Genomic DNA, 44,509 nt, shown 5'->3' with positions numbered 1-44,509 from the left:
CGGTTTTGATCAGGCGGGTTTCGAGGTCGATAGCGCATCGCATAATCGGCCCTATGTTACGCGCCGCCTGGAGCCGGAGGCAGTTTCCAGACGACGCTCAACATAAAGCCATTCTCATTATGCGAAATCTACGTTACGCCTTAGACGTTACCCACACCACCAGATCACCTCCAGCTTTTCGCCTCAATATCCAAAGCGCTTCAGCTCTCAGGTGAATGCTTTGCCTGCGCATGCTGGCTGTTCGGCTGAATAGTTTCCGCATTCCGAAACGCCGAGCGAAATTCGCTGGGTTTGAGTCCGGTCTGCTTGCGAAAGAAACGGCTGAAGTATGCCGCGTCGTCGAATCCCAGGTCGCGGGCGATCTGCTGGATGTCGAGCGCGGTATACGCCAGCTGACGTTGTGCTTCGCGAACGACTCGCTCGCTGATGATCGCTGTCGGTGATTCACCCAGACCTTCGCGGGTGGCTCGGCCCAGTGTGGCTGGAGTGATTCCCAGCGCTTCGGCGTACAGACCAAGCGGCCAATGCTGTCTGAAATGCGTGTCGACCAACTCGCGAAATTGGCTCAGTAGCTGGGACCGCCTGCCATTGGCTGGCTGAGTGATTGGCACTGGCTCCAGCCGGACGACATGTACGAGTAGCGCGAGCAACAACGCATGCCCGGCAGCGACATTGCCGCGTTCCTGACCGTGCGCTTCCGCCTGGATCAGCTGGATCAGCGGCCATATCGGCTCTTCACCGTCTGCATCCCACGGCAGCGGGACCACTGCCGGACGTTGCATCAAGGCCAGCAGGTCGCTGGACAAAATTCGCGCCATCGACTCCAGCGGACGCTGTGCTGCCGTGATGACCGGCCCGTCGGTTTCGGGACTGTAGCGAAAAGCATGCACGGTGCGCTGCGGCAGCAGGATCAGGCACGGCGCACGGAAGCCCATTCGGCTGTTCTCCAGGGAAACTTCGCCCTCGCCACTTCGTACATAGACGATCTGCAACAGTGAGTCATGCTGATGCGGCTTGATTTCGCGCTGATGCATGTCGCCGCGTTCGTTGATCCATTCCAGATGCAACAGGTCCTGCCATACGGGCAATGCAGCCTGGCCGTACAAAGCGTAGTTGGGAATGCGTTTGCTCATGAATTCCTGCCGTGGTGCCGGTATCCGGCGCGGAAAAATGCATTAATCGTCCTAGTGGTTGTTCAGTCTGTCATACGTCTTTGACGTTAAATGTAACCATCTGTGTTGCAGCGTGACGGCCGCGCCCTCTCCCGCCTCTGGCCCACGCCCCAAAAAACGAACTCTATGAATATGCCAACCTGGCGCGAATGGCTGTTTTCGGCCAAGGCGCTGATTGCCGCCCTGCTTGCGCTGTACATCGCTCTGGCGATACCGCTGGAAAACCCTTACTGGGCCATGGCCTCGGTTTACGTCGTGTCGCATCCGCTGTCCGGGGCGACACGTTCGAAGGCGATCTATCGCGCGCTAGGCACGCTGCTCGGTGCAGCCGCATCGGTCGTGCTTCTGCCAACGTTCGCTCAGCAACCGGTGATGCTGAGCCTGGCGATCTCGTTGTGGATCGGTGCCCTGCTCTTTCTCTCATTGCTGGACCGCTCGCCACGCAGTTACATCTTTCTACTCGCCGCCTATACGGTGCCGCTGATCAGTCTCGCTGAGGTCAATCACCCATCGACCATCTTCGATGTCGCCCTGGCGCGTTCCGAGGAGATTCTGCTCGGTATCGTCTGCGCCAGCGTGGTAAACGCCGTGCTGTTTCCCAGCCGCATCGCGCCGACCCTCGCGGCGAAGATGCACCTGCTGCTGCGCGATGGGCGCGGTGCCGTCAGCCGGATGCTCAATACCCAGCACCTGGGCGAAGCCGACCAACGTGCGCTGAATGCGCTGCTGGTGGATGTGATGGGGTTGGACGCAATGATCAGCCATCTGGGCAACGACAGCAGCAGTCATCTCTCCACCGTCCATGCTCGCGAATTTCGCGCGCGTATGGCGATGTTGATGCCGCAGCTGATCTCCACCGCGGACTCGCTGCACCGGCTTCAGGCTGAGCTACAGGGCTTGCTGCCGGAACTGGTGGATTACCTGCAGCAGGTGGATGGCTGGATTCAGTCCGATGCCGAGGCTGGGCACGGCGAGCATCTGCGCGAACGCAGCCTGCAGCTGGCAGCCTGGCTGGGCGACAGCCATCCGGCGCATGCCCTGGCGATCGACAGCGGCCTGCGCCAGCTAGGCGCGTTGATCGACCTGTGGCAGGACTGCCTCGACCTCTACCAGCAGTTCCATGAGGGCCATCCCGAGGCGGCACCGGCGCTGCGCTATCACGTACAGCAACTGGTCGGCGGGCCACGCCACTATGACTACGGCCTACTGGCATTCACCGCGGCTTCGGTAGCGCTGTCGGTGTTCTGTCTGAGCATGCTGTGGTTCGTTTCCGGTTGGGAGCACGGCTATAGCGGCGTGTTCATCGCCGCGGTGGCAGGCTGTTTCTTCGCCAGTCAGGACAATCCGGCGCCGTTCATCAAGTCGTTTCTGGTCGCCACGCTCATTTCCTCCACGGCTGCCGGCGTCTACCTCTTCGCGTTGATGCCCAACGTGCACGATTTCGGCAGCCTGGCCATCCTGCTCGCCGTGCCGCTGCTGTTGCTCGGCACCCTCGCCGGTCGACCGCAACACGCCGGAACAGTGATCGTGATTGCGGTGCAGACGATCTCCAACATCACCCTTCAGGACAGCTACCGCGCCGATTTCCAGCTGTTTGCCGACATCGCGCTGTCCACTGCGCTGGGCGTGCTCTTCGCGTTCGTCTGGGCTCGCCTGACCCGGCCGTTCGGTACGCTTTGGGCTGCGCGGCGATTGGTACGCCACGGCTGGCTGAGCCTGGCGGCGCTGGCAGACCTGCGACGTTGGCGCAACGAAGCCGATGATGCCTCGAGTTTCATCGACCGTATCGCCCAGCTGCTGCCACGCCTGGCTCAGCTGGATGACGATCGCCTGGCGCTGAATGACGCCACGCGCGAGCTGCGTGTCGGTTTTCGCCTGCTGGAACTGCGTGAACTGCGGCCGGCACCCGCCATCGAGCAGAAGCTGGAGCCGGTGCTGGGCATGATCCGCGCGCATTTCCTTGCGTGCGCCACCGCGCGTAGGCAACTGCCGGCACCGGAGCCCTTACGCGACGCCCTCGAGGCCGCATTGCTGGATTTGCAGTGCGATGCTTCGCCCAGCGCACACCGGGCGGCGCAGGTGGTGCACGGCTTGCGGCTGGCGCTTTTCGCCGACGCATCGGCCAGCGTGCGTGCGGCACCGGGAGGCCCGCCACCCGCAGCCGGCCTCTCCCCCGCTGGAGCGTACGCATGACCGGTCACCTCGATGTGTATGGCGTCTATGTGCCGGTCCTGCTGGTTGCCATGCTGGCCGCCTATGGCATCAAGAGCCTGCTCGCCACCGTGCTGCAGCGCACCGGCTTCTACCGATGGGTCTGGCATCCGCCGCTGTTCAACCTCGCCCTGTACATCATCGTGCTCGGTGCCCTGTTCAATCTCCTTCCCCGGATGTGAATCGTGAAGAAATGGATACCCGCCGCCGGCTCGGTGCTGCTGACCCTGCTGGCGGTCGTCATCGCCGTCGTCGTCAGCCTGCACCTGTGGGATTACTACATGGAGGCACCCTGGACCCGCGACGGCCACGTGCACGCCGACATCATTCAGGTCGCACCGGATGTTTCCGGGCTGGTGACCGAACTGCACGTGCGCGACAACCAGAAGGTCAACCGCGGCCAGGTGCTGTTCCTGATCGACCGGGCACGCTTCGAACTGGCGGTCGACGAAGCACGCGCCACAGTGCTCGAACGCCGCGCTCAGCTGGACCAAGCGCAACGCGAAGCCAGGCGTAATCGGATGCTGAAAGACCTGATCGCTGCGGAAACCGTGGAGATTGGCGACACCCAGGTCAAGCGCGCCGCTGCCGCCCTGGCCACGGCTGAAGCCACCCTTGGCGTGGCGCATCTGGATCTCGAACGCACCACCGTGCTAAGCCCGGTGGATGGCTATCTCGGCGACCAGACGATGCGCGTGGGCGATTACGTGAAAACCGGTACGCCGGTGCTGTCTATCGTCGATACCGATTCACTGCGCGTCGAAGGCTACTTCGAAGAAACCAAGCTGCACGCCATCGAGATCGGGCAGCCGGTGGACATCCACATCATGGGCGAAGCGCAGCATCTGCGCGGCCATGTGCAGAGCATCGCCGCAGGCATCGAGGATCGCGACCGTGTGCGCGGCAACTCGCTGCTGCCGAATATCGACCCGAGTTTCAACTGGGTGCGCCTGGCGCAGCGAATTCCGGTTCGCGTGGTGTTGGACGAAGGCCAGCAGAGCAACATCCGCCTGGTGGTCGGCCGTACGGCGACGCTGTCAGTGCTGCCGTCGCCGCGCGACAAATCGGCGACGGTCAGCCAATGAGTCGCGCGGCATACGCACTGCCGTTCGCGCTGACTGCGCTGCTCGCCGCCTGCAGCGCGGTTGGCCCGGACTACCGCGTGCCAGACCAAGCTGTGGCCTTGCAGGCGGCTGCGCAGAAGTCCTTCGATCTGGCCGGCAACGAGCGGGTCGGACAGGCGCCGCTGCCGGACGACTGGTGGCAGCTCTATGACGACCCGACGCTCGACCAGCTGGTGAGTGAAGCCCTGATCGGCAATGCCGACGTGCGCCAGGCGTATCACAACCTGCGTCGCGCCTATGAGGGCTTCCAGATGGCACACCACGCGCAGGAGGTCGTGGTCGGCGGCAACGGCTCGGTTGCACGCGGCCAGCTGTCCAGCGAAGCCCTGGCCCTGGAGGAAAAACTTCCAGTGATGAACCTCGCCGACGCCGGCCTCAGCGTGGGTTACCAGCTCGATCTGTTCGGTCAGCTGCATCGCGCCGCGGAAGCTGCGGGGGCCGATGCCGACGTCAGTGCGGCGCTGCTCGACACGGCCCGCATAACTGCAGTGGCCGGGGTGGTACGCAGCTACATGACGGCCTGTCATGCCAGCGAGGAACTGACGATAGCGAAGCATTCACTGGCGATTCAGCGGCAACAGCTGGATGTCGCCGAGCGTCTGTTCGAAGGTGGTCGTGGCAACGAAGTCGATGTGTCTCGCGCCCACGCCCAACTGGAGGCTCTGCGTGCCGAGCTGCCGCCATTCGAATCGAAGAAGGCGGCCGCGTTGTATCAGCTCGCCGCCCTGCTCGGTCGCTCGCCCGGAGCCCTTCCCGAGACGGTTACCGCCTGCAGTCACGCACCGCAGCTGCGCCAGGCGATTCCGTTGGGTGATGGCACCGCCCTGCTCAAGCGCCGCCCGGACATCCGTGCGGCCGAGCGCGCACTCGCCTCCGCTACGGCACAGATCGGCGTCGCCACGGCGATGATGTATCCGCAGGTCAGTCTCGGCGCTGCGGCCGGTTACACCGGAATGCTCGAACACCTCGGTAATCCGGTAACCCGCCGCTGGGAATTCGGCCCGTCGATCAGCTGGCATTTTCCGACTCGGGTCGATCGCGCGCGCGTTCGCGCCACCGAGGCCGGAGCCGCTGCCGCCCTCGCCCGCTTCGACGGAGTTGTGCTCGACGCACTGCGGGAAACTCAGACCCTGCTCACGCACTACGCTCACGACCTGCATCGAGACCAAGCGCTGCGCGAAGCGCGCGATGCCGCGCGAGACGCCGCGGACCACACGCGCCGTCTGTATCAGGAAGGACGACTGGCCTATCTCGACAGCCTCGACGCCGAGCGCACCCTCGCAACGGCCGAAGCCGCCCTGGCGGCGTCCCAAGCCCAACTGTCGCAAGACCAGGTGAACCTGTTCCTCGCGCTGGGCGGCGGCTGGCAAGGCACGCAAACCGCATCGGCGCACGCTGAAAATCCATCGCCGGGCGTGCCTGGCCAATAACCCACAGAGGCCTTACTCGATGGACATGTTGCAAGCGATGCGGGTATTCGTCCGGGTGGTCGACGCTGGCAGCTTCACCGCCGCGGCGAAGCTGACTGACACTTCCACCGCGCAGGTTTCCCGCCTGGTGGCTGAGCTGGAGAACCACCTCCACGCGCGCCTGCTCAACCGCACCACGCGGCGTCTGGCGCTGACCGAGGTCGGTGCGCGTTTTCTCGACCGATCGCGCGAGATCCTGGCGCAACTGGAGCAGGCGCAGGAAGAAGCCTGCGGGGCGCATCTGACTCCGCGCGGGCGCCTGCGGGTGCACTCTACGACCGGTCTGGGCATCCAGCTGCTGGCGGGACTGGCGGGTAGATACGGTGAGCGCTATCCCGACGTCAGCCTCGACCTGACCCTTTCGCAACATCAGCCCGACCTGCTGGAAGCGGGCCTCGACGTCATCATCACGCTTTCCCGCGAGCTGCCTGATTCGGAGCTGATCGCCCAGCGGCTGGGCGAGGTTGGCAACGTTGTCTGTGCGGCGCCCGGTTATCTCGAGCAGCATGGCGTGCCGCGGCAGCCGAGCGACCTGCAGCGGCACCGCTGTCTGCGCCTGGCGGACCCGGTATTCGCAGATGAATGGCGCTTCTTCGCAGATGGTATCGAGGACGTGATTCGCCCTGGCGAAGCGTTCAAGGTCAACGTTGCTGAGGCCATGGCCAGCGCAGCAGAAGCCAGCATGGGTATCTGCCTGCTGCCCGACTATGTCGCTGCTCCGGCCCTGCAGCGCGGAGCACTGCTGCGCCTGTTGCCCCGCTATCGCCTGCAGGAAAAGCAGATCCACGCGCTCTACCCGTCCCGGCGGTTTCTCGACGCGAAGATCAAGACCTGGGTCGACTTTCTCGCCCTGGAGCTGCCACGCGCATTCGCCAGCTATCACGGCATCCTGCAGAACCCGGCGCATTGGGCCTGAACGATTGTTGCGCGGCGGGTAAAGGTGCTTCACCGCTGGCGCGGTTTTTCCCCTTCTGGTCGCCCACTAAAATCCACGGGTGGCAACGGACGCTAGAAGCAGTCCGCTCCTTCTTCGGTCGAGTGCTCCTTCGATCGGCCGTCCTGCCACCTTTTGGCTGCTTTCCCTCGTGGCAGCCTCGTTTATTTCCCGACGCCTGCCATCCTGCGGGCGCTGCATGCAAAGAAATGCCTGCCCTCGCCGTCACAACGATCTGGGCGAGCAGGCGCTCTGGAGGTTATCTGTGAACAAACTGATCTGGATTGCCGGCCTGGCCCTCAGTGCCCAGTTGGCGTATGCCGCCGATGAACCCAAGGCCTATCAATATGGCGACAAACTCGACATCGCCAAGGTCATATCCATGGACGTACCTGCCGGCGGCTGCGAGGTCGTGACGGCCCGGATGACCTATGTGGACTCCAAGGGCGAAACCCACGAAACGACGTACCTGCGCCAAGGGCCTGACTGCCACGATTTCTAGGGCGGCGCGGGCCGGTGCGTTTAGGCGTACGCCGATGACGGCGTGTCACAACGTGGCGCACGCTTGTGTTCGGCGAGCGCGCCAAACGGTTTAGAAAGGCGGTTTCTGAAAGAGCCAGAACGGTTTCGGCTGTTTTACTGTCCGAGCCCAAGGCACCCATCACATTCAGGACCGCATGACCATTCCGCTTTCAACCTGCCGCACAGCGTGCCCGGACCCATCCGGCCGGCCTTTCGCTACCCGACCAGTTCGCCACTCGCTCCTGGCGGCAATCGTCGCAGCGGCGGTGCTGGGTCTTGCCGGTTGTGGCACCCAGCAGCCGGAGATTCCGGCGCCCAAGCCGGAAGCAGTCCGGGCCAAGATCGCTCGTCTGATTCCCGCCAACATTCCCGATCGCCAAGGTTGGGCGCGGGACATCTACGCAGCCTTCGATGCGCTGGATATCCCGCCGAACGATGAGAACATCTGCTCGGTACTGGCCGTGACCGTGCAGGAGTCGACATTCAAGGCGACCCCGCCCGTGCCCGGCCTGGCGAAGATTGCGCGAGAGGAAATCTACCTCCGTGCCGGCCGCCTGCACGTTCCGCGGTTCATGGTGGATGCGGCGCTGGACGTGAAGTCACCCAACGGCAAGACCTATAGCCAGCGTCTCGCGGCCGTGCGCACCGAAGAGCAGCTAAGTGCGATTTTCGATGACTTCCTCGGCATCATGCCGCTCGGCAAGCAACTGTTCGGCACGCTCAATCCGGTCAAGACCGGTGGTCCGATGCAGGTCAGCATCGCCTTTGCCGAGGACCGAAGGTGGACCTACCCCTATGAACGGAAAGGTTCGATTCGCGACGAAGTCTTCACGCGTCGCGGTGGCATGTATTTCGGTATTGCCCACCTGCTCGACTACCCGACCAGCTATCGCGAACCGCTGTACCGCTTCGCCGACTTCAATGCCGGCTGGTACGCCAGTCGCAACGCCGCGTTTCAGGCCGCAGTTAGCCGTGCCAGTGGCGTCAAGCTGGCCCTCGACGGCGACCTGATCATTCACGGCAGCAGCAAGGCCGGCCAGACCGAGCGTGCGGTTCGCGCGCTGGCGGGCAAGCTGGACATGAGCGAGACAGCGATTCGCAATGCGCTGGAGCGCGGTGATACCCATGGTTTCGAGAAAACCGACCTGTATGAAAAGGTCTTCGCGCTGGCCGAAAAGCGCGCCGGCAAGGCGCTGCCTCGGGCGGTGCTGCCGGGAATCCGGCTGGAGAGCCCGAAGATCACCCGCAACCTGACCACCGCCTGGTTCGCCAACCGGGTCAACGATCGGCACCTCGCATGCATGAAGCGCGCTCGCAGCTAGTGAAAGCATGCAAGTCCATGGCGGCTACGGCGGCAATGGCCAGCCATGAAGGCTGGATGTCCGCTATTTATCGGTAATACGGTCAATCTCGCCACCAATATTTGCCGAATCAGGCAGCGACCGCGCGCCTCAATGGTATAGCCGGCGACCGCTGCATCTCACCACATTGAAATTATCACTGGCCCAAGCCGTAGCGCGCATACGAACGCTACGGCAATCGACCGTTGAGAGCGTAGCGCGGCCGTCTGAAGGTCGCGTCAATACGGCTCAGCGCTGGGTGATCGACGTGCTGTTGCCAGTGCCGTTCTGGATGATAGCGGAGCTCGGAGGCGCGGCGAATTCCGTCAGTTGATTGAGCACCGCAATGTTGCCATCGCCGCTCTGGCTGATCGAAGCCGTGCCATAGGCGGCATGTTGCACCACATCGATCTCGTTGGCTGAACCGTTCTGCGCGATGTCGAGCACCGGGCCGTCGAAACTCTGGTCAATGTTGACGCGGTTGCCGTTGCCGGCCGAGCTCCCTCGAATCGTTCCGGTGCGCGTGCCCTGCCTCGCCGTCAGCTCGTTACCGATTCCATCCTGGCTAAAGGTGAGGTTGCTGAACCCCGCCCATTGCACCACTTGCGCACTGTTAGCGCTGCCGACCTGCCTAAGCTCGACCTCTCCGGTGTAATACCGCCCGCCTGCCTGAGTGACCGCTGCTTCATTCGAAGCACCGTCCTGATAGACATTGACTGCCCCGCCGTAGGGGTAGACGTTCTGATCGATGATGATCCGGTTGTCGCTGCCAAACTGCTCGGTGGTGGCGCTGGCAGCACCGTTCTGAGTGATCTCGATGAGGTTGTCCGTGCCAAACGTGCGGCTGTCCACCTGGTTGGCATAGAACAGCTGCTCGACCCGATGGACGTTGCCACCGCCCTGTTGGTGGAGAGTCGCCTGCGAGCCGTTACCCTCCGTTTGGATGACCTCGGCAATGTTCTCTGCCCCGAGTTGAACGACCGACGCCGAGTGCCCGTAATAGTAATCGCTGAGCTGAAATACGGTCGCCTCGTTGGCCGAGCCGCTCTGAACAACCTCGACCTGATTGTCGAAATTCGTCTGAGTGGTGTCAGCCAGGTTGTTGTTCCCGTCTTGCGCGACTCGCGAGAAGTTGGCGTCTCCTTGCTGCAGCTGGCTCGCCAGATTCGGCCCCCCGCTCTGCTCGAGGATGACTTCGTTGTCATTGCCGGTCTGGCTGGTGACGGCCTGTGCCAGGGCCAGGCCCGGCAACGAGCCGAGCAGGATGGCGGCGATCAGCGGTTGATGCGCGAACATACGGACACTCCTTTGAATTATTGTTGTTGGCCGACGTCATGCTGGCCTTCTCTGGCGCATCCCTTGCCTTTGCCTCTCCTGAACAGGCCGATTGTTTGCCTGGCGCGCCCAAGCGGGTATCGCCTTTTCGATGTAGCCAAGGCCGCGTTCAGACGGATGGCGGCTTAATCCTTCACGCCAAGACGCTCGCGCATCTGCTTGGTCAGGCGCTGACGGGTTGTGCCGATGTTCGCCCATGGGTCGTCGTCGCCAAGTTCCTGTAGGCGCTCGAGCAAGTTGCGCACCGTCCACAGGTTGGCGCCCTTGAGGTCTGCCAGCTCTTCGCGGTGAATGGGCACGGAAACCGGCAGGCCTTCGCGGGCGCGTACCGAATACGGCGCTACGGTGCTGGCGCCGCGGCTGTTGCGCAGATAGTCGATGAAGATGCGCCCGACGCGGTTCTTCGGGCCGCTGACTGCTGAGAAGTGCGACGGCAGAAGTTTCGCCAGATATCTGGCGATGGTCTGGCTGAAGCTTTTAACCTCCGTCCAGTCATGCACGCTGTCCAGCGGTACGACGATATGCAAGCCCTTGCCGCCGCTGGTCTTGAGAAACGACGCGAGCCCGATCTCGTCCAGCAGCGTCTGAGTCAGTTGGGTTGCCTCGAGCATGCGCTTCCACGGCAAGGCCGGGTCCGGATCGAGATCCAGCACGAAGCGATCCGGGTGCTCCAGGTCGGGCGCCACGGCGTTCCAGCTGTGCAGTTCGATGGTGCCCATCTGTGCCGCGCCCACCAGCGCCTCGACGCTGTCGATCACCAGCAGCGCGCCGTGTTTTGGGTCGAGCTCCGGGTCGAGCTGAGTGATATGCGGGATGGCCAACTTGTCGGCGTGCTTCTGGAAGAACAGCTCGCCGGTGATGCCTTCCGGTGCGCGGACCAGCGCCAGAGGCCGGTTATGCAATTGCGGCAACGCCCAGGGTGCGATCTGCGCATAGAAGCGGGCGAGCTCGATCTTGCTGATGCCGCTGCTGGGGTCGATGACCCGCTCCGGATTGGATATCTTGATCCGCCCACTGCCAATGGAGTCGGGCTGGCGCGCTGCGCTCGCCTTCGCCTGACTGGCGACCGGCTTGGCCCGTTCATGGGTAATCGCCTCGGCCGGCTTGTCGCTGCGCAAGCCATGGAACACCGAATGACGGACCACCCCCTGGCGGGTCATTTCGGCATAGGCGACTTCGCACATCAACTCGGGCTTGAGCCACTGCGCGCCGCGCACATCGGCTGCAGGCGCAGCCTTGTCCAGCGGACTCTTATCGGTTTCCAGTTTCTTCAGCTGCTTGTGCAAGCCTTGCAGCGTTGCCTGATGGAAACCGGTGCCAACCTTTCCCGCGTAAAGCAGTTTGCCCTTCTCGTCATGCAGCCCGAGCAGTAGCGCGCCGAAGCCGGTACGGGTGCCCTTGGGCTGGGTGTAGCCGACGATGATGAATTCCTGGCGATTGCTGCACTTGATCTTGACCCAGCTGCTACTGCGTTTCGACGTGTAGGTGCTGCCAGCGCGCTTGCCGATCAGGCCTTCGAGCTTCATCTGACAGGCGCTTTCGAGAATGCTGTCCGGCTGTTCGGTGAAATCCTCGGAAAAGCGCAGCAGCTCGCTGTCGCTGCGTTCCAGCACTTCACGCAGCGCGGCGCGGCGTTGTTCCAGCGGGACGTCGCGTAGATCCATGCCGTTCAGATAGGGGATGTCGAAGAGGTAATAAAGAATGTTGCCGCTGCGTCCGGCTTCGAACGCATTCTGCAACGCCTGGAAGTCCGGCGTGCCCTCCTCGTTCGGCACCACGACTTCGCCATCCAGCCAGCCGGATTCCAGCCCCAGGCCGGCGAGTGCGGCAGCCTGCTGTGGCATCTTCGCCGTCCAGTCATGGCCGTTGCGGGTGAACAGTCTGACCTCGCCGGCATCGATGCGCGCGAGCATTCGGTAGCCGTCAAACTTGATTTCGTAGCGCCAGTCACCCGCCGGTACCGAATCGACCAGCGTGGCCAGCTGCGGCTTGAAACTCTCCGGCAACTCGGCCGGGAGCGCCCCGTCGAGCTCGACCTTTTCCTTCTGCTTACGTGGCGCCCGTTGTTTGGCTGGCGCCTTGACCGGCCTGGGCGGTGACTCAGCAACCCGTGCTTTCGCCCCACGCTTGCGCGGCACCAGCGTACGGTCGCTGAGCACGCTATCCGGCTCGGCAGCGACGACGTCGTAGTCGCTCTCCTCGCGCGCTGCCTCGTCGCGGGACTTGATCAGGAACCACTGCTCCTTCTTGCCGTCCATCTGCGTGCGCACCAGATTCCAGCTGCCGGCGAGCTTTTCGCCTTCAAGTGCGAACTTGAGCTTGCCTTTGCGATACGCGTCGCGCGGATCGCCCTCGGGTATCCACACGCCACGATCCCAGACGATCACATCACCTGCACCGTAATGGCCCGCCGGGATGCTGCCCTCGAACGTGGCGTATTCCAGCGGATGGTCCTCTACGTGCACGGCCAGCCGGCGCACGCTCGGGTCGAGGCTGGGCCCCTTGGGGATCGCCCAACTCTTCAGCGTGCCGTCCAGTTCCAGGCGAAAGTCATAATGCAGGCGAGTGGCGTCGTGCTTCTGGATGCAGTACTGCAACGCCTGGGTCTTGCGCGACTTCGGCCGCGCCTTGCCGGCGGGCTCCGGCGTGGCCGCAAAGTCGCGCATGCGTTGGTAGTCTTCGAGCGCCATGGCCGGCCTCCGCGGGGCTTCGCTGGTGGCTATTCCAGCTTGCCAGCGTCAGTCGAGGTGTCGTTGGGGCCGCCTGGCGCCGAGTGCCGGTCCGGGTCTGTCGACTTCTCTTCGCTATCGGGCTGCGGTGACACGAGGCGGCCATCTTCGGTCACCGTGCGGCCTTGATGATCCTTGCGGGTTTCGACCTCTTCCTGTGGCGTGGGATTGCCCATCGGGCTAGGTCGTGAACCGGTATCGTCGCGCGGGGTGCCGGCGGGAAACTGTGCCATGGTCGGAGTCGCGAACAGCGCGCTGAGGGTTGCCGCGAGCATCAGTCTTTTCATCTCGAATCTCCGCTGGGCTAGTACTTAATTTGGTCATCCGCAGCTGGTATGAGTTCAGCTAACGGCGATTGAGCCCGAGCGGACGTTCCGATAAGCGGCATCGGGCAAAGGCCGCTTCGTAGAGCCTTCGCTCGGCTTAATCCGCTGAGTGGACATATCGCCGCATTTACATCTCGGCGGTCGCTGCTACGGTTGAGAGACGTCGGGAAACCAGGGGTGCGCAGCTGACGCAGTGCTGCGCTCAAGTCACCTCCTATCTAGGGAGGATTTATGAATACGCGTCTTCCTCTGTTCAAGATCGAAGCAATCCTGCACACCTATCTGCGGCCCTTTCAGTGCGAGTGCCGTGCAGAGCCCGACAGTTCACTCAGTGTGCGCCTCTACCATGAACCGCCAGACGAAGAACTGACCGTGCTCGGCATTTCGTATGACCAATGCCGCGATGCGGCGAACCTCGTGCGTCTGGCTCAGGAACTGCGAATCGAAATGTGCGCCACGCGCAGTACCCTGCGCGCGGAGGCCGATCTGGCTGATCGCACAGAGTGACTGGCCGGTGGTTAGCGCGGAGTTCTGGCAACACGGTTGCTCGCGGTTTGGCCACGGCCCATGTACTTGAGGAACACATCGTGGCCGTAACTGTGCGACTGAACAGGTTTCTGCCGCCCGAAGCGCTGCCAGGCACGCTCGTGCAGGTAGAACACCACCGTGTTGCATAGCGGTTCGATCAGGGCAACCGCGCCGCCTATCACGATACTTCCGGTCAGCGCGTAGACGACGATGAACGCCGTGGCGAAATGCAGTACGGCAAAGGTCAGGGTCTTGACTAAAGGACGTGGTCTCATCGGTGGTTACCACCGCACACATGCCGTGCTCGATGCATGTGCCGGTCTTTCTAGGGGGGCGGGTAAGCCCGATCGGATGCCGACCGGGCCTGCAATCAGGTGATCAGCGCTTGGCTTCGACGTTAGGCTCAGCTGCACGGGTCAGGTAGGCCTGGGTCAGCTCGGCGAGGTGATCACGCAGCCAATCGGCCATCGCCACCTCTTCCACAAGAATGCGCTCGCATACTTCCTTGGTCTGCTTATCGCCCACCGCCTCGGCCGCGGCGATGAGGATCTTGTAGGAGGCGATTTCGAGGTTCTCGAAGACGTAGCCCATCTGCGCGCCCTTGACGATCTCGTCATTGACCATCATGCCGCCCATGGCCTGCCCCATCGCCATCATCTTGCCGCCCAGGTCCTTGAGGCCCGAATAGGATTTGTCGTAACGCTGCAGACAACCCTCGATCAGCCTGGCCTGGTTCTGCGTTTCGGTGATGTGTTGCTCGATGCGTGCCTTCAGCTGCGGGTAGTGCTCGATGCGACTGGCCTGCTTGTTCAGCATGGTTTCGGCCTGTGCTTCCATGGCATGCGCGTCGCGCAGCCACTCGATAAGGCGTTCGATACGGACATCGGTGCCGGTCTGTGCACTTTGCATTGGATATCTCCGGTCAGGTCTAAAAAACAGGGCCCGAGGATCGGCCCGCTTGATTTTGTGAAAGAACCTGCCAGCAAGAGTTCCAACCACCCGACCGGCGTGGCAGGCGGCGACGCCTGCTGAACTTTTGCCCGATGCGGTCTGTCACTGGCCCTGACGAACGCCGACCGGAGCTGCGCTATCGAACTTCCTGCCTTCCTTCTGCAATGGGACCAATACATCAGCCAGCCGGCGTTGCGCACGCTGGCGGCCGCGCTGTTCGTGGTGCTGGTACTGAGTCTGTTCGGCCGTTTGCTGACGGCCCTGATGCTGCGTCTGGCCCGAGCGTTTCTGTTTACTCGCGAGTTGTCCGAGCAACTGGAGAAACCGATTCGGCTTCTGTTGCCGCTGACAGGGCTTCAGGGCGTATGGACGTCGGCGTCCGATGACCTGTTATTGATCGATGGCGCACGCCATATCACCACCCTGCTGATCATCGCGACCCTCACCTGGCTGGTGATGCGTCTGCTGCGCGGGCTGCAGCAGTTCATTCTGCTGCGCAACCCGGTGGATGTGGTCGACAACCTGCGCGCCCGGCAGATCCAGACACAATCGCGGGTGTTGCTCCGCACGCTGGCGTTTTTCGTGCTGCTGGTGGGTGCGGCGGCGATGCTGATGACCTTCCCCGGCGCCCGCCAGTTCGGTGCCAGCCTCCTGGCCTCGGCAGGCCTTGCCGGTCTTGCCGTGGGCTTCGCCGCGAGGCCGGTGCTGGCCAACCTGATCGCCGGCGTGCAGATCGCCATGACTCAGCCGATTCGCCTGGATGACGTGGTCATCGTCGAAAACGAGTGGGGCCGAATCGAGGAAATTACCGGTACCTACGTCGTCGTGCGCATCTGGGATGACCGCCGCCTGGTCGTGCCGCTGCAGTACTTCATCGAGAAGCCTTTCCAGAACTGGACCCGCCGCGGCTCCAGCCTGATCGGAACGGTATTTCTCTGGGCCGATTACTCGCTTCCACTGGAGCCGCTGCGCGAAGAGCTGCGTCGGCTGTGCAAGGAAGTCCCCGAACTGTGGGATGGCCGGGTTTGCGTACTGCAGGTGACCGACACCAGCGAAAAATCCATTCAGTTGCGTGCGCTGGTGAGTTCACCGGACTCGTCGCGCAACTGGGACCTGCGCTGTCATATCCGCGAGAACCTGCTGGGCTTCATCCAGCGCCAGTATCCGCATTCGCTGCCGCAGGTTCGGGCGGATCTCAGTGTCGGCCACAAGCAGCGTGTCGATACTTCGCAGCCCGAACATGTGGAACCGGAGCGTCAGCCGCCGGTGTGATTATTCGCCGGCGCGCTCTTCCAGCTTCTTCAATAACTGCTCGTACCTTACCGGCAGCTGGGTGAGACCGTACCGCGCAGCCTGCTTGCGAATCTCCACGCGGTCACCCTCGAACTGCACCGTTTCGCTCACCACCACCTGTTGCTCGCCCCGCATCAGTGCATAGGCGTAGCACTGGGTACCGCCTTCATCCTCCTGGTCATCATCAGCAACACCGGTATTGGCAATGGCCAGAGTGGCGACGCTGGCGTTCAGCGCACCAATCGCCATCTCGCGCGCCACCTCCTCGCTGGTGAGGCCGAATCGCTCGATGGTTTCGAAGTCGACGTTGAGCAGGCGGTTCTTTGCCTTGGGTGAATAGACCACGAAGCCGCTGTCCAGCACCTTGCCGCAGCCCGGTATATCGCCCATCAGCGAAGCCATCAAACCGCAGGTACAGGACTCGGCGGTGGTCAGCGTCAATTCCGCGCGCTGCAAAAAAGCCACGACTTGCTCGATCTCTTGCATGTTTTTTGCTCCAGCAGTTTCAGGGTCATCGCCTTCACGACTCTGTGTATTCGGAGCAAGTTGGCTGGTTGCGAGTTCCGGCCGCGGTTGTTGATCGGATTTTGAGAACTTCTACCGCGACGCCGGGTCTGGATTTTGGCAGGGCCAGTGCAGCTCTGCCTGCCTTCGCGGCAGCTCCGAAAACGAGATTTAGCCTGGTCGTGTTCATGGTATGTGGCGGTCATCAGATCGTTGCATAGGAGAAATATGCTCGTAGCTGGCGCCGGCATCTGGAAGCCCGGGGCTTTGGGGAGATCGTGATGAGTATTGCCGCTGTGAACGCTAGGCCTGCCGGAACACCGAAGGCCCAACCTGCTCCACCCCTGGTTACTCGCCCTGCCCTGCAGATTCGCAGTAGCCACGATGACAAACGCAAGATCCTTTTCGTGACTTCCGAGCTGACCGACCTGGTCAAGACCGGTGGACTCGCTGACGTGTCCGCCGCTCTGCCCCGCGCGCTGGGTGCACGCCATGACGTGCGCGTGTTGATCCCCGGTTTTTCGCAGGTCATCAACAGTGGCCACGCCATTCGCATCGTCGGCTCGCTGAGCAGCTATGCCGAAATCCCGGGCTGCCGCATCGGCCGGATGGACATGCCCGATGGCCTGATCATCTATGTGCTGATTTGCCCCGAACTCTACGAACGCGAAGGTTCCCCCTACGGCGATGGCCACGGTAATGACTGGCCGGACAACCCGGTGCGCTTCGCCCGCCTCGGCCTGGCTGCTGCGGAGATCGCTGCTGGCACGGCCTGCATCCGCTGGGCGCCGGAACTCGTACACGCGCACGACTGGCCAGCTGGCCTGACGCCCGCCTACATGCGCTGGCGCGGCCTGAATACGCCAAGCGTGTTCACCATTCACAACCTTGCCTATCAGGGCAATATCGACATGTCGCAACGGCGGTTGCTGGGTATCCCAGCGGAGGCCTGTGACCCCGAGCGCATGGAGTTCTACGGCAAGCTGTCGCTGCTCAAGGCCGGTATCGCCTACGCCAACCGTGTGACCACGGTCAGCGCCACCTACGCCGAGGAAATCACCACGCCTGAGTTCGGCTGTGGCATGGAAGGCTTTCTCAGCATGAAAGCCCGCCAGGGCCTGCTCAGCGGGCTTCTCAACGGCATCGACGAAAGCTGGACACCGGAAAGCGACCCCTATCTGGTGAGCGGTTTCAGTGCGCGAAACTGGGCTGGCAAAGAAGCCAATGCTGCCTATATCCGCAACTCGTTTGGGCTCGAGCAATGTGGTGCGCCGCTGTTCGCGGTGGTCTCGCGTCTGGTCCATCAAAAGGGTGTCGACCTGACCCTCGACGTGGCCCACGCCATCGTCGAAGGCGGTGGCCAGCTGGCGATTCTGGGTCAGGGCGATCATCACATCGAAGACGAGGTCCGGCAGCTCGCGGCACAGTATCCCGGTCGAGTTGCGGCCCACATCGGCTTCAACGAAACCGATGCTCGGCGCCTGTTCGCCGGCAGCGATTTCCTGCTGATGCCGTCGCGCTACGAGCCGTGCGGTCTTAGCCAGATGTACGCCCAGCGTTATGCCTCCCTTCCCATCGCGCGGCGCACGGGTGGTCTGGCCGACTCCATCGAGGATGGTGTCACCGGCTTCCTGTTCAACGAGCCCGATGTCGCCAGCTACCGCCAGGCGGTGCAGCGGGCCCTGTCGATTCATCAGCATCCGCAACTGCTCAGTGCCATGCGCTGCCGTGCAATGGCGGCCGGATTTTTCTGGCGTCATGCCATCGAGCCCTATGACGCGCTTTACCAGCAGCTGCTCGGAGAGCGCCGCGAGGTTCGTCATCTAATCTGAAGAGGTCGTTAAATGCAGAAGCAGCGTGCCCATATCGGGCATCACGGGCCGGAGTTGCTGGAAGACGGGAACACCCGCTTCCGACTCTGGGCGCCCGATGCGCAAAACGTCAGTCTGATCGTTGTAGGCGCACAAACGCTGCCGATGACCGCTACTGAAGAAGGCTGGTACAGCATCGATGCTCCGTATGGGGCCGGTACGCTCTACCGATTTCTCATCGACGATGAACTGCATGTGCCCGACCCTGCCTCGCGCGCCCAGGCGGGTGACGTGCATGCGCCGAGCCTGGTGATCGATACCCACAACAACTACCTGTGGCGCAACGCCGACTGGCGCGGCCGGCCCTGGCACGAAACCGTGTTGTACGAGACCCATGTCGGTCTGTATGGCGGTTTTGCCGCAATGGAAGAGCACCTCGCCGCGCTCGCCGAACTGGGCGTGACGGCCATCGAACTGATGCCCATTGCCGAATTTCCCGGCGACCGCAACTGGGGTTACGACGGCGTATTGCCCTACGCACCGGAAGCGGCCTATGGCAGCCCGGAAGAGCTCAAGCACCTGATCGATACCGCCCACGGCCTCGGCCTGATGGTATTTCTCGATGTGGTCTACAACCACTTCGGCCCGGACGGCAATTACCTCGGCCGCTACGCCAAGCACTTCTTCCGCCACGACCAGCAGACACCCTGGGGCGATGGCATCGATTTCCGCCGCCGTGAAGTCCGAGATTTCTTCATCGACAACGCGTTGATGTGGCTGATGGACTACCGTTTCGACGGGCTGCGCTTCGATGCCGTGCATGCCATTCCCGACCGCAGCTTCCTCACCGAGCTGGCCGAGCGCGTGCACGCCACCGTGGAACCCGGTCGCCATGTGCATCTGGTGCTGGAAAACGAGGACAACCGTTCCAGCCTGCTGATCCATGGCTTTACCGCGCAGTGGAACGACGACGGCCACAATGTGCTGCATGCGCTGCTGACCGACGAGAGCCAGGGCTACTACGCCGACTACCATCAGGACGCGACCGCCAAGCTGGCGCGCTTTCTCGGCGAAGGGTTCATCTATCAGGGGCAGAACAACCGCCATGGCGAGGCCCGTGGCGAGCCCAGCGCGCATCTGTCACCGACGTCGTTCGTGCTGTTCCTGCAGAACCATGACCAGACCGGCAACCGCGCCTTTGGCGATCGCCTGGTTACGCTAGCCGATGCCGACGCACTTCGCGCAGCGACCGCGGTGCTTCTGCTATCGCCAATGGTCCCGCTGCTGTTCATGGGCGAGGAATGGGGCTCGCGGCAGCCTTTCCTGTTCTTCACCAGCCATCACGGCGAACTGGCCGACGCGGTGCGCGAAGGCCGCCGCAGCGAGTTTGCCGAATTTTCCGAGTTTGCCGACGAGGCCACTCGCGAGCGGATCCCCGACCCCAACGCTGTAGCCACATTCGAGCAGTCGCGGCCGGACTTCGGAGCGCAGACGCAGCCGGGACACGCCGAATGGCATGCGCTGTACCGCCAGCTGCTCAGCATTCGCCATGCCGAGATCGTTCCACGCCTGCCCGGTGCGGCGTTTCTCGGCTGCAGCGTGCTCGGCGAAGCCGCCGTGCTTGCCCGCTGGCAGCTGGGTCATGGCTGTCAATTGCGCCTCGAGCTGAACCTCGGCGAACAAGCCGCTCCACTGCCCGCCTCGTCTACCGCCGCGCAACTGCTGTTCGCCAGCCGTGAGTCGGATGCGAACACGCCCGACCAATTGCCGCCTCGTATGGCCAAGCTGTATTTGGAGAAAGCCAAATGAGCGACGAAGCCCTGATCCGCCTGGCGGAAGTCGCCGGGCTTTCCATTGACTGGATCGATGCCGACAACCGTGAACAGCGGGTCGAGCCGGACGTCCTGCGTGAGGTACTCGCCTGCCTTGGGCTGGCGGCGGAAACCGATGCAGATATCGACGCCAGCCTTGAGATCCTTGCGCACAAGAACAACCATGGCGGCGTGCCTCCGCTGCTCACCTGCGATCAGCACGCTGCACTGGACCTTTCCGCCTACTTTCCCGCCGCCAGTCGCTTTGAGCTGCAGGCAGAAGATGGCGGCGTCCAGCAGGGCACGCTCGATTACCAGGCGCGTTTGCCGGCCATCGACACCCCTGGCTATTACCGTCTGACGATCGACAAGCATCAGCTGACCGTGGCCATCGCCCCGCTGTCCTGTCCCACCGTCGCGCAGATCGCCGGTGCCGATGCCTGGGGGCTGACGGCCCAGCTGTACAGCTTGCGACGAGCCGGTGACGGCGGCCTGGGCGACACCCAGGCGCTGGAGTCGATGGTGAGCAACGCTGCCGCTCATGGTGCCGATGCGCTGGGTATCAGCCCGGTTCATGCCATGTTCAGCGCGCACATCAACCAGTACAGCCCCTACTCGCCGTCGAGCCGACTGTTCTTCAACGTGCTGCATGCGGCACCCGGGGCCATCCTCGGCGAGCGGCCGCTGCGCCAGGCCATCGAGACCTGCGGACTCGGCGAAGAACTGGAACGGCTCGAGCGCCTGGATCTGATCGACTGGCCTGCTGTCGCCCAGTCGCGGCAACGCCTGCTACGCCAGCTGTTCGACGACTTCAGCAAGGGCGGTAACCCCTTGCAGGTGGATTTCGACAGCTTCCGTGCGAACGGTGGCGAGGCGCTGGAAAACCACTGCCGTTTCGAAGTCCTGCACACCCATCTGCGCAATGCACAAGGCCATACCCAGCACTGGAGCGATTGGCCAAGCGAGTATCGCGATCCGGCTAGCCCAGCCGTGGAGGCATTCGCCCGCGAACACGCCGACGAGGTGAGCTATCACGCTTTCGGTCAGTGGCTCATGGCCCGCGGACTGGAGCGCGCCCAGGTCGCCGCGCGCAGCGCCGGCATGCGCATCGGCCTGATTTCCGACCTCGCGGTCGGCGCCGATGGTGGCGGCAGCCAGGCCTGGAGCCGACAGGCTGAGCTGTTGGCTTCGCTGAGCGTCGGGGCGCCGCCGGACATCATGAATCGCGACGGCCAGAACTGGGGCATCTCCGCGTTCTCGCCCTGGGGCCTGCAACAGAACGGCTTTCGCGCCTACATCGAAATGCTGCGCGCCAACCTCGCCCACGCCGGCGGCATGCGCATCGACCATGTGCTGGGCCTGAAGCGTCTGTGGGTCGTACCTGCCGGTGCCGACCCGAAGCGCGGCGTGTACCTCAACTTTCCGTTCGACGACATGCTGCGCCTGCTATGCCTCGAAGCCTGGCACCACCAGGCGGTAATCCTGGGCGAGGACCTCGGCACCATTCCCCACGGCCTGCGCGATGTGCTCGCGGCTCGCGGGATCCTCGGCATGCGGGTCCTGCTGTTCGAACAGCACGACGGGCATTTCCAGACGCCTGCGCAGTATCCGGCGCAGGCGCTGGCCACCAGCACCACCCACGACATCCCGACCCTGACGGGTTGGTGGCGAGGTCACGATATCGACTGGCGCATCAAGGTCGGTCAGGTGCCCGAATCCGACCGCGACGCCCAGTGGCGAGCACGCGAGAAGGAGCGCGCAGGGTTGAATCGCGCTCTGTGCGAATACAGCGGGAAGAATCCGGATGTGCTGTTGAGCGCCGAGGACGCCGTCGATGCCGCCATCTGCTTCCTGGCCCATACCCCGGCGCCGCTGGTGCTGGTGCCGGTGGAAGATGCACTCGGTCTGGAAGAACAGACCAACATGCCCGGCATCGTCGAAACCCATCCCAACTGGCGTCGCCGCTATCCCGGCGACAGTGCAACGTTGCTCGACAGCCCGGCCAGCAGCCGTCGGCTGGCGTCCTTTGCGCAGGCCCGTCGTAACCATCGTGGAGCCGCGCATCGATGAAAGACCTTACCGCAACCCTGCGACTGCAGTTTCACCGCGACTTCACCCTGGACGACGCCACTGCACTGGTTGACTACTTCGCCGAGCTTGGCATCAGCCATATCTACGCCTCGCCGCTGCTCACCGCCCGTCCCGGTTCCATGCACGGCTACGACGTCATCGATCCGACTCGCATCAATCCGGAACTGGGTGGCGAGCCTGCCCTGCATCGCCTCGTCGAAGCCCTGCGCGCCAAGGGTATGGGGCTGATCCTCGACATCGTCTCCAATCACATGGCCGTCGGTGGCTCCGGCAATGCCTGGTGGCTGGATGTGTTGGAGTGGGGCCGCCGCAGCCCCTACGCGCAGTTCTTCGACATCGAATGGAATTCGCCCGATCCGTTGCTCGAAGGCCAGCTTCTGGTGCCCTTCCTCGGCAGTGACTATGGCGACGCATTGCAGCAAGGCACCATCAAGCTGTGCCTGGATATCGACAATGGCGCGCTGTATGCCGAGCACTACGAGCATCGCTTCCCGATTACCCCGCCGAGCTACGGCGAAGTGTTGCGGGCTGCCGACCAGCAGCAGTTACGCGCCCTGGCGCAGCACTTCGATGCCCTGAAGACCGAGCCGGCACCCTACCAGGCGGCGCGCTTGCTGCGAGCCGAACTTGCCGAGCAATTGCAGAACGCCGATACCCGCCAGGCTCTGGAACAGGCGCTCGGCACCTATGACTCCACCACTGATGACGGCTTCCGTCGTTTGCACAGCCTGCTCGAACGGCAGAACTACCGGCTGGCCAGCTGGCGCACCGCGGGTGACGACATCAACTGGCGGCGCTTCTTCGACATCAACGAGCTGGGCGGTCTGCGCGTCGAACGTCCGGTGGTGTTCGAGGAAACCCACGCGAAGATCTTCGAGCTGATCGGCGATGGCCTGGTCGATGGTCTGCGCATCGACCATATCGACGGCCTGGCCGATCCGCGTGGTTATTGTAGGCGCCTGCGCCGACGCGTCGATCGGCTGAATGCCGGGCGCCCGCAGGACGCCGTGCAGGACCACGTGCCGATCTACGTCGAGAAAATCCTCGCTGGTGGCGAGCGCCTGCATGACGACTGGGGCGTGGATGGCACCACCGGTTACGAGTTCATGAATCAGGTTTCGCTGCTGCAGCACGATCCGGCCGGAGAAGCGCTGCTCTGCGCGCTATGGAGCGAAACCAGCGGGCGCACCACCGACTTTCTCGAGGAAGCGCGCCAGGCCCGCCAGCTGGTGCTGACCGGCCCCTTGGCCGGCGATTTCGAAACCGTCGCGCAGGCGCTGCTGCAGGTCGCCCGCGGCGACGTAATGACCCGTGACATCACCCTCGGTGCGATTCGCCGGGCGCTGCTGGAGCTGATCATCCACTTCCCGGTGTACCGCACCTATATCGCTGCGCCTGGCCGCCGCGAAGCGGACGAACCGTTCTTCCAGCGGGCGCTGGACGGCGCGAAGACGACCTTGAGCGAAGCCGACTGGCCGCTGCTCGAGCATCTGCAGCGCTGGCTGGGCGGCGAAAATCTGCGGCAGCTGCCACGCAATCTGCGCAAGATCCGCCGCTACGCCTGCACGCGCTTCCAGCAGCTGACTTCGCCAGCCGCGGCCAAGGCAGTCGAGGACACCGCCTGCTACCGTTCCGGCATCCTGCTCTCGCGCAACGATGTGGGCTTCGATCCGCAGCACTTCAGTGCGCCGCTGCAGGCGTTTCACGATGAGTGCCTGCAACGCGCCGAGCATTTCCCGCGCAACATGCTGACCACCGCCACCCACGACCATAAGCGTGGCGAGGATACCCGGGCACGCATGGCCGTGATCAGCGAGCGGGGCGACTGGTTCGCCGGCAAGGTGCGGCGCTGGCGTGACATGGCGGCCAGCCGCATCCAGCAGCTCGGCGACGGCCCCGCGCCCTCGCCCGCCGACGAACTGATGCTGTTTCAGATACTGCTCGGCTGCTGGCCGCTGGACCTCCGTGCAGACGACAAGGCAGCGATGGAGCAATTCTGTGCGCGCATCCTGCAGTGGCAGGAAAAGGCGCTGCGCGAAGCCAAACTGCGTACCACCTGGAGCGACCCCAACGGCGACTACGAAGGCGCCTGTCGCCAGTATGTCGAACATCTGTTGCTGGCCAGCGAAGGCGCACCATTACGGGACGAAATCGCCGCAGCCGCGGCCGAGTTGGCCCCTGCCGGTGCGTTGAACGGCCTCGTGCAGAGCCTGCTGCGCATGACCACGCCGGGCGTACCGGACCTCTATCAGGGCACCGAATACTGGGATTTCAGTCTGGTCGACCCGGACAACCGCAGGCCGGTGAACTTCGCTGCACGGCAGCGCAGTCTCGACGGTAGTGCTTCGTTCGACCAGCTGTTGCAAAGCTGGCACGACGGTCGCATCAAGCAGTGCGTGATCAGCCGCACGTTGCAGCTGCGCCGCCGCTATCCGCGGTTGTTCAGCGAAGGGCGGTATCTACCGCTTACGGTATCCGGTGAACAGGCCGAGCATCTGCTGGCCTTCGCTCGCGAGCTGGACGGCGAATGGCTGGTGGTCGTGGTGCCGCGTCTGGTCGCGGGACTGCTGGGTGACAGCGAAATGCCCAAGGTGCCGACCGAGCGTTGGGGCGATACCAGGATCGCCCTGCCCGAGGCGCTGGACGGTAGTGAATTCGAGCGACTTTTCGACGCAACGGCAGTCACATCCCAACAAGCCAGCCTTGAGGCTGCGCGGGTTCTGGACGGACTGCCAGTGGCCGTCCTGCATACGTCTACATAAGAGCAACAGGAGAATCCCAACAATGAGTTCAGAAGAGCAACGTATCCGCGAGTTCGCTTATCAGATCTGGCAATCCGAGGGCTGCCCCGAAGGTGAGGAGGAGCGCCATTGGGCCATGGCCCGCAAACTGGTCGAGGCTGAGCATGGCGCCGCTGAAGCCAAGCCGGCCAGTCGCCCGCGCAAGACTGCGACCAAACCCACCGACGCCACGCCCAAAGCGAAGGCCAAGGAAGCACCGGCTGCAAAACCCCGGGCCAGCCGCGCCGCGCCGAAAGCTGATACCGCCGCCAAGGTCGGAACACCGGAGGTCATGAAGAAAACCCGCACCCCGCGCGCAAAGAAGGAAAGCTGACCGGCGGCAGGCATCTTGTCGGCGCCGGATCGGTCGAATGATCGTTCGCGCCGACGCTCGTTTCGGCACGCCTTGCTGAATCCATCCTTGGAGATTTCATGAGTAAGAAAAAGCCCCAAGCGCCACAGGTCATGACCCCATCCAGGATTCGCGAGGGCTTGCCCTTCCCTCTCGGGGCTACCTGGGACGGCCTGGGTGTCAATTTCGCCATTTTCTCTGCCCACGCCACCAAGGTTGAGCTGTGCCTGTTCGACTCCAGCGGTGAAGTCGAGCTCGAGCGCATCGAACTGCCCGAGTACACCGACGAGATCTGGCATGGATACCTGCCGGATGCGCATCCGGGGCTGATCTACGGCTACCGGGTGTATGGCCCGTACGATCCGGAGAATGGCCATCGTTTCAACCCCAACAAGCTGCTGATCGACCCCTACGCCAAACAGCTGGTGGGCGAGCTGAAATGGTCGGAGGCGTTGTTTGGCTACACCATCGGTCATCCCGATGGCGACCTCAGTTTCGACGAGCGCGACAGTGCGCCCTTCGTGCCCAAGTGCAAGGTCATCGACCCGGCGTTCACCTGGGGTCGCGATCACCCGGTACAGGTGCCCTGGGACAAGACGATCATCTACGAAACCCATGTACGTGGTTACACCATGCGCCACCCGGCGGTGGCGGACGATGTGCGCGGCACCTTCGCCGGCTTCAAGACGCCGGAAGTGATCGACTACATCCGCAAGCTTGGCGTCTCGTCGATCGAGCTGTTGCCGATCCATGCCTTCGTCCAGGACCAGCACCTGCTCGAAAAAGGCATGGCCAACTACTGGGGCTACAACAGCATCGCGTTCTTCGCGCCGCACCCCAAGTACCTGGCCAGCGGCAAGATCACCGAGTTCAAGGAAATGGTTGCGCACCTGCACAACGCCGACCTCGAGGTGATTCTCGACGTGGTCTACAACCACACGGCCGAAGGCAACGAACGGGGCCCGACCCTCTCCATGCGCGGCATCGACAACGCCTCTTACTACCGCCTGATGCCGGATGACAAGCGTTACTACATCAACGATTCCGGCACCGGCAACACGCTGGACATGAGCCACCCGTGCGTACTGCAGATGGTCACCGACTCGCTGCGCTACTGGGCAACCGAGATGCACGTGGATGGTTTCCGCTTCGATCTGGCGACCATTCTCGGCCGTGAACACGACGGCTTCGACGAACGTCACGGCTTCCTCGTCGCCTGTCGCCAGGACCCGGTACTGGCCAAGACCAAATTGATTTCCGAGCCTTGGGATTGCGGCCCTGGCGGCTATCAGGTCGGTGGCTTTCCACCGGGCTGGGCAGAATGGAACGACCAGTTCCGCGACACGGTGCGCTCGTTCTGGAAAGGCGACGATGGCCAGCTGGCCGATTTCGCCAGCCGTCTCACCGGTTCCGGCGATCTGTTCAACCAGCGCGGACGTCGTCCATTCAGCTCGATCAATTTCGTCACCGCCCACGACGGCTTCACGCTGAAGGACCTGGTGTCCTACAACCACAAGCACAACGAAGACAACGACGAAGGCAACCGCGACGGCAGCGACAATAACCTCTCGTGGAACCACGGCGTCGAGGGGCATACCGAGGACCCGGAGATCAACGAGCTGCGCTATCGGCAGATGCGCAATTTCCTCGCCACGCTGCTGTTCTCCCAGGGCACGCCGATGATCGTCGCCGGTGACGAGTTCGCCCGTACTCAGCACGGCAACAACAATGCCTACTGCCAGGACAGCGAGATCGGCTGGGTGAACTGGGATATCAGCGAGGACAGCTACGGTCTGCTGGGCTTCGCCCGCAAGCTCATCCGCATGCGCCAGCGCTTCCCGATGCTGCGCCGCAGCCGTTTCCTGGTTGGCGCCTACAACGAAGAGCTGGGCGTCAAGGACGTCACCTGGCTGGCGCCGAATGCCGAAGAGATGACCATCGAGCAGTGGGAAGATGCGCACAATCGCTGCATGGGCATGCTGCTCGACGGCCGTGCGCAGCCTACCGGCATCCGCCGTGCAGGCTCCGATGCCACGCTGCTGATCATCGTCAACGCGCATCACGATCTGGTGAACTTCGCGCTGCCGGAGGTACCCCAGGGTATCTACTGGAACCGCCTGATCGACACCAATCACCCGACTGCGCGGCCTGAGCGTTTCGACTTCAACGACGAGTACGCGGTGACCGGCCGCTCGTTGTTGCTGCTGGAACTGATCAAGTCCGACGAGTGAGCAAAGGCGCCCCGACCGTCCGGGTTTGGGGCGCTCCTTCCTGTTCAGGATCGCTACGCCCCCTCATCCCCCTTTCAAGCGGCGCTCTTACCGCGAGCAGTCCGGGCTGGATTCACGTTGTGGCTGTGTGCCTTTCAAAAAAACGACATGCGGCAGTGAACCTCGCTGCGTGACCCAAGTCCCAAAACCAGCGCGGCTTCCCTGAACAACCAACGGATTCGTCCTGCTTGTCGCCAGCAGCCTTGTCTTTTCCGTGATGGATCACACGTCATGCTCTTTCTGCGACCGCTTATTTATCCCCTTCTCATGCTGATCGGCCTTGCGCCACTGGCTCCCGCCCTGGCCAGCAGTAATCAACCGAAAGCAACCGACAAGCCAGGCTCGGTGCGCTTGCTGATCAACCGCGCCGGTAGCGGCAAGGCGATGGACGTCAGCAACACGCTGCAGGTGCCGGTCGAGGTCACCCTGCGCCTGACACGCATGGTCAATGTGGCCGGGGTGGGCAAGGGTGTGATCCGCAAGACGGTGCCGGCCAACAGCCGGGTTCGCGTCGCCACGCTGAGCAAACGCCAGGCAGGCGGGCCGATCATGTTCAAGCATTCGTTCAGCTATGCGCTGATCTACTCGCCTGAGCCGGATCAACCCGGCACGGTCGATGGCCCGGCCTATGCCCTGCCCTGGCAAGGCGGCCCTTTTCGTATCTCTCAGGGGGCCGGCGGCGATTTCAGTCACAACTCGCCTAGCGGCCGTTATGCGGTGGACATCGCCATGCCGATCGGCACCCTGATCGTCGCCGCCCGCGCCGGGACAGTGGTGAAGGTTCGCGATGGCCAGGCAGGACGCCTGCCGGACCCGGGCGGCAACTACGTGCGCATCGAACATGACGACGGTACCCACAGCGCCTATCTGCATCTGAGCCGTGGTTCGGTGCGCGTGCAGCCGGGGCAGCAGGTGAAAGTCGGCACGCTGCTCGGCAAGTCTGGCAATACCGGTCGCAGCACCGGCCCGCATCTGCATTTCGTGGTGCAGAAACCCTATGGCAGCTCAATGCTGTCGATTCCCTTCCGCTTTAGCCAGCCGGTGGAATCGCTGCCGAACTTCGCGTTGAGCAGCCAGTGAGTCAAAGCAATCGGCATCAGAGCATGCGCTGCATGATGTCGTCACGCTTGACCAGCCGGTGATACAGGGCTGCACCAACGTGCCCGGCCACCAACAGCACGGTTAGCCAAGCCAGCGGTGAGTGCACGTCACCGACCGAAGCCGCCCAGGCGATTTCCGGGCCTTTTTCTACCAGCTGCTGACCGAACACCTTCAGGCCGTAGCCATTGCCGACCAGATACAGCACACCGGTGATTGGCATCAGCAGCATGCAAGCGTACAGCGCCATGTGGCCGCCCTTGACCAGCCACGCGGTGGCCGGATCATGCTGCGGCCGCCGCTTGAGCTGACTCAGCGACCAGACGATGCGCAGCAACACCAGGACCATCAGCACGGCGCCCAGGGAGACGTGCCAGGGCACCAGGGTCTGGCCGATCCAGTGCTCACCTTCGCCGATGCGGTCGCCCAGTTTGAGAAATTGCCAGACGATCAGCAGCGCCATCAGCCAGTGAAACACCCGCGAAACGGTGCCGTAGCGGCTTCTCGAATCGAGCGTCCGGTTTTCAACCTGCTGTACGGCTGGCGCGGCACCCGCTTCGGATTGCCAGCGGATTACCAGCGACTCGTCGCCGGCCATGCGCTCCAGATGCTCGGCGACCACCTTCTGGAACTGCGGCAGCTTGGCTTGATCGGCAGACTCCAACTGCGCGTGCAGACAGCCCTCACTGGCGCTGAGGCTGCAGCGGCCGAGCGGTAGTTCGATCACGCCGCCCTGCTCGTCCAGCTGCACGGCAAACTTGTGCCGCCAGTGATTGCATAGGCGCTTGATCAAGCGCGACGGATTGCTCGCCGTGACTCGGCTATGGGATCGGTACATGGTGTTCCCCTCGATGAAATGTGCGCGTCAGCCGAACCGGTAGGCCGACAGTGTGGTGTGCATGACGCGGTCGCTGAAGACCTTGCGCCCGATCGAATCGCCAGCCGCGCCGGCAGCCACCAGCAGCGGGATCAGGTGTTCCTCGGCCTTGGGCGGGTGACACAGGCGCGCCGCTGGAGCGTCTTCCCAGCGCTGCAGCGTCCGGTCACGCTCGCCGGGCGGCAGTTCGACCGCAGCGCTGAGCCAATGATCGAATTCGTCTGAAATCGGAGCGAAACGCGGGTCGCCATAGCCGCGCATGTTGTGAAAGCTCATGCCGCTGCCGACGATCAGCACCCCTTCGTCGCGCAGCACCTGCAAAGCGCGACCGGCCTCGATGTGCGCCAACGGGTCGAGATCGTTGCGCAACGAGAGCTGCACCACCGGAATATCCGCAGCGGGGAACATCAGCTTCAGCGGGATGAACATGCCGTGGTCGAAGCCACGCTGCACATCCTCACGACCGCCCAGCGCCGCACTGTCGAGCAAGGCGGCGATACGTCCGGCCAGGGCCGGCGCGCCCGGTGCCGGATAGCGCAACTCATAGGTATGCGGCGGAAAGCCGTGATAGTCGTAGATCAGCCCGGGCCGCGCGGCACTGGTGACGCTGAAGGTTGGCTGCAGCCAGTGGCCGGAAACCAGAACGATCGCAGTCGGCTTGGCTGGCAGGGTCTCGGCGATGCCCTTGAGAAAATCGGCCATCGCATCCCAGGCGTGCCGCGGGTTCCACTCCATGAAGAAGCAGGGCCCCGCGCCGTGGGGCACGAACAGCGTCGGCATGGTTTGGCTGGACATTGCTGAGTTGGCAGTCATTGCGTTCTGGCTCCAGTGAGATGTACCAAGCATGGGCTACACTCGCGAGTGTGAGAACCAGGCGAAACGCACTAACAGTTTTTACTCATAGCAGGAGCTGCAATGCTCGACCGAATCACCAGCATGCGCGTTTTCACCCGTGCCGCTACGGCCGGCAGCCTGTCCGCCGCGGCGCGTCATCTGGACATGTCGCCGGCCATGGCCAGCAAGCACGTCGATGCGCTGGAGAGCCGCCTGGGGGTCAAGCTGTTTCACCGCAGCACCCGACGCCTCAGCCTTACCGAGGCTGGCAGCAACTACCTGGAGGCCTGCCAGCGCATCCTGCCGGAGATCGAAGAAGCTGAAGCCAGCGTCGCCTCGCAGCGGATCGAGGCGACCGGGCTGTTGCGCATGAACGTGCCGCTCACATTTGGCACGCAGTTCATCGCCCCGCTCATTCCGGAATTCAGTCGCCGCCACCCGGCGGTAAAGGTGGAACTCGGTCTTACCGACAGCCGCGTCGACCTGATCGACGGCGGCTGGGACATGGCCGTGCGTATCGGCCAGCTGCAGGACAGCTCCATGCAGGCACGGCAGCTTGCAGATTGCCCGCTGCTGGTCTGCGCCGCGCCGCGCTATCTGGACGAACGTGGCGTACCACGCAGCGTCGCCGATCTGGGTCAGCACAACTGCCTGGGTTACAGCCTGCCAAACCTCGCCGCAGCCAGGGTCTGGCCCTTTGGCCGCAATGGCGAGGTGCGCATCGCGGTCAACGGCGATCTGGTTGCCAATAACGGCGAAGCCTTGGTGGCCGCCGCCATTGGTGGCCAGGGCTTGATCTACAAGCCGCAGTTCATCGTGGCCAAGGCGCTACGCAGCGGTGAGCTGGTCGCCATCGAACTGGATCAGCCATGCGTCGGGCTTGGCGGTATCCATGTGGTCTACCCGCCCGACCGTCGCCCGCCGGCCAAGGTCAGGGTAATGATCGACTATCTGGTCGATGCCTTTTCCGGCAATCAGCCCTGGGCACTCTCCTCAGACTGACCGCGCTGGCCTCGCCCTTCGCCCCGCTCACTCGATGCCGACGCCCTGGCTGAGCGCCGCCGCACGCGCTCGCCGCCATCGCCTGCATAGAAAAAGGTGAACCGCCACCACGCGGAAAAGTCGGAACAGATGTGCACGCGGGCTATTTGGCACGTGCATTTGAAGCGCTCGGCTTACACCGAACGACTGCCCAGCGCAGACCCAAGGCGTTTCCTCGTGTCCTGGTGTCGCAACCGCAGTCTTTCACGCTGAGGCATTCAAGCATGTATCTGGCGACTTGGAGCGATTATGAAAGCGGTCTATCCCGTCTCTGCTGGCGCAGCTTTCGGCAAAGCCCAGGCCAGCAGGACCATCTTCCTCGGACTGCGCGGTAGGCCTGGGCCATGACAGGCATTCATATCGGTATATCCGGTTGGCGCTATGCGCCCTGGCGCGGTGATTTCTATCCCAAGGGGCTGACACAGAAGAAGGAACTGCAATTCGCCTCGCGCGCGGTGAGCAGCATCGAGATCAACGGCTCGTTCTATGCGCTGCAAACGCCCGAACGTTATGCCGATTGGTACGCTGACACCCCCAAGGGTTTCGTCTTCAGCATCAAGGGGCCGCGTTACATCACGCATGTGCGCAGGCTGCGCGAGGTGGAAAAACCCATCGCCAACTTCTTCGCCTCGGGCATTTTCCAGCTCAAGGAAAAGCTCGGGCCGATCCTCTGGCAGTTCCCGCCATCATTCAAGTTCGATCCTGCGCTGTTCGAGGCATTTCTACGTCAGCTGCCCCACGACACCGAAGCCGCGCTGGCGATTGCCAAGGGCTGCGAGGCGCGCATGGAGGGCCGCAGCCATCTGTCGATCGACCGCAAGCGCCAGATGCGTCATGCGGTGGAAATCCGCAACGCAAGCTTCGTCAACCCCGCGTTCATCGACCTGCTGCGTAAGTACAAGGTGGCCCTAGTAGTCGCCGATACCGCGGGCAAGTGGCCGCACCAGGAAGACCTCACCAGCGACTTCGTCTATATCCGCCTGCACGGCGCGGAGGAGCTCTACACCAGCGGTTACACCGATGCGGCATTGGACGACTGGAGTCAGCGCATCCAGCGTTGGAGCAAAGGCAGCCAGCCCGACGATGCGCGCCTGATCAGCTCGAGCAAGCCGCGGCCGCGTCGCTCGCGCGAGGTGTACTGCTATTTCGATAACGACGTGAAGGTCCGCGCGCCCTATGACGCGCGGCAACTGCTGCGCCGGCTCGGCCTGGACGCACACCTGCAGGCCACTCCCGGCCAACTAGAAGGAGCAATGGTTTGACTCTGGATAAAGACCATCCCATCGAAAGCGCCGATCTCGATGCCCATATGGCCACGGCGGTCAACTCGATCCGCATTCTCACGGTGAACACGCACAAAGGCTTCACCGCCCTCAACCGGCGCTTCATCCTCCCCGAGCTGCGCGAAGCGGTGCGCAGCGTCTCGGCGGACGTGGTGTTTCTGCAGGAGGTGCTGGGCACCCACGATAAGCATGCCATGCGCTTTCACAACTGGCCGGCCACACCGCAGTATGAATTTCTCGCCGACAGCATCTGGACCGACTTCGCCTACGGGCGCAACGCGGTCTATCCCGATGGCGACCACGGCAACGCCCTGCTCTCCAAGTTTCCGATCACCCGTTACGAGAACCTCGACATTTCCATCGCCGGCCCTGAACGCCGCGGACTTCTGCACAGCGTGCTGCAGGTTCCCGGGCATGACGAGTTCCACGCGATCTGCGTACACCTGGGCCTGCGCGAGTCGCATCGGCAGAAACAGCTGGACCTGCTCTGCAACCTGCTCGATTCGCTGCCCGAAGGGGCACCGGTGGTGGTGGCTGGCGACTTCAATGACTGGCGGCTCAAGGCCACGCAGAAGCTCGATCGCTGCGCCGGCCTGCATGAAGCCTTTGCGGTCGCCCATGGCCAGGTCGCCAAAACCTTCCCGGCCCGCTGGCCGATGCTCCGGCTGGACCGCATCTATGTGCGTAATGCCAGCACCCACCGTGCGCAAATACTTGGTAACAAACCCTGGACGCACTTGTCCGATCATCTGCCCCTAGCGGTGGAGATACATATATGAGTTACCACTGGAGAGACGGAAATCGCCTTCAGTTACTGGAAAACGGCGAAGAATTCTTTCCTCGAGTGTTCGAGGTGATCGCCCAGGCCAAGAAAGAGGTGCTGCTGGAAACCTTCATCCTGTTTCAGGACAAGGTAGGCGCCGAACTGCAGAAGGCACTGATCGCCGCAGCGGAAAATGGCGCCAGCGTCGACGTAACCGTCGATGGCTACGGTTCCGCAGACCTGCACGGGGAATTCGTCGCAGAGATGACCCGGGTCGGCGTGCGCATCCATATGTTCGACCCGGGCAAGCGCCTGCTGGGTCGCCGGCTCAACGTGTTCCGGCGCATGCATCGCAAGATTGTCGTGGTCGATGGCGAAACCGCGTTCATCGGCGGCATCAACTTCTCCGCCGATCATCTGGGCGACTTCGGCCCGGCGGCCAAGCAGGACTATGCCCTGCAGGTCGACGGTCCGGTGGTGCGCGATATCCACCATTTCGCCCTCAGCCAGATCGCTCCGGACAAGCCTCCGCATCGGTGGTGGCGGCGCCGCCTGCGTCAGCAGACACCGGGCTATGGTGGGGTCAGCCGCGGCGAGGCGCGCTCGTTGTTCGTCGTCCGCGACAACGATCAGCACCGCAACGACATCGAAGAACACTACCTGCAAGCGATTCGAGATGCGCGCTCCAGGCTGTTGATTGCAAACGCCTATTTCTTCCCTGGCTATCGCGTGCTGCGGGAAATCCGCAATGCGGCGCGGCGTGGTGTGCGGGTGCGCCTGATCCTCCAGGGTGAGCCGGACATGCCCATCGCCAAGTTCGGCGCGCGCATGCTCTACAACTACCTGATGCGCGACGGCGTGGAGATTCACGAGTACTGCCGCCGCCCGCTGCATGGCAAGGTCGCGCTGGCAGATTACGAATGGTCGACGGTGGGGTCGAGCAACCTCGATCCGCTGAGCCTGTCGCTGAATCTGGAAGCCAACCTGATCATCCGCGATCACGTCTTCAACCGGCACCTGCACGAGCGGCTCGATCACCTGCTGCAGACCGACTGCCGGCGCATTCCACTGGAACGGATAATCCGCGGTTTCTGGTGGCGGGCGCCGCTGGCCTTTCTGATCTTCCATTTCCTGCGCCACTTCCCGGGGCTGGTGAACCTGTTCCCCGAACACAAGCCGCGCCTGGAGTTGCTCGACGCCGACACGCCAGAGCTCGACACGGTGCCCTCCCCCCTGCAGCGAGAACAACAATGAGCGATACCTCCAAAGGCGAGCCGAAGAGCGGCTGGCGCCGGCGCTGGCCGCTGATCAAGAAGATCCTGACCTACGTCTTCTTCGCCCTTGTGGTCGGCCTGTTGATCGGCCTGGCACGCAATCTCGACTGGCAGGAGGTTTACAACACTCTGCGCAACTACAAGGCGCAGACACTGTGGATGGCTGGCGCGGCGGCGTTCGGCAGTTACGTCGTGTACTGCTTCTTCGATGTGCTGGGTAAACGCTATGCGCGCCATGACCTGCCGATCAGGCAGATCCTGCCGGTGACCTTCGTCTGCTATGCGTTCAACCTCAACCTGAGCGCCTGGGTCGGCGGCATCGCCCTGCGCTTTCGTCTGTATTCGCGTTTCGGCCTGAAGCCCTCGCAGATCACCCGGGTGTTCACCATGAGCATCCTGACCAACTGGCTTGGCTACATGTGGCTGGCCGGAATGATCTTCGCGATGGGCTGGATCAAGCCGCCGGCGAGCTGGGAGATCGGCTTTACTGCGCTGCGGATACTGGGCGGCGGGCTGCTGGTCGCCTGTCTGGTCTATCTGGGGCTGTGTGGCTTTTCCAAGCGCCGTTCATGGACCATTCGTGGCCATGAAATCCAGCTGCCATCGCTGCGGCTGGCGCTGATTCAACTGGTGCTGGGAGCGGCCAACTGGTCGCTGATGGCGCTGGTGGTCTATTACATGTTTTCGCAGAAGGCCGCCTACCCTGAAGTGCTGGGCATCCTGATGATCAGCAGCATCGCCGGCGTGGTTACCCACATTCCCGCCGGGCTCGGCGTTATCGAAGCGGTGTTCGTCGCCATGCTTGCCGACGAAATGAGCAAGGGCGCCATCGTTGGAGGCCTGATCGGCTACCGGGTGATCTACTTCCTGATCCCGCTACTGTTCGCCACGCTGGTCTACGTGGTGCTGGAGGCCCGGGCGAAGAAGCTGCGCAGCAACAACCAGGCCAGCGAACAACAGACGGTGTCGCAGTAGGCCGGGCTGGCGAAGCGACGGTCTTGGGAGGACCGCACCCGAATGAGCTGCCGGCCTCTTCGCGGCCACGGCAGCTCCCCCAGGAAGAGTGCTGGTAGCGTTGGTGAAACGATCAAGGAAGCTCAAGCCCGCGAATCCAGCTGACGCTTTTGCCTCCATGGACGGATACGCAGCGCAACTTCTCAAGACCGTCTCAAGAGGCTCCCGCAACGGCGCCTCACTCCCTACAAAAGAAAACGCCGCCCGGGTTACCCCGAGCGGCGATTTTGTAGCCGCAACTGCTACGCCTGCGGGCGCAATACCAGCAAGCCCAAAGGCGGCAGCGTCAGCGTAAGGGAAACCTTCTCGCCGTGGCTCTCGATCGGCTCGGCAAGCATGCCGCCGCCGTTGCCGGTGTTGGACCCGCCGTAGCATTCGGCATCGCTGTTGAACACCTCCAGCCACCTGGCCTCGACCGGCACGCCAATCCGATAGGCCTCACGCACCACCGGTGTGAAGTTGGCGATCACCAGCAGCGGCTGCCCGGTCGAACTCTTGCGCAGCCAGGCAAACACGCTATTGGCGCGGTCATCGCCGATCAGCCACTGGAAGCCACGCGGATCGCTGTCCAGTTCGTGCAGGGCCGGCTCCTGGCTGTAGAGGCGATTCAGATCGCGCACCAGGTTTTGCACGCCACGGTGATCGGCCTCTTCAAGCAGGTGCCAGTCCAGCTCGCGGTCGTGGTTCCATTCACGCCACTGGCCGAACTCGCTGCCCATGAACAGCAATTTCTTGCCGGGGTGCGTCCACATGAATGACAGGTAGGCACGCAGGTTGGCGAACTTCTGCCAGCGATCACCCGGCATCTTGTCGATCAGCGAACCTTTGCCGTGGACCACTTCGTCGTGGGAAATCGGCAGGACGAAGTGCTCGGAATAGGCATAGACCATGCTGAAGGTCATCTTGTCGTGATGGTACTGCCGGTTGATCGGGTCTTCCTGAACATACTTCAGTGAGTCGTGCATCCAGCCCATGTTCCACTTGTACGAGAAGCCGAGGCCTCCTTCGCTGGTGGGCTTGCTCACGCCGGGGAACGCGGTTGACTCTTCGGCGATCACCAGCGCGCCCGGCGTTTCGGTGGCCACCACATCATTCAGATGGCGCAGGAAGTCGATCGCCTCGAGATTCTCGCGACCGCCGTGGCGGTTGGGAATCCACTCGCCATCCTTGCGTGAATAGTCGCGGTAGAGCATCGAAGCCACGGCATCCACACGCAAAGCGTCGACATGGAATTCGCGAAGCCAATGCAGCGCCGAGGCCAGCATGAAGCCGTGCACCTCGGTACGGCCGAGGTTGTAGATGTAGGTATCCCAGTCCTGATGGAAGCCCTCGAACGGGTGCGCGTATTCATACAGCGCGGTGCCGTCGAATTCGCCCAGGCCATGGGCATCGGTGGGAAAATGCGCCGGCACCCAGTCGAGGATCACGCCAATGCCGGCGTTATGGCAGGCGTCGACGAACTCGGCGAAATCATGGGCATTGCCATAGCGCGCGCTGGGCGCGAACTGCGAAAGCAGCTGGTAACCCCAGGAGCCGCCGAACGGATGCTCCATGATCGGCATCAGCTCGATATGGGTGAAGCCCAGGTCCACGACATAGGGGATCAGGCGCTCGGCGAGTTCGTGCCAGTCATACAGGCGGCCGTGGTCGCCGCCGTCGCGTCGCCAGGAGCCGGCGTGCAGCTCATAGATGCTCATCGGTGCGTTGACGGATTGGCGCGACGTGCGCTGCTGCATCCAGCCCTGGTCTTTCCACTGGTAATCCAGCGGCCGCGCGACAACCGAAGCGGTTCCCGGCGGGTGTTCGGTGGCCAGGGCGATGGGGTCGGCTTTCAGCGGCACGATGCCGTTTGGCCCGAGAATCTCGTATTTGTAGGTGTCGCCCGGCTGCAGGCGCGGAATGAACAGCTCCCACACGCCGGAGGGAAAGCGCAGCCGCATCGGATGACGGCGACCGTCCCAGCCGTTGAAGCTGCCGACCACCGACACGCGACGGGCATTCGGCGCCCATACGGCGAAGCGCACGCCTTGCACACCGTCGACCTCCAGCACCTGCGAACCGAACACTCGTCCGATCTGGCGGTGGTTGCCTTCGGAGAACAGGTGCATGTCCAGCTCACCGAGCTGCGGGCCGAAGCTGTAGGGGTCTTCGCTGATCTGCTCACCGCCGGCCCAGCGGGTTTTCAGCAGGTAGGGTTGCTGGTGAGGCAGCCGGGTGAAGAAAAAGCCTGGCACCTGCCCCTGCTCCATCACAGCCAGCAACTGCTGCTCGCGGTCGAGCACTTCGACACCCAAGGCGTTGGGCAGGTAGGCGCGGATCACCACGCCATCGCCATCCGGATGCGGCCCGAGGATGGAAAACGGGTTGCCATGTTCGGCTCGCACCAGGGCATCTACATCGGTATCGCTGGGCATCAGGGTTTCCCCTGGCATGGTCAGAACCGGGCGATCAGTCATTGGAACCTCCATCTAAAAGCTGTTGTGCCAGGGCCAGCAATCCCTGTAGCGGGACGGGCAACCAGGCCGGGCGGTTCTCCGCTTCGTAAACGATCTCGTATGCGCATTTTTCCAGGCTGAACAACAGCAGTGCAGCATTCGCGCCATCCTGCTCGCGCCAGTCATGCGGCAATTCGGCTGTCGCCTGCCGATAGGCCTCCATGAACACCTGCTGCGCGCTGCTCTGGTAACTGGCGGCGATGCGCTCGCGAGCCTGATCGGCTTCCGGTGTGCTGTCGCTGATCTGCGCGCCGCGAATGGTCATGGCCGCCGCGTATTCGAACGAGCGCAGCAGGCCTGAGACATCCTTGAACGGGCTGTGTTTCGCGCGGCGTTCATCCAGCGAGCGGGCCGGTTCGCCCTCGAAGTCGATGAAGTAGGCATCGCCCTGCACCACCAGTACCTGACCGAGGTGCAGGTCGCCGTGCACACGGGTGCGCACACCGCCAACCGTTCTAGCGGCCAGACGTTTCACTTGTGCGATCAGCTTGTCGCGGCGTTGGAGCAGTTGCCCCACGGCAGTGGCGTCCTTGCGCTCGAGATTCGAACGGTGCTCGTCGATCCGCTGCAGTGCCTGTTCCAGCTGCGCAGTGACGCTTTGCTGCCACTGCTCGGCATCTGTTTTGCTCGTGCTTTCGTAGGCGAACGCGGCATCGTCGGTCTGCGCCGCGAGCGCCATGTGCATCTCGCCCAGGCGCTGGCCGAGCAGCTGGTTGAACGACTGCAATTCGTCCAGCGCACTGAACTGGTTCTCGTGCATCGACACGCCGCCGGCGATTTCGTCACGCACGGCACGGTCGAGGTTGTTCAACGTCCACACCCACGCATCGCCCTGACTGTCGAGGAAATGCTGAATCACCATCAGGGCGACCGGCTCGCCCTGCTTGTTGATCCGGCTGACCTGGCCGAGCATGCCGGAGATATGGGCGAAACCGCGTGCGGTGAGAAAACCGCCCATTTCCAGTTCAGGATGGATCCCCGGTGCCACGCGACGGAGCAATTTGATCATCACCTTGTTGTCGATGATCGCCGAGCTGTTCGACTGCTCCGCCGAGATGAAGCGAACCTCCGGTTGGGCCGGCAGTTGCAGATCGGCCAGCTGCGGCATCGGCACAAAGCGGATCTCGCCGTCGTTGCATGCCAGCACCAGTTCATCACGCAAGCCCTGAATGACCGCCGCGCTGAACTGCTCAAGGGCGAAGGCATCGGTCATCAGGCCGACCTGCGGCCCGCGGCGTACCCGCGCCAAGGCCAGTTGCTGTGGTAACGCGACCTCGAAATCGGTCTCGGCCAGAAAGCCCAGCGGCAGCTGGTAAAGATCGCTGCGCCCGGCGGATTCCACACACAGCTCACTGAGCAGTACCGGCCGGTTCGGATCGCCGAACGGCACGCAGTAATTGATCCGGATTGACTCGATGGCCACGTCCTTGGCCGCGAACCAGCGCCGCTTCGGCAGGTAGGCCGGTAGCGCTTCGGCTTCGAGCGTGCGGCGGTTGGCTGCGGTCAGCGTGTCGAGGCGCTTGAGCACCAGGGTCTGGAAGTCCGGCATGGTTTCCACCGGCTCCTGGTGCCAGCTCGGCATCTGGTTGGTCGGCGCCAGCTGGAACCAGTAGAAGCCATAGGGCGGCAAGGTCAGCAGGTACGGCAGCTGGCCGATGGGCGGAAAGGCACTCCCGCCGACCATTTCCACCGGGACCATGCCGGCGTACTGCGACATTTCCAGTTCCGCCGCCTGCGCCGAACGGGAGACGTTGGCCACACAGAAGATGATCTCGGTCTCGCCGTTGGCTCCTGTGAACTCGCGCAGATAGGCGAGGATGCGCCGGTTGCTCGGTGCCAGCATCTTCAGCGTGCCACGTCCGAACGCCTTGAACTGCTTGCGGATGGTCAGCATCCGTCGCGTCCAGTTGAGCAGCGAATGCGGGTCGCGCTGCTGCGCTTCGACGTTGATCGTGTAGTAGCCGTAGAGCGGGTCCATGACCGGCGGCAGCACCAGGTTCGGCGGGTCGGCGCGGGAGAAGCCGCCGTTGCGGTCCACCGACCACTGCATGGGCGTACGCACGCCGTCGCGGTCGCCGAGGAAGATGTTGTCGCCCATGCCGATCTCGTCGCCGTAATAGATCACTGGCGTGCCCGGCATCGATAGCAGCAAGCTGTTGAGCAGTTCGATGCGCCGGCGGTCACGCTCCAGCAGCGGCGCGAGACGGCGGCGGATGCCCAGATTGATCCGCGCGCGCTTGTCCGAGGCGTAGTAATTCCACAGATAGTCGCGCTCGCGGTCGGTCACCATCTCCAGCGTCAGCTCATCGTGGTTACGCAGGAAGATCGCCCACTGGCAGTTTTCCGGGATGTCCGGGGTCTGGCGCAGGATGTCGGTGATCGGGAAGCGGTCTTCTTGGGCGATCGCCATGTACATGCGCGGCATCAGCGGGAAGTGGAAAGCCATGTGGCATTCGTCGCCCGGGCCGCCGTCTTCCCCGCCGAAGTAGAGCTGGGTGTCCTCCGGCCATTGATTGGCCTCGGCCAGCAACATGCGATCCGGGTAGTTGGCGTCGATCTCCGCGCGAATGGCTTTCAGCACCGCATGGGTTTCCGGCAGGTTCTCGTTGTTGGTGCCGTCGCGCTCGACCAGATAGGGAATGGCGTCCAGCCGCAGGCCGTCGATGCCCATATCCAGCCAGTAGCGCATCACGGCCAGCACGGCCTTCATCACCTGAGGGTTGTCGAAGTTCAGGTCCGGCTGGTGCGAATAGAAGCGGTGCCAGAAGTACTGCTTGGCCACCGGATCCCAGGTCCAGTTGGACTTCTCGGTGTCGAGGAAGATGATCCGCGTACCGTCATACTTTTCGTCGGTGTCGGACCACACGTAGAAGTTGCGCGCCGCCGATCCCTTGCGGGCCTTGCGGGCGCGCTGGAACCAGGGATGCTGATCGGAGGTGTGGTTGATGACCAGCTCGGTAATCACCCGCAACCCGCGCTTGTGCGCCTCGGCAATGAAGCGTCGGGCATCGGCCATGGTCCCGTACTCGGGATGCACGCCGCGATAGTCGGCGATATCGTAACCATCGTCGCGCCGTGGCGAGGGATAGAACGGCAACAGCCAGATGGTGTTGACCCCAAGGTCGGCGATGTAGTCCAGCTTATCGATCAGTCCGGCGAAATCGCCAACTCCGTCGTTGTTCGAGTCATAGAAGGACTTGAGGTGCACCTGATACACCACCGCATCCTTGTACCAGAGCGGGTCCTTGATGAATGCCGCTGGTTTGCGCGGTTTTGCCATGTTCTTCATTCCTGTCGCGGTGTGAAGGCCCGGCCAGATCGGCGACCGGGCAACGGCAGAACTGCAGCTGGAAATCACATTATTAAAATCGCATAACTAGCTGATTTTCAATGATTATGAGCTGCGTTCGAGAATCTACTTTAGGTCTGGATCGGGTTGCTGCGCGGTCAGGCGCCAGATGCCGAACGGCAGATGCGCTGGGTCGATGCGCATCCACTGGGTCTTGCCGTACCAGGTCCAGCGGTGGCCATTCATCAGGTCCTCGCCCTGGGTATGCGCGTCGTCGGGCAGACCGAGCTCCCACAGCGGCAGCTCGAAATGCGCTTCCTGGGCGTTGTGCGGATCGAGGCTGATGGCTACCAGAATGAAGTTCGACAGGTCGGGCGTGCGCTTGCCGAAATAGAGGATGTTGTCGTTCCAGGCGACGTAGGCCTTGAACCCCAGGTGAGTCTGCAGCGCGGGGTTCTGTCGGCGAATGCGATTGAGCTGGGCGATCTCGGCGATGATGTTGCCCGGCGCGTGGTAATCGCGGACGCGGATCTGGTACTTCTCGGAATCGAGGTACTCCTCCTTGCCCGGAATGGCGGCCGATTCGCACAGCTCGAACCCCGAGTACATGCCCCACAGCCCCGAGCCCATCGTCGCCAGCGCGGCACGGATGAGGAAGCCGGCGCGGCCGGAGTCCTGCAGGAAGAACGGGTTGATGTCCGGCGTATTGACGAAGAAGTTCGGCCGATAGCAGTCGCGCAACGGCGGTTCGTTCAGCTCGGTGAGGTACTCGCTCAGCTCCGCCTTGGTGTTGCGCCAGGTGAAGTAGGTGTAGCTCTGGCTGTAACCGATCTTGCCCAGACGCGCCATCATCCCGGGGCGGGTAAAGGCTTCGGAAAGGAACATCACGTCGCGGTCGCGCTCGCGGATGTCGGCGATCAGCCATTCCCAGAACGGCAGCGGCTTGGTGTGCGGGTTGTCGACCCGGAACACCTTCACGCCCTGCTCCACCCAGTGCCAGACCACATCGCGCAGCGCCAGCCAGAGATCGGGCATGGCGTCCTCGGCATAGAAGTCGACGTTGACGATGTCCTGATACTTCTTCGGCGGGTTTTCGGCGTATTTGATCGTGCCGTCCGGGCGCCAGGAGAACCAGCCCGGGTGCTCTTTCAGCCAGGGATGGTCCTGCGAGCACTGGATGGCGAAATCCAGGGCGATCTCCAGACCATGCTCACGCGCCGCCGCAACCAACTCGCGGAAATCGTCCAGCGTGCCCAGCTCAGGATGGATGGCGTCGTGACCGCCTTCTTCACTGCCGATGGCGTAGGGGCTGCCCGGATCGTTCGGGCCGGCCTGCAGGCTGTTGTTCGGGCCTTTGCGATGCTGACGACCGATGGGATGAATCGGCGGGAAATACAGCACGTCGAAACCCATGTCGCGAATTGCCGGCAGGCGCTTGTGCACGTCACGGAAGGTGCCATGACGACTGGGGTCATCGGTTTCCGAGCGCGGGAACAGCTCGTACCAGCTGGCGAACTGCGCCAGCGTGCGCTCGACATCCAGCGGATAGATGCGGCTGCGGCTGCAGTGCTCGCGTGGGTCGGCTGCGGCCATCGCGACAGCGGTTTCCGGCGCCAGTAGCAGCGAGACCCGCTCGTCGTCCGAGTGGGCCAGGGAAAGGCGGTGGAACAGGTCGTCGAGCACTGCACGGTTCTCGCCCTGCGCCCGAGCGGTGGCCTTCTCCAGCAGCAACCGCCCTTCTTCCAGTTCCAGATGCACCGGCACGCCAGCCGTGTGTTTTTTCGACAGTTCGTAGCGATAGCTTTCGAATACGTCCCACCAGGCCTCGATGACGAACTCGTGCTCGGCCACCTGGGTCGGGGTGAACTGGCCTTGCCAGGCATCGTTGCCCAGTAGCTTCAGCCGCGCGCGGCGCCAGTTGCTCTCGCCCTTTTCGCGCCAGCACACGGCGGCGGCCAGCTGGTCATGGCCATCGGCAAAGATCTTGCTCGTCACCACCACCGGCTGGCCGATGACCGCCTTGGCGGCGAAGCGGCCTTCATCGACCACCGGCAAGGTGGATTCGATGGCGATGCGTGGCATCTGCAGGGCTTCTTCGAGTCGAGGGTGGATCGTCGCGTTGGGCTGGGCATCACTCATCGAAAGGGCTCCTGAGGCGCATGGGTTCGGTTGCCCGAGCCGCCTCTGGATGCGTCATCGTGCGGTTCGGGAGGCGACCGGTACGGTTTTTGTCGGCTCTTTATTCCGAGCCAAGGGGCCTTGGAAAGTTCAGCCTCCGGCGCCCGTTGGCATGCCCTTCCGGCGGTCGGTCAGCAGGCTTGCCGAGCCGCTCGGTACGCTATTGGAAATGCGGCATGATCGCGGTCGAGCCAATCGTCGGCAGGCAGTGCACCGCCGACGGTTGACCGGAACCCGCGCCAGCGCCGCGCCTCAATTCAGGATGCTTGCCGCTACCGCGCAAGCAGCGCTTCATCAGGAGAACGACCATGACCCATGCACGCCCCGATGTGCCTCAACCGGATCCGATCGTGCACGATCAACCCGGTGATGTGCCGCAGGTCCCCTGCGCCGAAGAGCTGGACGAGCACAAGCCTGGCTCGCCCTATGGCAATCAAACGGTGGTCGATGCCGACAGCCCGCAGCCGGCCTGACCGCTGCGTCCTAGTCGCCGAACACCAGCAGCGGGTTGTAGCCGCTTCTGGTGTAGACGCCCTCGTCGGCCAGCATCAGGTCCAGCGGCAGGCTGGCGAGATCGTCGGCGACCGGGTCGGCGCGGCCTTGCAGTTGCCGCAGCACGATCTTCAGGTAACTTTCGCAGGCGCCGCAGGCTTCCGCCTGTACCGGCAGGAACGGCTCGCCCTGCTCATCGTCCAGCCCCAGGTAGAGCAGTTGCCCACCCGTCTCGCAGTTGCTGCACTTGACCCGCTCCAGGTGCCATTCGGTCGCGCACAGCGCGCAGTGCAGGAAGCGCACGCCACTGCGATGGGG

At 63.1% G+C, this 44,509-nt stretch carries 34 protein-coding genes and 1 pseudogene (1 of these 35 only partly in view); 22 read left to right on the top strand and 13 right to left on the bottom strand.

Annotated features, from left to right (window positions below):
* Positions 1–200: 200 nt before the first annotated feature.
* Positions 201–1,133, bottom strand: a complete 933-nt coding sequence (locus tag BHD08_RS19340; RefSeq protein WP_125024370.1) for a helix-turn-helix domain-containing protein — start codon at positions 1,131–1,133, stop codon at positions 201–203.
* 165 nt (positions 1,134–1,298) lie between these two features.
* Between BHD08_RS19340 and BHD08_RS19335 the strand changes: the two genes are divergently transcribed.
* The 7 genes from BHD08_RS19335 to BHD08_RS19305 all read left to right on the top strand — a co-directional run bounded on the left by BHD08_RS19335 (position 1,299) and on the right by BHD08_RS19305 (position 8,754).
* Positions 1,299–3,365, top strand: a complete 2,067-nt coding sequence (locus BHD08_RS19335; RefSeq protein WP_125024368.1) for an FUSC family protein — start codon at positions 1,299–1,301, stop codon at positions 3,363–3,365.
* Positions 3,362–3,565 (top strand): DUF1656 domain-containing protein, encoded by a 204-nt coding sequence (locus BHD08_RS19330; RefSeq protein ID WP_014820227.1) that lies wholly within the window; start codon positions 3,362–3,364, stop codon positions 3,563–3,565. The genes BHD08_RS19335 and BHD08_RS19330 overlap by 4 nt, the downstream gene beginning before the upstream one ends.
* Positions 3,566–3,568: 3 nt before the next feature.
* Positions 3,569–4,468: an HlyD family secretion protein gene (locus tag BHD08_RS19325; RefSeq protein ID WP_125024366.1), complete on the top strand. Its 900-nt coding sequence runs from the start codon at positions 3,569–3,571 to the stop codon at positions 4,466–4,468.
* Complete coding sequence (locus BHD08_RS19320; protein WP_125024364.1) at positions 4,465–5,937, top strand: efflux transporter outer membrane subunit; 1,473 nt, start codon at positions 4,465–4,467, stop codon at positions 5,935–5,937. Before BHD08_RS19325 ends, BHD08_RS19320 begins: the two co-directional genes overlap by 4 nt.
* Positions 5,938–5,956: 19 nt before the next feature.
* A complete protein-coding gene (locus tag BHD08_RS19315; protein ID WP_125024362.1) occupies positions 5,957–6,892 on the top strand; it encodes a LysR family transcriptional regulator in 936 nt (311 codons plus the stop codon).
* Positions 6,893–7,175: 283 nt separating this feature from the next.
* The gene (locus BHD08_RS19310; RefSeq protein ID WP_014820223.1) at positions 7,176–7,412 is read left to right on the top strand and encodes a DUF2790 domain-containing protein; all 237 of its coding nucleotides are present in this window, start codon (positions 7,176–7,178) and stop codon (positions 7,410–7,412) included.
* A 175-nt stretch (positions 7,413–7,587) separates the two neighbouring features.
* A complete protein-coding gene (locus BHD08_RS19305; protein WP_125024360.1) occupies positions 7,588–8,754 on the top strand; it encodes a DUF1615 domain-containing protein in 1,167 nt (388 codons plus the stop codon).
* A gap of 267 nt (positions 8,755–9,021) precedes the next feature.
* Here BHD08_RS19305 and BHD08_RS19300 read toward each other — a convergent pair whose 3' ends face one another.
* From BHD08_RS19300 to BHD08_RS19290, 3 genes are all read right to left on the bottom strand, one after another.
* The gene (locus BHD08_RS19300; RefSeq protein ID WP_125024358.1) at positions 9,022–10,068 is read right to left on the bottom strand and encodes a hypothetical protein; all 1,047 of its coding nucleotides are present in this window, start codon (positions 10,066–10,068) and stop codon (positions 9,022–9,024) included.
* A gap of 164 nt (positions 10,069–10,232) precedes the next feature.
* On the bottom strand, positions 10,233–12,797 hold the full coding sequence (gene ligD, locus BHD08_RS19295) for a DNA ligase D (protein ID WP_125024356.1): 2,565 nt from the start codon (positions 12,795–12,797) through the stop codon (positions 10,233–10,235).
* A 29-nt stretch (positions 12,798–12,826) separates the two neighbouring features.
* Entirely contained in the window at positions 12,827–13,123 is a 297-nt protein-coding gene (locus BHD08_RS19290) for a hypothetical protein (RefSeq protein ID WP_125024354.1), read from the bottom strand.
* Positions 13,124–13,393: 270 nt separating this feature from the next.
* Between BHD08_RS19290 and BHD08_RS19285 the strand changes: the two genes are divergently transcribed.
* Positions 13,394–13,669, top strand: coding sequence for a DUF1652 domain-containing protein (locus BHD08_RS19285; RefSeq protein ID WP_015276995.1), 276 nt, complete (start codon positions 13,394–13,396; stop codon positions 13,667–13,669).
* A gap of 11 nt (positions 13,670–13,680) precedes the next feature.
* On the opposite strand, the gene BHD08_RS19280 is transcribed toward BHD08_RS19285, so the two are convergent.
* A complete protein-coding gene (locus BHD08_RS19280; protein ID WP_015276994.1) occupies positions 13,681–13,965 on the bottom strand; it encodes a DUF2061 domain-containing protein in 285 nt (94 codons plus the stop codon).
* Between the two features lie 103 nt (positions 13,966–14,068).
* Positions 14,069–14,599 carry a ferritin-like domain-containing protein gene (locus BHD08_RS19275; protein WP_125024352.1) on the bottom strand — a complete coding sequence of 177 codons (531 nt, stop codon included), beginning with the start codon at positions 14,597–14,599 and terminating at the stop codon, positions 14,069–14,071.
* Between the two features lie 201 nt (positions 14,600–14,800).
* On the opposite strand from BHD08_RS19275, the gene BHD08_RS19270 reads away from it, so the two are divergent.
* On the top strand, positions 14,801–15,913 hold the full coding sequence (locus tag BHD08_RS19270) for a mechanosensitive ion channel family protein (RefSeq protein ID WP_125024350.1): 1,113 nt from the start codon (positions 14,801–14,803) through the stop codon (positions 15,911–15,913).
* Here the strand turns inward: BHD08_RS19270 and BHD08_RS19265 are convergent, their stop codons facing one another.
* Complete coding sequence (locus BHD08_RS19265) at positions 15,914–16,420, bottom strand: CinA family protein (protein WP_125024349.1); 507 nt, start codon at positions 16,418–16,420, stop codon at positions 15,914–15,916.
* A 299-nt stretch (positions 16,421–16,719) separates the two neighbouring features.
* On the opposite strand from BHD08_RS19265, the gene glgA reads away from it, so the two are divergent.
* The 7 genes and pseudogenes from glgA (at position 16,720) to BHD08_RS19230 (ending at position 28,633) form a co-directional block, all read left to right on the top strand.
* Positions 16,720–18,270, top strand: a complete 1,551-nt coding sequence (glgA, locus tag BHD08_RS19260) for a glycogen synthase GlgA (protein ID WP_125024346.1) — start codon at positions 16,720–16,722, stop codon at positions 18,268–18,270.
* 12 nt (positions 18,271–18,282) lie between these two features.
* Positions 18,283–20,058 carry a malto-oligosyltrehalose trehalohydrolase gene (gene treZ, locus BHD08_RS19255; RefSeq protein ID WP_125024344.1) on the top strand — a complete coding sequence of 592 codons (1,776 nt, stop codon included), beginning with the start codon at positions 18,283–18,285 and terminating at the stop codon, positions 20,056–20,058.
* Positions 20,055–22,130, top strand: a complete 2,076-nt coding sequence (malQ, locus tag BHD08_RS19250) for a 4-alpha-glucanotransferase (RefSeq protein ID WP_125024341.1) — start codon at positions 20,055–20,057, stop codon at positions 22,128–22,130. The genes treZ and malQ overlap by 4 nt, the downstream gene beginning before the upstream one ends.
* A pseudogene (locus BHD08_RS19245) lies at positions 22,127–24,939 on the top strand (malto-oligosyltrehalose synthase). The gene malQ and the pseudogene BHD08_RS19245 overlap by 4 nt, the downstream one beginning before the upstream one ends.
* The gene (locus BHD08_RS19240; protein WP_125024335.1) at positions 24,936–25,265 is read left to right on the top strand and encodes a DUF2934 domain-containing protein; all 330 of its coding nucleotides are present in this window, start codon (positions 24,936–24,938) and stop codon (positions 25,263–25,265) included. The pseudogene BHD08_RS19245 and the gene BHD08_RS19240 overlap by 4 nt, the downstream one beginning before the upstream one ends.
* A 98-nt stretch (positions 25,266–25,363) precedes the next feature.
* Complete coding sequence (glgX, locus tag BHD08_RS19235; protein ID WP_015276985.1) at positions 25,364–27,514, top strand: glycogen debranching protein GlgX; 2,151 nt, start codon at positions 25,364–25,366, stop codon at positions 27,512–27,514.
* A 270-nt stretch (positions 27,515–27,784) separates the two neighbouring features.
* The gene (locus BHD08_RS19230) at positions 27,785–28,633 is read left to right on the top strand and encodes a M23 family metallopeptidase (RefSeq protein ID WP_125024332.1); all 849 of its coding nucleotides are present in this window, start codon (positions 27,785–27,787) and stop codon (positions 28,631–28,633) included.
* Positions 28,634–28,649: 16 nt separating this feature from the next.
* Here BHD08_RS19230 and BHD08_RS19225 read toward each other — a convergent pair whose 3' ends face one another.
* Both BHD08_RS19225 and BHD08_RS19220 read right to left on the bottom strand, forming a co-directional pair.
* On the bottom strand, positions 28,650–29,489 hold the full coding sequence (locus BHD08_RS19225) for a DUF2218 domain-containing protein (RefSeq protein ID WP_125024329.1): 840 nt from the start codon (positions 29,487–29,489) through the stop codon (positions 28,650–28,652).
* Positions 29,490–29,516: 27 nt separating this feature from the next.
* Complete coding sequence (locus tag BHD08_RS19220) at positions 29,517–30,341, bottom strand: class III extradiol ring-cleavage dioxygenase (protein ID WP_125024326.1); 825 nt, start codon at positions 30,339–30,341, stop codon at positions 29,517–29,519.
* A gap of 102 nt (positions 30,342–30,443) precedes the next feature.
* Here BHD08_RS19220 and BHD08_RS19215 point away from each other — a divergent pair, with 102 nt between their 5' ends.
* The 5 genes from BHD08_RS19215 to BHD08_RS19195 all read left to right on the top strand — a co-directional run bounded on the left by BHD08_RS19215 (position 30,444) and on the right by BHD08_RS19195 (position 35,698).
* A complete protein-coding gene (locus BHD08_RS19215) occupies positions 30,444–31,364 on the top strand; it encodes a LysR family transcriptional regulator (RefSeq protein ID WP_125024323.1) in 921 nt (306 codons plus the stop codon).
* A 383-nt stretch (positions 31,365–31,747) separates the two neighbouring features.
* Entirely contained in the window at positions 31,748–32,665 is a 918-nt protein-coding gene (locus tag BHD08_RS19210) for a DUF72 domain-containing protein (RefSeq protein ID WP_125024320.1), read from the top strand.
* Positions 32,662–33,465 (top strand): endonuclease/exonuclease/phosphatase family protein, encoded by an 804-nt coding sequence (locus BHD08_RS19205; protein ID WP_125024317.1) that lies wholly within the window; start codon positions 32,662–32,664, stop codon positions 33,463–33,465. The genes BHD08_RS19210 and BHD08_RS19205 overlap by 4 nt, the downstream gene beginning before the upstream one ends.
* Positions 33,462–34,703 (top strand): cardiolipin synthase ClsB, encoded by a 1,242-nt coding sequence (clsB, locus tag BHD08_RS19200; protein WP_015276978.1) that lies wholly within the window; start codon positions 33,462–33,464, stop codon positions 34,701–34,703. The genes BHD08_RS19205 and clsB overlap by 4 nt, the downstream gene beginning before the upstream one ends.
* Positions 34,700–35,698 carry a lysylphosphatidylglycerol synthase domain-containing protein gene (locus BHD08_RS19195; RefSeq protein ID WP_015276977.1) on the top strand — a complete coding sequence of 333 codons (999 nt, stop codon included), beginning with the start codon at positions 34,700–34,702 and terminating at the stop codon, positions 35,696–35,698. The genes clsB and BHD08_RS19195 overlap by 4 nt, the downstream gene beginning before the upstream one ends.
* Positions 35,699–35,979: 281 nt before the next feature.
* On the opposite strand, the gene glgB is transcribed toward BHD08_RS19195, so the two are convergent.
* The 3 genes from glgB to BHD08_RS19180 form a co-directional block, all read right to left on the bottom strand.
* Complete coding sequence (gene glgB / locus BHD08_RS19190; RefSeq protein WP_015276976.1) at positions 35,980–38,193, bottom strand: 1,4-alpha-glucan branching protein GlgB; 2,214 nt, start codon at positions 38,191–38,193, stop codon at positions 35,980–35,982.
* Positions 38,186–41,512: a maltose alpha-D-glucosyltransferase gene (treS, locus tag BHD08_RS19185; protein ID WP_125024314.1), complete on the bottom strand. Its 3,327-nt coding sequence runs from the start codon at positions 41,510–41,512 to the stop codon at positions 38,186–38,188. The genes glgB and treS overlap by 8 nt, the downstream gene beginning before the upstream one ends.
* 135 nt (positions 41,513–41,647) lie before the next feature.
* Entirely contained in the window at positions 41,648–43,660 is a 2,013-nt protein-coding gene (locus tag BHD08_RS19180) for an alpha-1,4-glucan--maltose-1-phosphate maltosyltransferase (RefSeq protein WP_125024310.1), read from the bottom strand.
* 347 nt (positions 43,661–44,007) lie between these two features.
* On the opposite strand from BHD08_RS19180, the gene BHD08_RS23090 reads away from it, so the two are divergent.
* Positions 44,008–44,172, top strand: coding sequence for a hypothetical protein (locus BHD08_RS23090; protein WP_015276973.1), 165 nt, complete (start codon positions 44,008–44,010; stop codon positions 44,170–44,172).
* 10 nt (positions 44,173–44,182) lie between these two features.
* On the opposite strand, the gene fdhE is transcribed toward BHD08_RS23090, so the two are convergent.
* A protein-coding gene (gene fdhE / locus BHD08_RS19175; RefSeq protein WP_125024308.1) for a formate dehydrogenase accessory protein FdhE crosses the window boundary here: on the bottom strand, positions 44,183–44,509 show its 3' end. The gene runs 621 nt beyond the window's last position; the window shows 327 of its 948 coding nt (coding positions 622–948); its start codon lies off the right edge, out of view — the gene reads right to left on this strand; its stop codon occupies positions 44,183–44,185.

This window comes from Pseudomonas sp. SCT (assembly GCF_003864275.1).
Classification (GTDB): domain Bacteria; phylum Pseudomonadota; class Gammaproteobacteria; order Pseudomonadales; family Pseudomonadaceae; genus Stutzerimonas; species Stutzerimonas stutzeri_AE.
Note: the sequence above shows the minus strand (reverse complement) of the source record. Positions and strands in the feature narration are given on the sequence as shown.

Bases quoted from the DNA above. Each gene is read 5' to 3' on its own strand.
- BHD08_RS19300 (WP_125024358.1), bottom strand. From the start codon at position 10,068: ATGTTCGCGCATCAACCGCTGATCGCCGCCATCCTGCTCGGCTCGTTG.
- BHD08_RS19210 (WP_125024320.1), top strand. From the start codon at position 31,748: ATGACAGGCATTCATATCGGTATATCCGGTTGGCGCTATGCGCCCTGG.
- BHD08_RS19315 (WP_125024362.1), top strand. From the start codon at position 5,957: ATGGACATGTTGCAAGCGATGCGGGTATTCGTCCGGGTGGTCGACGCT.
- BHD08_RS19275 (WP_125024352.1), bottom strand. From the start codon at position 14,599: ATGCAAAGTGCACAGACCGGCACCGATGTCCGTATCGAACGCCTTATC.
- BHD08_RS19285 (WP_015276995.1), top strand. From the start codon at position 13,394: ATGAATACGCGTCTTCCTCTGTTCAAGATCGAAGCAATCCTGCACACC.
- BHD08_RS19195 (WP_015276977.1), top strand. From the start codon at position 34,700: ATGAGCGATACCTCCAAAGGCGAGCCGAAGAGCGGCTGGCGCCGGCGC.
- BHD08_RS19230 (WP_125024332.1), top strand. From the start codon at position 27,785: ATGCTCTTTCTGCGACCGCTTATTTATCCCCTTCTCATGCTGATCGGC.
- BHD08_RS19290 (WP_125024354.1), bottom strand. From the start codon at position 13,123: ATGAAAAGACTGATGCTCGCGGCAACCCTCAGCGCGCTGTTCGCGACT.
- BHD08_RS19180 (WP_125024310.1), bottom strand. From the start codon at position 43,660: ATGAGTGATGCCCAGCCCAACGCGACGATCCACCCTCGACTCGAAGAA.
- glgX (WP_015276985.1), top strand. From the start codon at position 25,364: ATGAGTAAGAAAAAGCCCCAAGCGCCACAGGTCATGACCCCATCCAGG.
- BHD08_RS19265 (WP_125024349.1), bottom strand. From the start codon at position 16,420: ATGCAAGAGATCGAGCAAGTCGTGGCTTTTTTGCAGCGCGCGGAATTG.
- malQ (WP_125024341.1), top strand. From the start codon at position 20,055: ATGAGCGACGAAGCCCTGATCCGCCTGGCGGAAGTCGCCGGGCTTTCC.
- BHD08_RS19335 (WP_125024368.1), top strand. From the start codon at position 1,299: ATGAATATGCCAACCTGGCGCGAATGGCTGTTTTCGGCCAAGGCGCTG.
- ligD (WP_125024356.1), bottom strand. From the start codon at position 12,797: ATGGCGCTCGAAGACTACCAACGCATGCGCGACTTTGCGGCCACGCCG.
- BHD08_RS19280 (WP_015276994.1), bottom strand. From the start codon at position 13,965: ATGAGACCACGTCCTTTAGTCAAGACCCTGACCTTTGCCGTACTGCAT.
- BHD08_RS23090 (WP_015276973.1), top strand. From the start codon at position 44,008: ATGACCCATGCACGCCCCGATGTGCCTCAACCGGATCCGATCGTGCAC.
- BHD08_RS19305 (WP_125024360.1), top strand. From the start codon at position 7,588: ATGACCATTCCGCTTTCAACCTGCCGCACAGCGTGCCCGGACCCATCC.
- BHD08_RS19215 (WP_125024323.1), top strand. From the start codon at position 30,444: ATGCTCGACCGAATCACCAGCATGCGCGTTTTCACCCGTGCCGCTACG.
- treZ (WP_125024344.1), top strand. From the start codon at position 18,283: ATGCAGAAGCAGCGTGCCCATATCGGGCATCACGGGCCGGAGTTGCTG.
- glgA (WP_125024346.1), top strand. From the start codon at position 16,720: ATGAGTATTGCCGCTGTGAACGCTAGGCCTGCCGGAACACCGAAGGCC.
- glgB (WP_015276976.1), bottom strand. From the start codon at position 38,193: ATGACTGATCGCCCGGTTCTGACCATGCCAGGGGAAACCCTGATGCCC.
- BHD08_RS19240 (WP_125024335.1), top strand. From the start codon at position 24,936: ATGAGTTCAGAAGAGCAACGTATCCGCGAGTTCGCTTATCAGATCTGG.
- BHD08_RS19225 (WP_125024329.1), bottom strand. From the start codon at position 29,489: ATGTACCGATCCCATAGCCGAGTCACGGCGAGCAATCCGTCGCGCTTG.
- clsB (WP_015276978.1), top strand. From the start codon at position 33,462: ATGAGTTACCACTGGAGAGACGGAAATCGCCTTCAGTTACTGGAAAAC.
- BHD08_RS19340 (WP_125024370.1), bottom strand. From the start codon at position 1,133: ATGAGCAAACGCATTCCCAACTACGCTTTGTACGGCCAGGCTGCATTG.
- BHD08_RS19330 (WP_014820227.1), top strand. From the start codon at position 3,362: ATGACCGGTCACCTCGATGTGTATGGCGTCTATGTGCCGGTCCTGCTG.
- BHD08_RS19320 (WP_125024364.1), top strand. From the start codon at position 4,465: ATGAGTCGCGCGGCATACGCACTGCCGTTCGCGCTGACTGCGCTGCTC.
- treS (WP_125024314.1), bottom strand. From the start codon at position 41,512: ATGGCAAAACCGCGCAAACCAGCGGCATTCATCAAGGACCCGCTCTGG.
- BHD08_RS19220 (WP_125024326.1), bottom strand. From the start codon at position 30,341: ATGACTGCCAACTCAGCAATGTCCAGCCAAACCATGCCGACGCTGTTC.